General features: G+C 73.0%; 56 protein-coding genes and 2 pseudogenes (2 of these 58 running past the window's edge). 33 read left to right on the top strand and 25 right to left on the bottom strand.

Annotation, left to right across the window (positions count from 1 at the left end):
* Window positions 1–1,045 carry the 5' portion of an HAD-IIIA family hydrolase gene (locus ACIRG9_RS19565; protein WP_402857430.1) on the bottom strand. It extends 647 nt beyond the left edge of the window, so the window shows 1,045 of its 1,692 coding nt (coding positions 1–1,045); the start codon lies at window positions 1,043–1,045; its stop codon lies off the left edge, out of view.
* Between the two features lie 402 nt (window positions 1,046–1,447).
* On the opposite strand from ACIRG9_RS19565, the gene ACIRG9_RS19560 reads away from it, so the two are divergent.
* Complete coding sequence (locus tag ACIRG9_RS19560; RefSeq protein ID WP_402857428.1) at window positions 1,448–2,215, top strand: polyprenol monophosphomannose synthase; 768 nt, start codon at window positions 1,448–1,450, stop codon at window positions 2,213–2,215.
* Between the two features lie 10 nt (window positions 2,216–2,225).
* Here ACIRG9_RS19560 and ACIRG9_RS19555 read toward each other — a convergent pair whose 3' ends face one another.
* Window positions 2,226–3,821, bottom strand: coding sequence for a phytoene desaturase family protein (locus tag ACIRG9_RS19555; RefSeq protein ID WP_402857426.1), 1,596 nt, complete (start codon window positions 3,819–3,821; stop codon window positions 2,226–2,228).
* Window positions 3,822–3,896: 75 nt separating this feature from the next.
* Here ACIRG9_RS19555 and ACIRG9_RS19550 point away from each other — a divergent pair, with 75 nt between their 5' ends.
* Window positions 3,897–5,330 (top strand): aldehyde dehydrogenase family protein, encoded by a 1,434-nt coding sequence (locus tag ACIRG9_RS19550; RefSeq protein WP_402857424.1) that lies wholly within the window; start codon window positions 3,897–3,899, stop codon window positions 5,328–5,330.
* 52 nt (window positions 5,331–5,382) lie between these two features.
* On the opposite strand, the gene ACIRG9_RS19545 is transcribed toward ACIRG9_RS19550, so the two are convergent.
* Window positions 5,383–5,787: a ChaB family protein gene (locus ACIRG9_RS19545; protein WP_402857422.1), complete on the bottom strand. Its 405-nt coding sequence runs from the start codon at window positions 5,785–5,787 to the stop codon at window positions 5,383–5,385.
* Window positions 5,788–5,928: 141 nt separating this feature from the next.
* Between ACIRG9_RS19545 and ACIRG9_RS19540 the strand changes: the two genes are divergently transcribed.
* The 5 genes from ACIRG9_RS19540 to ACIRG9_RS19520 all read left to right on the top strand — a co-directional run bounded on the left by ACIRG9_RS19540 (window position 5,929) and on the right by ACIRG9_RS19520 (window position 8,614).
* The gene (locus tag ACIRG9_RS19540; RefSeq protein WP_402857420.1) at window positions 5,929–6,903 is read left to right on the top strand and encodes a YihY/virulence factor BrkB family protein; all 975 of its coding nucleotides are present in this window, start codon (window positions 5,929–5,931) and stop codon (window positions 6,901–6,903) included.
* Between the two features lie 85 nt (window positions 6,904–6,988).
* Window positions 6,989–7,405 (top strand): DUF2795 domain-containing protein, encoded by a 417-nt coding sequence (locus tag ACIRG9_RS19535; RefSeq protein ID WP_402857921.1) that lies wholly within the window; start codon window positions 6,989–6,991, stop codon window positions 7,403–7,405.
* A gap of 55 nt (window positions 7,406–7,460) precedes the next feature.
* Window positions 7,461–7,922, top strand: coding sequence for an SRPBCC family protein (locus tag ACIRG9_RS19530; RefSeq protein ID WP_402857418.1), 462 nt, complete (start codon window positions 7,461–7,463; stop codon window positions 7,920–7,922).
* A 47-nt stretch (window positions 7,923–7,969) separates the two neighbouring features.
* Window positions 7,970–8,230, top strand: a complete 261-nt coding sequence (locus ACIRG9_RS19525) for a hypothetical protein (RefSeq protein ID WP_402857416.1) — start codon at window positions 7,970–7,972, stop codon at window positions 8,228–8,230.
* A gap of 177 nt (window positions 8,231–8,407) precedes the next feature.
* Entirely contained in the window at window positions 8,408–8,614 is a 207-nt protein-coding gene (locus ACIRG9_RS19520) for a hypothetical protein (RefSeq protein ID WP_402857414.1), read from the top strand.
* Here ACIRG9_RS19520 and ACIRG9_RS19515 read toward each other — a convergent pair.
* Window positions 8,611–9,060 carry a hypothetical protein gene (locus ACIRG9_RS19515; RefSeq protein WP_402857412.1) on the bottom strand — a complete coding sequence of 150 codons (450 nt, stop codon included), beginning with the start codon at window positions 9,058–9,060 and terminating at the stop codon, window positions 8,611–8,613. The two genes, ACIRG9_RS19520 and ACIRG9_RS19515, sit on opposite strands and share 4 nt — an antisense overlap.
* A 164-nt stretch (window positions 9,061–9,224) precedes the next feature.
* Between ACIRG9_RS19515 and ACIRG9_RS19510 the strand changes: the two genes are divergently transcribed.
* The gene (locus ACIRG9_RS19510) at window positions 9,225–9,587 is read left to right on the top strand and encodes a DUF6401 family natural product biosynthesis protein (protein WP_402857410.1); all 363 of its coding nucleotides are present in this window, start codon (window positions 9,225–9,227) and stop codon (window positions 9,585–9,587) included.
* A gap of 60 nt (window positions 9,588–9,647) precedes the next feature.
* On the opposite strand, the gene ACIRG9_RS19505 is transcribed toward ACIRG9_RS19510, so the two are convergent.
* Entirely contained in the window at window positions 9,648–10,520 is an 873-nt protein-coding gene (locus tag ACIRG9_RS19505; protein ID WP_402857408.1) for a hypothetical protein, read from the bottom strand.
* 183 nt (window positions 10,521–10,703) lie between these two features.
* Here ACIRG9_RS19505 and ACIRG9_RS19500 point away from each other — a divergent pair, with 183 nt between their 5' ends.
* Complete coding sequence (locus tag ACIRG9_RS19500) at window positions 10,704–12,851, top strand: SpoIIE family protein phosphatase (RefSeq protein ID WP_402857406.1); 2,148 nt, start codon at window positions 10,704–10,706, stop codon at window positions 12,849–12,851.
* Window positions 12,852–12,977: 126 nt separating this feature from the next.
* On the opposite strand, the pseudogene ACIRG9_RS19495 reads toward ACIRG9_RS19500, so the two are convergent.
* A pseudogene (locus tag ACIRG9_RS19495) lies at window positions 12,978–13,085 on the bottom strand (SDR family oxidoreductase); the annotation flags it as partial.
* Window positions 13,086–13,105: 20 nt separating this feature from the next.
* Window positions 13,106–14,947 (bottom strand): glycoside hydrolase family 15 protein, encoded by a 1,842-nt coding sequence (locus tag ACIRG9_RS19490; RefSeq protein ID WP_402857404.1) that lies wholly within the window; start codon window positions 14,945–14,947, stop codon window positions 13,106–13,108.
* A 124-nt stretch (window positions 14,948–15,071) separates the two neighbouring features.
* Here ACIRG9_RS19490 and ACIRG9_RS19485 point away from each other — a divergent pair, with 124 nt between their 5' ends.
* Entirely contained in the window at window positions 15,072–15,656 is a 585-nt protein-coding gene (locus ACIRG9_RS19485; protein ID WP_402857402.1) for a general stress protein, read from the top strand.
* A gap of 56 nt (window positions 15,657–15,712) precedes the next feature.
* On the opposite strand, the gene ACIRG9_RS19480 is transcribed toward ACIRG9_RS19485, so the two are convergent.
* On the bottom strand, window positions 15,713–16,300 hold the full coding sequence (locus ACIRG9_RS19480) for a DUF1684 domain-containing protein (RefSeq protein ID WP_402857400.1): 588 nt from the start codon (window positions 16,298–16,300) through the stop codon (window positions 15,713–15,715).
* A gap of 149 nt (window positions 16,301–16,449) precedes the next feature.
* On the opposite strand from ACIRG9_RS19480, the gene ACIRG9_RS19475 reads away from it, so the two are divergent.
* Both ACIRG9_RS19475 and ACIRG9_RS19470 read left to right on the top strand, forming a co-directional pair.
* Window positions 16,450–16,932: a MarR family winged helix-turn-helix transcriptional regulator gene (locus tag ACIRG9_RS19475; RefSeq protein ID WP_402857398.1), complete on the top strand. Its 483-nt coding sequence runs from the start codon at window positions 16,450–16,452 to the stop codon at window positions 16,930–16,932.
* A gap of 10 nt (window positions 16,933–16,942) precedes the next feature.
* Window positions 16,943–17,929, top strand: coding sequence for a pirin family protein (locus ACIRG9_RS19470; protein ID WP_402857396.1), 987 nt, complete (start codon window positions 16,943–16,945; stop codon window positions 17,927–17,929).
* 54 nt (window positions 17,930–17,983) lie between these two features.
* Here the strand turns inward: ACIRG9_RS19470 and ACIRG9_RS19465 are convergent, their stop codons facing one another.
* A complete protein-coding gene (locus ACIRG9_RS19465; RefSeq protein WP_255509960.1) occupies window positions 17,984–18,112 on the bottom strand; it encodes a hypothetical protein in 129 nt (42 codons plus the stop codon).
* Between the two features lie 239 nt (window positions 18,113–18,351).
* Window positions 18,352–19,101, bottom strand: coding sequence for a hypothetical protein (locus tag ACIRG9_RS19460; RefSeq protein WP_402857393.1), 750 nt, complete (start codon window positions 19,099–19,101; stop codon window positions 18,352–18,354).
* A 1,089-nt stretch (window positions 19,102–20,190) separates the two neighbouring features.
* Between ACIRG9_RS19460 and ACIRG9_RS19455 the strand changes: the two genes are divergently transcribed.
* Window positions 20,191–21,015 carry a SigB/SigF/SigG family RNA polymerase sigma factor gene (locus ACIRG9_RS19455; RefSeq protein WP_402857391.1) on the top strand — a complete coding sequence of 275 codons (825 nt, stop codon included), beginning with the start codon at window positions 20,191–20,193 and terminating at the stop codon, window positions 21,013–21,015.
* A 42-nt stretch (window positions 21,016–21,057) separates the two neighbouring features.
* Window positions 21,058–23,682: an ATP-dependent RNA helicase gene (locus ACIRG9_RS19450; protein WP_402857389.1), complete on the top strand. Its 2,625-nt coding sequence runs from the start codon at window positions 21,058–21,060 to the stop codon at window positions 23,680–23,682.
* Between the two features lie 5 nt (window positions 23,683–23,687).
* Here the strand turns inward: ACIRG9_RS19450 and ACIRG9_RS19445 are convergent, their stop codons facing one another.
* Window positions 23,688–24,413 carry a PP2C family protein-serine/threonine phosphatase gene (locus ACIRG9_RS19445; RefSeq protein WP_402857387.1) on the bottom strand — a complete coding sequence of 242 codons (726 nt, stop codon included), beginning with the start codon at window positions 24,411–24,413 and terminating at the stop codon, window positions 23,688–23,690.
* 212 nt (window positions 24,414–24,625) lie between these two features.
* Here ACIRG9_RS19445 and ACIRG9_RS19440 point away from each other — a divergent pair, with 212 nt between their 5' ends.
* Window positions 24,626–27,232 carry a glycoside hydrolase family 9 protein gene (locus ACIRG9_RS19440; protein ID WP_402857385.1) on the top strand — a complete coding sequence of 869 codons (2,607 nt, stop codon included), beginning with the start codon at window positions 24,626–24,628 and terminating at the stop codon, window positions 27,230–27,232.
* 562 nt (window positions 27,233–27,794) lie between these two features.
* Here ACIRG9_RS19440 and ACIRG9_RS19435 read toward each other — a convergent pair.
* Complete coding sequence (locus ACIRG9_RS19435) at window positions 27,795–28,070, bottom strand: flavin reductase (RefSeq protein ID WP_402857383.1); 276 nt, start codon at window positions 28,068–28,070, stop codon at window positions 27,795–27,797.
* A 520-nt stretch (window positions 28,071–28,590) separates the two neighbouring features.
* On the opposite strand from ACIRG9_RS19435, the pseudogene ACIRG9_RS19430 reads away from it, so the two are divergent.
* Window positions 28,591–29,315: pseudogene (locus ACIRG9_RS19430) on the top strand (Scr1 family TA system antitoxin-like transcriptional regulator).
* Window positions 29,303–29,500: a DUF397 domain-containing protein gene (locus ACIRG9_RS19425; protein ID WP_402857381.1), complete on the top strand. Its 198-nt coding sequence runs from the start codon at window positions 29,303–29,305 to the stop codon at window positions 29,498–29,500. Before ACIRG9_RS19430 ends, ACIRG9_RS19425 begins: the two are co-directional and overlap by 13 nt.
* Here ACIRG9_RS19425 and ACIRG9_RS19420 read toward each other — a convergent pair.
* Both ACIRG9_RS19420 and ACIRG9_RS19415 read right to left on the bottom strand, forming a co-directional pair.
* Window positions 29,497–29,688, bottom strand: a complete 192-nt coding sequence (locus tag ACIRG9_RS19420) for a GNAT family N-acetyltransferase (protein WP_402857918.1) — start codon at window positions 29,686–29,688, stop codon at window positions 29,497–29,499. The two genes, ACIRG9_RS19425 and ACIRG9_RS19420, sit on opposite strands and share 4 nt — an antisense overlap.
* Window positions 29,685–29,858 (bottom strand): hypothetical protein, encoded by a 174-nt coding sequence (locus tag ACIRG9_RS19415; RefSeq protein ID WP_402857379.1) that lies wholly within the window; start codon window positions 29,856–29,858, stop codon window positions 29,685–29,687. The genes ACIRG9_RS19420 and ACIRG9_RS19415 overlap by 4 nt, the downstream gene beginning before the upstream one ends.
* Before the next feature lie 20 nt (window positions 29,859–29,878).
* Between ACIRG9_RS19415 and ACIRG9_RS19410 the strand changes: the two genes are divergently transcribed.
* Window positions 29,879–30,199: a DMT family transporter gene (locus ACIRG9_RS19410; RefSeq protein WP_402857377.1), complete on the top strand. Its 321-nt coding sequence runs from the start codon at window positions 29,879–29,881 to the stop codon at window positions 30,197–30,199.
* An 84-nt stretch (window positions 30,200–30,283) separates the two neighbouring features.
* On the opposite strand, the gene ACIRG9_RS19405 is transcribed toward ACIRG9_RS19410, so the two are convergent.
* Entirely contained in the window at window positions 30,284–30,706 is a 423-nt protein-coding gene (locus tag ACIRG9_RS19405; RefSeq protein WP_402857376.1) for a hypothetical protein, read from the bottom strand.
* Window positions 30,700–31,419, bottom strand: coding sequence for an SDR family oxidoreductase (locus ACIRG9_RS19400; RefSeq protein ID WP_402857374.1), 720 nt, complete (start codon window positions 31,417–31,419; stop codon window positions 30,700–30,702). The genes ACIRG9_RS19405 and ACIRG9_RS19400 overlap by 7 nt, the downstream gene beginning before the upstream one ends.
* A gap of 100 nt (window positions 31,420–31,519) precedes the next feature.
* Between ACIRG9_RS19400 and ACIRG9_RS19395 the strand changes: the two genes are divergently transcribed.
* From ACIRG9_RS19395 to ACIRG9_RS19385, 3 genes are all read left to right on the top strand, one after another.
* On the top strand, window positions 31,520–32,383 hold the full coding sequence (locus ACIRG9_RS19395) for a helix-turn-helix transcriptional regulator (RefSeq protein ID WP_402857372.1): 864 nt from the start codon (window positions 31,520–31,522) through the stop codon (window positions 32,381–32,383).
* A gap of 134 nt (window positions 32,384–32,517) precedes the next feature.
* On the top strand, window positions 32,518–33,441 hold the full coding sequence (locus ACIRG9_RS19390) for a hypothetical protein (RefSeq protein WP_402857370.1): 924 nt from the start codon (window positions 32,518–32,520) through the stop codon (window positions 33,439–33,441).
* Window positions 33,438–33,950, top strand: coding sequence for a hypothetical protein (locus tag ACIRG9_RS19385; RefSeq protein WP_402857368.1), 513 nt, complete (start codon window positions 33,438–33,440; stop codon window positions 33,948–33,950). The genes ACIRG9_RS19390 and ACIRG9_RS19385 overlap by 4 nt, the downstream gene beginning before the upstream one ends.
* Window positions 33,951–33,954: 4 nt before the next feature.
* Here the strand turns inward: ACIRG9_RS19385 and ACIRG9_RS19380 are convergent, their stop codons facing one another.
* On the bottom strand, window positions 33,955–34,518 hold the full coding sequence (locus ACIRG9_RS19380) for a GNAT family N-acetyltransferase (protein WP_402857366.1): 564 nt from the start codon (window positions 34,516–34,518) through the stop codon (window positions 33,955–33,957).
* 149 nt (window positions 34,519–34,667) lie between these two features.
* Here ACIRG9_RS19380 and ACIRG9_RS19375 point away from each other — a divergent pair, with 149 nt between their 5' ends.
* The gene (locus ACIRG9_RS19375; protein WP_402857364.1) at window positions 34,668–35,201 is read left to right on the top strand and encodes a GNAT family N-acetyltransferase; all 534 of its coding nucleotides are present in this window, start codon (window positions 34,668–34,670) and stop codon (window positions 35,199–35,201) included.
* 52 nt (window positions 35,202–35,253) lie between these two features.
* Here the strand turns inward: ACIRG9_RS19375 and ACIRG9_RS19370 are convergent, their stop codons facing one another.
* The 4 genes from ACIRG9_RS19370 to ACIRG9_RS19355 form a co-directional block, all read right to left on the bottom strand.
* A complete protein-coding gene (locus ACIRG9_RS19370) occupies window positions 35,254–35,511 on the bottom strand; it encodes a UBP-type zinc finger domain-containing protein (protein ID WP_402857362.1) in 258 nt (85 codons plus the stop codon).
* Window positions 35,511–37,088, bottom strand: coding sequence for a Na+/H+ antiporter (locus ACIRG9_RS19365; protein WP_402857360.1), 1,578 nt, complete (start codon window positions 37,086–37,088; stop codon window positions 35,511–35,513). Before ACIRG9_RS19365 ends, ACIRG9_RS19370 begins: the two co-directional genes overlap by 1 nt.
* Window positions 37,089–37,192: 104 nt before the next feature.
* A complete protein-coding gene (locus tag ACIRG9_RS19360; RefSeq protein WP_402857358.1) occupies window positions 37,193–38,605 on the bottom strand; it encodes an NADP-dependent succinic semialdehyde dehydrogenase in 1,413 nt (470 codons plus the stop codon).
* A gap of 11 nt (window positions 38,606–38,616) precedes the next feature.
* Window positions 38,617–38,880 carry a DUF6343 family protein gene (locus tag ACIRG9_RS19355; protein WP_402857356.1) on the bottom strand — a complete coding sequence of 88 codons (264 nt, stop codon included), beginning with the start codon at window positions 38,878–38,880 and terminating at the stop codon, window positions 38,617–38,619.
* Between the two features lie 275 nt (window positions 38,881–39,155).
* Between ACIRG9_RS19355 and ACIRG9_RS19350 the strand changes: the two genes are divergently transcribed.
* Window positions 39,156–39,758 carry an antibiotic biosynthesis monooxygenase gene (locus tag ACIRG9_RS19350; protein WP_402857354.1) on the top strand — a complete coding sequence of 201 codons (603 nt, stop codon included), beginning with the start codon at window positions 39,156–39,158 and terminating at the stop codon, window positions 39,756–39,758.
* Window positions 39,759–39,864: 106 nt separating this feature from the next.
* Window positions 39,865–40,728, top strand: a complete 864-nt coding sequence (locus ACIRG9_RS19345) for a GDSL-type esterase/lipase family protein (protein WP_402857352.1) — start codon at window positions 39,865–39,867, stop codon at window positions 40,726–40,728.
* Window positions 40,729–40,868: 140 nt separating this feature from the next.
* On the opposite strand, the gene ACIRG9_RS19340 is transcribed toward ACIRG9_RS19345, so the two are convergent.
* Entirely contained in the window at window positions 40,869–41,795 is a 927-nt protein-coding gene (locus tag ACIRG9_RS19340; protein WP_402857350.1) for a peptidase M23, read from the bottom strand.
* 425 nt (window positions 41,796–42,220) lie between these two features.
* On the opposite strand from ACIRG9_RS19340, the gene ACIRG9_RS19335 reads away from it, so the two are divergent.
* From ACIRG9_RS19335 to ACIRG9_RS19320, 4 genes are all read left to right on the top strand, one after another.
* Entirely contained in the window at window positions 42,221–43,141 is a 921-nt protein-coding gene (locus tag ACIRG9_RS19335) for a proteasome assembly chaperone family protein (RefSeq protein WP_402857348.1), read from the top strand.
* A gap of 97 nt (window positions 43,142–43,238) precedes the next feature.
* On the top strand, window positions 43,239–44,036 hold the full coding sequence (locus ACIRG9_RS19330) for an exodeoxyribonuclease III (RefSeq protein ID WP_402857347.1): 798 nt from the start codon (window positions 43,239–43,241) through the stop codon (window positions 44,034–44,036).
* Window positions 44,037–44,054: 18 nt separating this feature from the next.
* Window positions 44,055–44,375 carry an antibiotic biosynthesis monooxygenase family protein gene (locus ACIRG9_RS19325; RefSeq protein WP_402857345.1) on the top strand — a complete coding sequence of 107 codons (321 nt, stop codon included), beginning with the start codon at window positions 44,055–44,057 and terminating at the stop codon, window positions 44,373–44,375.
* Between the two features lie 113 nt (window positions 44,376–44,488).
* Window positions 44,489–44,911, top strand: coding sequence for a hypothetical protein (locus ACIRG9_RS19320; RefSeq protein ID WP_402857343.1), 423 nt, complete (start codon window positions 44,489–44,491; stop codon window positions 44,909–44,911).
* Window positions 44,912–44,925: 14 nt separating this feature from the next.
* Here ACIRG9_RS19320 and ACIRG9_RS19315 read toward each other — a convergent pair whose 3' ends face one another.
* Both ACIRG9_RS19315 and ACIRG9_RS19310 read right to left on the bottom strand, forming a co-directional pair.
* Window positions 44,926–45,597 carry a class F sortase gene (locus ACIRG9_RS19315; RefSeq protein WP_402857341.1) on the bottom strand — a complete coding sequence of 224 codons (672 nt, stop codon included), beginning with the start codon at window positions 45,595–45,597 and terminating at the stop codon, window positions 44,926–44,928.
* A gap of 7 nt (window positions 45,598–45,604) precedes the next feature.
* Window positions 45,605–46,222, bottom strand: coding sequence for a hypothetical protein (locus ACIRG9_RS19310; protein WP_402857339.1), 618 nt, complete (start codon window positions 46,220–46,222; stop codon window positions 45,605–45,607).
* 169 nt (window positions 46,223–46,391) lie between these two features.
* On the opposite strand from ACIRG9_RS19310, the gene trmB reads away from it, so the two are divergent.
* From trmB to ACIRG9_RS19285, 5 genes are all read left to right on the top strand, one after another.
* Window positions 46,392–47,096, top strand: a complete 705-nt coding sequence (trmB, locus tag ACIRG9_RS19305) for a tRNA (guanosine(46)-N7)-methyltransferase TrmB (RefSeq protein WP_402857337.1) — start codon at window positions 46,392–46,394, stop codon at window positions 47,094–47,096.
* Between the two features lie 121 nt (window positions 47,097–47,217).
* On the top strand, window positions 47,218–49,722 hold the full coding sequence (locus ACIRG9_RS19300; protein ID WP_402857335.1) for a DEAD/DEAH box helicase: 2,505 nt from the start codon (window positions 47,218–47,220) through the stop codon (window positions 49,720–49,722).
* Window positions 49,723–49,866: 144 nt separating this feature from the next.
* A complete protein-coding gene (locus ACIRG9_RS19295) occupies window positions 49,867–50,754 on the top strand; it encodes a CPBP family intramembrane glutamic endopeptidase (RefSeq protein WP_402857333.1) in 888 nt (295 codons plus the stop codon).
* 210 nt (window positions 50,755–50,964) lie between these two features.
* Window positions 50,965–51,612, top strand: a complete 648-nt coding sequence (locus ACIRG9_RS19290; protein ID WP_402857915.1) for a hypothetical protein — start codon at window positions 50,965–50,967, stop codon at window positions 51,610–51,612.
* Between the two features lie 643 nt (window positions 51,613–52,255).
* A complete protein-coding gene (locus ACIRG9_RS19285) occupies window positions 52,256–52,852 on the top strand; it encodes an endonuclease domain-containing protein (RefSeq protein ID WP_402857331.1) in 597 nt (198 codons plus the stop codon).
* Between the two features lie 101 nt (window positions 52,853–52,953).
* On the opposite strand, the gene ACIRG9_RS19280 is transcribed toward ACIRG9_RS19285, so the two are convergent.
* On the bottom strand, window positions 52,954–53,614 hold the 3' portion of the coding sequence (locus ACIRG9_RS19280; RefSeq protein ID WP_402857329.1) for an ABC transporter substrate-binding protein. The gene runs 284 nt beyond the window's last position; only the last 661 of its 945 coding nucleotides appear in the window; the start codon falls outside the window, past its right edge; its stop codon occupies window positions 52,954–52,956.

Genomic DNA, 53,614 nt, shown 5'->3' with positions numbered 1-53,614 from the left:
GCGCGCGCTCCGGTTCCGGCACGCCGACCGGCACCCGGTGCCGGACGTCGAGCAGCGAGCCCGGGTAGTCGTCGCTGATCGCGCTGATCCGGGGTATCCCCGCCATCCGCAGCAGCAGGGCGAGGGGCAACGCCGACTGGTGGAACGAGGTGAAGACGACCGCCTCCTCCGCGCCGAGCGCCGCGAGCCGGTCGGTGAGTCGACGCAGGTCCGCCGGGTCGACCGCGCCGGCCGGGGCGTCGATCCAGGGCAGCGGCCACTCGACGATCTCGTCCACGCCGGGCAGCAGTTCGGCGGCGGCCCGGCCACGCGGTCCGCAGAGCAGCACCACCCGCTCGGCGTTGGCCGCGACCGCCCGGATACCGGGTCCGGTGACCAGCACGTCCCCGGCGGCGTCGCTGCGTGCCACCAGGACCGTGCCGCGTCGGGGCACGGCGGTCGGGGCGGCCGACAGACGGATCCGGCGCAGGATCTCCGTGACCGCGCCCGGCAGGTCACGGGCGACCGTGGGCGCGGCGGTCACCTCCGCCGGCCGGGTGGCCGGGGTGGGTACCAGGATGCCGGCGGCGCCGGCCGCGGCGGCGGCGATCATGTCGGCGCCGATGTCGCCGACCAGAACGCACCGGGTCGGCGTGGTGTCCAGCGCGTGGGCAGCGGAGTGCACCAGGCCCGGGGCGGGCTTGCGGCAGGCACAGCCGTCCGGCTCCCCGTGCGGGCAGATCTGCCAGCTGTCGAACGGTCCGAGCAGTTCCTCCACCCGGGCGTTGACCCGGCGTAGCTGGTCCGCGGTGAAGTAGCCCCGGGCCAGGCCGGACTGGTTGCTGACCACCGCCAGGCGCAGGCCGGCGGCCCGCAGCCGGTCCAGTGCCTCCCGCGCTCCGGGCACGGGGCGGACCTTCTCCGGGTCGCCGTTGTAGGGCACGTCCTCGATCAGCGTGCCGTCCCGGTCCAGCAGCACCGCGTCGTACAGACCGGACGGGAATCGGTCAGCAGCCGGATCAACCCGGGCCGACCTGCACTGATCCCGCTCGTGGTCCCGTCGCACGAGCGGGAGGTTCCCGACCCCCCGAGGAGTAAACATCAACTTCGGCGGAGCCGCCTCCGCCGGTGCCGGCCGAGTCCGGTCCCGCCACGCCGGCCCGGTCCGGCGATACCCGCCGCCCCCGAGAAGCTAACCCGGCCGAGATATGAGCCCGACCTGCTGTTCCTTGCGCGACCCCGGCTCCGGATCCGCTACGGATGCCGCTGGCCGCTCCGGCCGGGGTGGGCCGGATGGCGCCGTCCGGCAAACAGGGCATCGGGCATGAAAGACCGCTAAGTACGGATACCCCGCTTACGGCCTCCAGAGGGGATCCGGGGGTCCACCGAGCGGGCGTCTGTACAACCAGACGGCGGCGAATGGCTACCCTCTCAGATGAAACCTGTCGGCCGACCGAGGATGTCCGTGATGATCGAACCCGTGCAGTTGCCCTCGCCGTGGCGCGACGCACGCCTGACCGTCGTCGTTCCGACCTACAACGAGGCGGGCAACCTTCCGGTGCTGGTCGAGCGCCTTCTCGCGCTGCCGCTGCCCGGCTTGAAGGTGCTCGTCGCGGACGACAACTCCCCCGACGGGACCGGCGAGGTCGCCGACAAGTTGGCCATCGAGAACCCCGACCGGGTGCAGGTGCTGCACCGCCCGGGCAAGGAGGGGCTCGGGAGGGCGTACGTGGACGGGATCGGGCGCGCGCTCGACGGCGGCGCGGAGTTCGTCGCGCAGATGGACGCCGACCTGTCCCACCCGGCGGAGGCGCTGCCCGGCATGCTCGGCGCGCTGCTCGCCACCCAGGCCAGCGTGGTCATCGGCTCACGGTACGTGCCCGGCGGCGAGCTGGACGAGAACTGGCCGCTGTACCGGCGCGCGCTGAGCGGCTGGGCCAACCTCTACGTGCACACGCTGCTGCGGGTGCGGATCCGGGACCTGACCGCCGGCTTCAAGATCTGGCGGGCGGACGCGCTGCGCGACATCGGGCTGGAGCGGGTGCAGTCCAACGGCTACAGCTTCCAGGTGGAGATGCACTACCTCGCCACCAAGCTGGGGCACACCATCCTGGAGGTGCCGATCCGCTTCGAGGAGCGCCGGGACGGCGACTCGAAGATGACCACCGCCACCAAGATCGAGAGCGCGCTGATGCCGTTCAAGCTGCGGAGCCGGCACCGCAACCTGGAGGGCTGAGCGGCGGCGCTCAGCGATAGAGCGTCCGGTGCGCGGCGCCGATCGCGCTCGCGTACAGGTTGCCGGTGAGCGTGCGGTCCCGGGCGAGGGCCGCCCGCGCGGCGTTCGCGCCGGGTGCCCCGTGCACCCCGCCGCCCGGGTGCGCCGACGAGCTGGCCAGGAAGAGCCGGTCCACCGGGGTGTCCGCGCGGCCCAGCCCGGGGATCGGCCGCAGGAAGAGCTGCTGGTGGGCGGCGGCGGTGCCGCCGCCGACCGCGCCGCCGACCAGGCTCGGGTCGCCGGCCTCCAGGTCGGCCGGGCCGGCCACGTGCCGCCCGACGATCAGCGAGCGGAAGCCCGGGGCGGCCTCCTCCAGCACCTCCTCCATCCGCTCCAGCTGGACGGCGACCTCCTCGGCCCGCCAGTGCCGGCGGAACGGCAGGTGGGTGTACGACCAGAGCGATTCGGTGCCGGCCGGCGAGCGGCTCGGGTCGGCCACCGACATCTGCCCCAGCAGGAGGAACGGGTCGCGGGGCACCTCCTGCCGGGCCAGCGCCGCCGCGTACGTGGTGAGCCCGTTCAGGTCCGCGCCCAGGTGGACGGTGCCGGCGCCGGCCACGGCCGGGTTCTTCCACGGCACCGGCGCGGAGAGCGCCCAGTCCACTTTCAACGTGGAGCCGTCCCAGCGGAAGTGGGCCAGGTCCTCGACCAGCCGGGGCGGCAGCGCGGCGGCGCCGACCAGGTCCAGATAGAGCGCCGGGGCGGGCACGTCGGCCAGCACGGCCCGGCGGGCCCGCCAGGTGGCGCCGCCGGCGGTACGCACTCCCATCGCCCGGCCCCGGGCGACGAGCACCCGGTCGACCCGGGCTCCGTAGTCGATCCGGCCGCCACGCTCGACCAGCCGGGCCACCAGCGCGTCGGTGATCCGCTGGGCACCACCGACCGGCACCGGCCAGCCGACCTGCTGGCCGAGCATGGTGAGCAGCCACCCGTACACGCCGGACCCGGCGTCCTCCGGGGACAGGTCGGTGTGCAGCGCGCAGCCGGCGAGCAGCGCCGGCCCGCCCTCGCCCTCGAACAGCTCGTCGCCGAGCGTGCGCGCGGGCACCACCAGCCGCCGGGTCAGCCGAAGCGCGCCGGACACCTGCAGCCGGCGCAGCAGGCTCAGCCCGCCACGGACCGGCGGGAAGGGGGTGGTGATGGTGTCCAGCATCGGCTCGGCCACCCGGCGCCACTCGGCGTACGTCTGCCGCCAGCGGTCCCCGTCGGCGGACGCGAACGCCGCCAGCGAGGCTGCGGTGGCGTCCGGGTCCCGGTTGACCACCGCCGCCCGCCCGTCGGGAAAGAGGTGGGCCAGCACATCCGGGGCGTGCGTCCAGACCAGCCCGTACCGGTCGAGGTCGAGCCCGCGCAGCACCGGCGAGGCGTACCCGAGCGGGTAGAAGGAGCTGTAGAGGTCGCTGAGGTAGCCGGGAACGGTGACCTCGGCGGAGCGGACCGCCCCGCCGGGCACCTGGGTGGCCTCCAGCACGAGGACGTCCCAGCCCGCGTCGGCCAGCAGGTTCGCGGCCACCAGCCCGTTGTGACCGGCGCCGACGACAACGGCGTCCGCCGTACCGGTGGGCATCACCCGATCCTCCTACCCGGCCGGTTACCGGGCGAAACGCGTTTGCCGCGCCCGCACCGGGGCATCCACCGCCGCATGTACACGGTTGCACAGCTCATAGGTGGAGTGTGGGGTGCCGGGGGCGCCGGAGGCGAACTGGTCGTGTCTGATCCCGCCGACGGCTCCCCGGTGACCACGGTGCCGGTGGCGACGGCGGACGAGGTCGCCAAGGCGGTCGCGGCCGCCCGGGAGGCGGCGGCCGAGTGGGCGGCGACCGATCCGGCGGAGCGCGCGGCGGCGCTGCACCGCGCGGCGGACGCGGTGGCGGTCGCCGCCGAGGAGCTGGCCCGAGCCACCACGGCGGAGATGGGCAAGCCGCTGGACGACGCGCGCGGCGGCGTGGCGGCCGGTGTCGGCACCCTGCGGCAGTACGCGGAGCTGGGCCCGGTGCGTGGCGGGCGGACGCTGCACGGCGCCCATGCCGCGCTCGACTTCATGGCCCCCGAGCCGCGCGGCGTGGTCGCCGCGATCACCCCCTGGAACGACCCGGTGGCGGTTTCCTGCGGGCTGCTCGGCGCGGCCCTGGTCACCGGCAACGTGGTGCTCTACAAGCCGAGCGAGCGCGTCCCCGCCACCGGCTGGCTGCTGGCGAGGGCCCTGGACTCCGTGCTGCCGGCCGGCGTGCTGACGCTGCTCACCGGCGGCCCCGAGGTGGGCGCGGCGCTGGCCGGGCAGGACGTGGACGTGGTCGCCCACGTCGGGTCCACCGCCACCGGCCGGGCGATCGCCGCCGCCGGCGCCCGCACCGGCGCGAAGGTGCTGCTGGAGAACGGCGGCAGCGACCCGCTGGTGGTCGACACCGGCATCGATCCGATCTGGGCGGCCGAGCAGGCCGCGCTGGGCTGTTTCGCCAACGCGGGGCAGATCTGCGTCGCGGTCGAACGGATCTACGTGCACCGGGACCTCGCCGAGGACTTCGTCGACGCGCTGGTCGAGCGCGCCGAGGCGCTCACCGTGGGCCCGGGCCGGGACCCGGACACACAGCTCGGGCCGCTGGTCGACCGGCGGCACCGGGACCACGTGCACGGGCAGGTCATCGCGGCGGCGGCCGAGGGGGCGCGGGTGCGCACCGGCGGGGATATACCGGACGGGCCGGGCTCCTTCTACCCGGCGACCGTGGTCGCCGACTGCCGGCACGAGATGGCCCTGGTCCGCGAGGAGACGTTCGGGCCGGTCGCCCCGGTGGTCGTGGTCGACTCGTTCAGCGAGGGGTTGCGCTGCGCGGCCGACTCCCCGTACGGGCTGGCCGCCACGGTGCTGACCGGGTCGATGAGCCACGCCCACCGGGCCTGGCGGGAGCTGCCGGTGGGCACCGTCAAGATCAACGCGGTCTTCGGTGGCGCGCCGGGCGGCGCCGCGCAGCCGCGCCACGGCAGCGGCCAGGGCTTCGGGTACGGCCCGGAGCTGCTCGACGAGTTCAGCGCGGTGAAGGCCGTGCACATCGAGGCCCCCGGCGGCGGCCACTGGTGAACACGGAAACGGGAGCCCGGGACGATCCCGGGCTCCCGTCGCGTCGGGTTGCTCAGCGGCCGCCACGCGCCTCGCGGGTCGCCTTGTCGTTCGCCTTCTGGATCGCCTTGACCAGTTCCGGCTTGGTCATCCGGGACCGGCCCGGCACGTCCAGTTTCTTGGCGACCTGCATCAGGTGCTCCTTGGGCGCGTTGGCGTCCACTCCGACGGCGGTCGGCGCCCGTCGGGCCGGGCCGCCACCGGCGGCCTGCTGGTCGCTGGGGCCCTTGCGTCCCTTCGGCTCCCAGTGATCACCGACCTTCTCGAACTCGTTCTTCAACGAGGCGAACGCGGTGCGGTGTGCCCGCTCCCCCTCGCCGTACGTCTCCACGGCCGAGTCGTGCGTCTTCTCCCAGGTCCGCTGCGCCTTGTCCGGGGAGCGCCGCAGCGTGCTGGGCAGTACCTCGCGCCCGGGCATCTCGTCCTCCTCCGTCTCCGATGGTTCCTGTGATCGTTCCCCCACGTCCCGGCGACAAACCGACACCCGGTTTGTCGATTTTCCCGACCGGGTACCGCCGAGCCACGCGCACGACGCGCCGGAGGTCGGAGGGAGCGGGTCATGGCGACGACGACGGAGCCGGTGGTCACCGGCCGGCGGGCCGGGCTCCCCCGGCGGTTACGCCAGCTGAGCTGGTCCACCTGGCGCGGGGTGCTGGCCCGCAGCGGGCGGAACTTCGTCCGGGGCAACTGCACGGACCGGGCGGCCGCGCTGACGTACTACGGCGTGCTGGCGCTCTTTCCCGCCACCGTCGTGGTGGTGGCCCTGGTCGGGCTGGTCTCCGACGGCGAGCGGACCGTCGACACGGTGGTGGGGCTGGCCAGGGAGATCGGCGCGGGCTCAGTGGTCGGCAACGACGGCTTCGTCAGCGCGGTCCGCGGCGTGGTGGAGCAGCAGGACTCGGCCGGGGTGCTGCTCGGCTTCGGCCTGCTCGGCGCGCTCTGGTCGGCCTCCGGGTTCATCGGCGCGTTCACGCGGGCGGCCAACGCGGTCTACGGGGTCGCGGAGGGACGACCCTTCTACCGGCTGCGCCCGCTGCAGATCGGCCTGGCCGCGGTGTCGTTGCTACTGCTCGCCGTCGCGGCCACCGGACTGGTCGTCAGCGGCCCGGTCACCGATGCGGTCGGCGACCGGCTGCACGCCGGCGGGCTGACCCGCACCCTGTGGACGGTGGCGAAGTGGCCGGTGCTCGCCGTGGTGGCGATGACGCTGCTGTCGCTGCTGTTCTGGATCGCCCCGAACGTCCGGCAGCCCCGGTTCCGCTGGCTCACCCCGGGCGGCGGTCTGGCCCTGCTGGCCTGGGTGCTCGCCTCCGCCGGCTTCGGCCTCTACGTCGCCAACTTCGGCTCGTACGACGTGACGTACGGCAGTCTCGGCGCCGTCATCGCCTTCCTGGTCTGGCTCTACCTGTCCAACTGCGCCCTCCTGCTCGGCGTGCAGGTCGACGCCGAACTCCAGCGCGGGCGGGTGATGCAGGCCGGTGCCGGGGACCCCGGCGAGCCGGTCCTGCCGCCGCGGGCCCCGGCCGGCGCATGACCGGCTTCGGCTGATTCGTCGCCGGTTGACCGGCCCGGCCGTCCGGCCCGGTTTACCGCCGGTCGCCTCGGGCATGTCTGTCGGCATGGAACGTGGCAGCAGCAAGCACTCGCCCAGGGTCGACGACAACATGCGCCAGGACGTCAGCGGCCTCGTCCAGGGGCCGGGGGCCGGCGGTTCGCGGGTCGACGAGTCCCGCCAGCCGGAGCCGGCGGGTGAGGACCAGCCGGAGCCGAAGACGCTGACGGCCGGCGCGAGCCGCGGCGGCAATCCGCAGGGGATGAGCATGGACGACGTGGAGGCGCGCAGCCGCCTCGGCCGGTTCATCACCATGACCGCCCTGCCCGGTGACCGCGAGGCGCTGGTGGCCAACGCCCGGGAGAACCAGGCGCCGACGGACATCGTCGAGGCCCTGGAGAGCCTGCCCGCCGGCACCCGTTACCAGACGATTTCCGAGGTGTGGGCCGCGCTCGGGCACCGGAACGAGACGACGCGCTGGTGAGCGGACCGGTTCACGAGCAAGGCGACGACACCGGCGGGGAGAGAGGAAGGCTGCGATGAGCGGCGTCATGGAACACGTGGACATTGCCGTCCCGATCCGTACCGCCTACGACCAGTGGACGCAGTTCGAGGCGTTTCCCCGTTTCATGGAGGGCGTCCACCAGGTCCGGCAGCTCACCGACACGATGACCCACTGGACGGTCGAGATCGCCGGTGTGAAGCGCGAGTTCGACGCGGAGATCACCGAGCAGCTACCGGACGAGCGGGTGGCCTGGCGGTCGACCGAGGGCACCCGGCAGGCCGGCGTGGTGACCTTCCACCGCCTCGACGAGGGGCACACCCGGGTCACCCTGCAACTGGAGTTCGAGCCGCAGGGCGTGCTGGAGCAGGCCGGCGACAAGCTCGGCCTGGTGGACCGCCGAGCCCGGGCCGACCTGGAGCGGTTCAAGGAGTTCATCGAGCGACGCGGCCAGGAGACCGGCGCCTGGCGGGGCACGGTCGACCGGCCGACCCCCTGACGTCGCCTCCCCGGCCTGAAGGCCGGAGTATCCACGGAAGGAATCTGATGACCGACAACGACCGCCACGTGTGGCGCGACGAGACCCGTGTTCCGCTCCACGAGCTGGACCGGGCGCTGGCCCGGTCGACCGTCGACGGGCAGGCCGACGACGTCACCGGGAACGACGCCGGTGAGGAGTCCGCGTTCGGCCACGGGCCCGAGGCGGTGGACCGCGGCGCCGGCCCGGAGGCCGAGCGGCGGGAGATGACCGACGCGGACCGGGCGTACCGGCCGTCGACCACCGGGCGGACCGGCCCGGACGCGTGAGCCGACGACTCCGGACACCAGCCGACGGTGCCCGGCGCCGCGGTGACCCCGGCGGATCGGCGCGACCCGGCCGAACCAGCGGGAAGTGGGATACACCAGGAGGATAAAGCGGACAGCCCATGCAGAATCGACCGAACGGGGGACGGCGCTCCCCGGACCCCGGGTAAGACTTTCGGGATGCAACAGGGCTCGGGTTTCCTCACCCCACGTCAGCGCCGACTGGCCTGGCTGGGCTTCCTGCTCGCCGCCGCCCAGGCGCCCGTCGCGGCCAAGCTGGCCGCCGACGGTTCCTGGCTGTTCAGCCTCGTGGTGGCCCTCATGGTGGCGACCGTGATCATCGCCGACGACGCCCGGCGGCGCCGGCCGGCGGACGACACGCCCTAACCACCCTCATCGGGGCGCGCCTCGTGCCCCGGCCGGCCGGGACTGCGCCGGCGTTCCTTCATCTCCGCCTCGTAGAGGTGGCGCCGGCCGCCCACCAGTTGGTCGCGGGCCCGGCGCTCCAGCTCCCGGAAGAGCGCGTAGTACCCGTCGTCGAAGTCCTCGACGATCTGGAAGGTCCAGCGCCCCGCGATCACATTGCGCCCGAGCAGGTCCCGGTCCACCCGATCGGCGATCTCGGCATGGCCGGCCGAGCGGAACAGCGCCACCGCGGCGTCGAGCATCAGGTCGGCGTGGCCGATCATCTGGTGCACCGAATAGAGGTGCCCGCGCGCCCGTTCAACCGTCTCCAGGGCCTCGCTGAGCTTGCCGAGCGCCGCGACCGTGGCGTCATTCACGCCCGCCGGCCGGCGGTGCGCCTCGTCCGGTCCGTCCGCCTGCTGTGCCATCGCGTGCCTCCACGGGCCGTCCGCACCGGTTCGTGCGGTTTCCCTTCTGTGCCCTGGCGACCGGGTCGATCCCCGTGGGCGAGCCTGAACGGCACCTGAGACGACCCCGGCCTCGACCAGTCGACCGAGGCCGGCCCCGGCCCGCCGAGTTAGCCTCGGTCACCATGCGCGTGCCGAACAACCGGGTGCGAACCCGCTCCGCGGCTGGCGCCGCGCGATCCGCCCTCACCACGCTCACCGGCTCCGTCGGCACCGCCGGTCTCGCCGCGGCCGCCACCGACCCGGGCCTGCTCGCCGAGGTCGACCAGCACGCCGCCGCCGTACGGGACAGCCTGGAGGCCGACCGTCGCCCGCTGACCGTGGCCGCGCTCGCCGGGTACGCCGAGGGACTCCGCGCCGCGGCCGGGGAGCACGGCTGGCAGCAGCCCGCCGAGCCGGTCGACTGGTCCCGGCCGGACTGGGCGCTCACCCGGCTGGTCGCGGTCTGTGCCCTGGCCCGCACGCTGGATCCCCGCCACCTCGCCTGACCGCCGGGCACGACGGGAGGGCGCCCGCGCGCACCCGCGGACACCCTCTCCCGTCCCGACTCACTCGTTCGGCCGGCCGAACTGCTGGGTCTGCTCGCCCGCGTTCCCGGACCGGTACGTGCCGGTCCGCTCGCCCGGGGCGCCGGACACCGACTCCGGCATCACCTGGGTGGGCTGCGCGCCCCGGTCGGCCCTCTGCCGTTCGTAGTCGCGGCGGCCGGCGTTCTCCGCCCGGCGCTGCTCCCGGATGGCCCGGGACTCCTCCGCCGCGCGGTTGAGCCAGCCTTCCCAACGGGCCTGCATCGGCTTCACCAGGCCACCGCCGACCCCGACGATCAGGATGCCGGCGAGGGTGGCGAGGAACGCGATCAGTACCGGCATGGTGACCGTGGTGGCGATGCCCACCTGGTTCAGCGCCGCGATCACGCCGAGCGCCAGGATGAAGACCGCCGTCAGGTCGGCCAGCACCCGGCCGTACGAGAGTCCGCCGAGCGCGCCGGTGACCAGGTCCCGGGCGGCGTTGGCGATGGCGGCGGCGACGACCACGATGATGATCGCCACGAAGGCGCGCGGCAGCCACGAGATGACGCCCCGGATCAGGTCGCTGATCGCGTTCGGTCCCCAGACCCCGAAGGCGAACTGCAGGGTGAACAGCAGGACCGCGTAGTAGGCCAGTTTGGCCAGGATGTCGCTCGCGTCGTATCTGGTGCGTTCGAGCGCGCGCTTGATGCCGCCACGCTCGACGGCCCGGTCGAAGCCCACCCGCTCCAGCGCCACGTCCACGATCTTCAGGACGGCGCGGGCGACGAGCCAGCCCACGACGAGAATCACGATGAACGCGACGGCTCTGGGCACGAAGAGCACCAGTGTTCGCCACAGATCGGTCAGGGCGGCCCCGATGTTGACCTGCCCGACCGCGAGGGTTTCTGGCATGTTGTCCCTCCCATCGCCAGAATTTGCGCAGCCCGGATACCCGGTCGTCCCGCCGGCACGCCAACCGACCGACGGGGACTTCCGGGCACACCCGACAAACCGGCACGATCCCGCCGATCGCGGCCCGACGCCCCGCGCCGCATGATCGGAACCTTTTCGCCACGCTCCGGATAGGCTGCGGTCATGCCAGGCACGGTCGGGCAGGTGCCCACCCCATCAGCCCCCACCTCGGGAGCGCCGACGGGCCCGCACGCCGCCGCGTCCGGTTCGCCCGACCTGTCATCCGTGCGATGGGCCGACACGCCGCTCGGCGCGCCCGAGCAGTGGGATCCGGCCGTCCGCGCCGTGGTCGAACTCGTCCTCGCCTCGCCCGTGCCGATGGCCCTGCTCTACGGCGACGACCTGGTCCTGGTCTACAACGAGGGGTACGGCGAGCTGATCGGCAAGCGGCACCCGGGGGCGCTCGGGCGGCCGGCGGCGGAGGTGTTCGCCGACATCTGGCACGAGCCGGGCGCCGGGGAGGTGATCGAACGGGCCTACCGACGGGGCGAGCCCTTCCTGGAACGGGAGGCGGTGCTGCCGGTCGACCGGCACCGGACCGGGCCCACCGAGGCAGGCATGTTCACCCGCGGCTTCTCGCCGGTGCGGGACAGCGACGGCCGGACGATCGGCGTGCTCAGCGTGGCCACGCAGACCACCCAGGTCACCCGGCAGTTGCAGAGCCTGAGCGACTTCGCGGCCGCACTCTCCGGCACGCTCACCCTCGACGACGTCGCCCGGGTCACCCTGCGCTACGGCCTCGACTCCTTCGGCGCCGAACGGGTCAGCTTCGGGGTCGACGAGGGGTCGGCCTGGCGGATGGTCCGCCGGGTCCGCGGCGAACTGCTGGACGAGGCCGACGAACGACTCCCGCCGTTGTGGCGGCGGATACCGGCGGACTCGCCCGTCCCGATGGTGGTGACCGCCCGCAGCGGCATACCTTTGTTCGCCGCCGACGGGCAGCCGCTACGGGACACCGCGGCGGACCGGCACGACGAGAAGATCCGTTCGCTCGCCGCCCTGCCGCTGCGCTCGTCGGTGGTCCGGGGAGCGGTGACCGTCGGCTACCAGACGCCGCACCCGTGGTCGCCGGCGGAACGCGCGCTGCTCGCCGCCGCCGCGGAGCTGGTCGGCCAGGCCGCCGAGCGGGCCCGCCGCTTCGAGACCCAGCACGGCACCGCCCAACTCCTGCAGCGCAGCATGCTTCCCGAACGGCTTCCCGACCTGCCCCGGCTGCGTATCGCCGCCCGGTACGACCCGGGCGTGGACGGCAACGCCGCCGGCGGCGACTTCTACGACGCGTTCGTGCTGCCCAGCGGCGCGCTCGGCGTGGTTCTGGGTGACGTCGCGGGGCACGACGTTCAGGCCGCGGCCCGGATGGGGCAGGTACGCGCGGCGCTGCGCGCGCTGGCGCTCGCCGATCCCCGCCCGGACGCCGTGCTCGCCGGTCTGGACCGGCTGGTCGCCAGCCTGGGCACCGAGGGCGGGACGCAGGAGCTCTTCGTCACGGTGGTGTTCGGCGTGATCGAGGCCGACCAGGAACTGATCACGCTGGCCAGCGCCGGGCATCCGGCCCCGCTGATCCGGCGCTGGCCGGCAGGCGGCGAGCCGACGGCCGAGTACGTCGAGGTGTCCCCCGGCCCGCCGTTGGGTCTCGGCTACCGCCCGCGTACCACGACGGTGCCGTTCCGCCCGGGCGACACCCTGCTGTTGTACAGCGACGGGGTGGTGGAGCGGCGCTGGCAGGACCTGTTCGCCGGACTGGCCGGGCTGCGCGCCGCGGTGCGGGCCGCCGGCAGCGGCGACCCTCGGGCGCTCTGCGCGGTGGCCACCGCCGCCGTGCCCGGCGCGACCGAGGACGACGTGGCGGTGCTGGCCGTGGAGCACGCGGTGCGGCCGAGCCGCTCGGCCAGCATGGCGGTGCCGGCGGAGCCGACCGCGCCGAGCCGGGTACGCCACTGGATGACCGCCCAGCTCACCGAGTGGCAGGTGCCCGAGACGGTGATCGGCGGCGCGGTGCTGTGCACCAGCGAGCTGACCACCAACGCTCTGCTGCACGCCGGCACCGCCGCCCGGGTGGAGATCGACCTGAGCGCGGAACGGCTGCTGGTCTCGGTCGCCGACTCCGGCACCCGGGGCCAGGTGACCCGAACGCAGGCCGACACCCTGAGCAGCCGCGGGCGCGGCCTGGGGCTGATCGAGGAGTTGAGCGACGCCTGGGGCACCGACCCCACGGTGCGCGGCTCGACCGTCTGGTTCGAGATCCTCATCCCGCCGTCGATCGGACCGTAGACGTCGAAGCGGGCGACGGACACACGCCGATCCGCCCGGGGCGGCGAATCGGCTTTCCCTGCCCTGCCCGGCAGGCGTTCCGTTTCGTCCCCGGCCTGCAGGCCGGGGTATCCACGGAAGGAATCTGATGAAGTACGTCGACCCGGTCACGTAGTCGGCGTCGTCGCTGGCCAGAAAGACGGCCAGCCTGGCGATCTCCGCCGGCATCACGGCCCGCTTCCACGGGATGCTCTGGCCCGCCAGTCGTCCGGTCGTCATCCGCGTGCTCCCTCCGTGGTCGCCATACCGGTCGGCACGGCCTCCCGCCCGGCGCGGTCGCCGGCCCGTTCCGCGGCCGTGGTGATCGCACCCGCGGCGTTGATCAGTCCGATGTGCGAGAAGGCCTGCGGGAAGTTGCCCAGGTGCTCACCGGTGGCCGGGTCGATCTGCTCGGCGTAGAGCCCCAGGTCGTTGGCCTGCGCGGCGAGCTGCTCGAACAGTCGCCGGGCGCGGTCCAGCTCGCCGGCCTCGGCGAGGCAGCCGACCAGCCAGAACGAGCAGATCACGAAGCCGGCCGGGTCGCCGTCCCAGCGCCGCAGCAGGCCGTTGCGGGACAGCCGGCGCTCCACCAGGTCGACGGTGGCGCGCATCCGTGGGTCGCCGGCGGGCAGAAAGCCGACCAGCGGCATGAGCAGCACCGAGGCGTCCAGCTCGTCGGAGTCGAAGGCCCCGGTGTACGCGCCGACCCGGTCGTTCCAGCCCCGGGTGAGCACCGCCTCGCGTACCTCGTCCCGGGCCGCCGCCCAGCGTGCCACGTCGGCGGTGTCGCCGATCCGCGTCCCGAACCGGACCGCCCGGTCCAGCGCGGTCCAGCACTCCACCTTGGACGACAGGTAGTGCCGCTCGGCGTCGCGCGCCTCCCACATCCCGGCGTCCGGCCGGCGCCAGTCCAGCGCCGCCTGCTCGGCGAGGGCGTGCAGCAGGTGCCGGACCTCGGGCGACATCGGGTCGAGGTAGTACCGCATCAGCCAGGCGGCGTCGAGGATCTCGCCGAGCACGTCGGTCTGCCGCTGCCGCCAGGCGTCGTTGCCGACGAGCACCGGCCGGCTGTCGGCATAGCCGGCGAGGTGGTCGAGGCGGTGCTCGGTGAGGTCGCGCTCGCCCTCGACGCCGTACATGATCGGCACGGGTTCGTCGCCGATCAGGCCCATGGCCCGGGACACCCAGGCGAACTGCCGGTTCGCCTCGTCGGGACAGGCGGCCAGCCAGAGCGCCTGGAGGGTGACGCTGAAGTCGCGTACCCAGACGAAGCGGTAGTCGTAGTTGCGGTCGCCGCCGAGCTTCTCGGGCAGCGAGGTGGTGGCCGCCGCGACGATCGCGCCGCTGGGCTGGTAGGTCATCCCCTGCACCACCATCGCGCTGCGCCGCACCTGGTCGCGGTAGTGCCCCCGGTAGTCGTGCAGCCCGGCCCAGGACCGCCACCCGGCCGCCGCCTCGACCAGCACCCGGTCGGCGTCGGGCAGCGCGGGCTCGCCGCCGTCGTAGGTCGGGGCGTACCCGAGGGTGAAGTGGTGGGCGGTGCCGGCGCGGGCGGTGAACCGCCCGAGCGCCGTCCCGCCTTCGCAGGTCATCGGCACGTTGGCGCGTAGGCTCAGCCGGGTGGCGCCGGCGACGGCGTCGACCGTCTGTTCGGTGCCGGTGAGGTAGGCGCGGACCCGGCCGTACTCGAAGTGGGGCTGGTACTCCACCCGCATCGGCACCTCACCGGAGAGCCCCTCGACGACCCGGGCGAGCACTCGCGGGGAGCGCAGGCCGATCTCGTGGCCGCGCGCGCCGGCCGCCAGCGCCAGGGCGTCGGTGAGGGCCACCGTCCCGGTCCGGGTGGAGAAGACGGTACGCAGCACCAGCGTGTCGTCCAGGTAGGACCGTTCGGTGGTGAAGTCGTCCTCGGGCCGGATGCTCCAGTGCCCGGCGGCGTCGTCGAGCAGCCGGGCGAAGACCGACGGGCCGTCGAAGCGGGCCGGGCACCACCAGTTCACCGCGCCGGACCGGTCCACCAGCGCGGCGGTACGCCCGTCTGCAAGGAACCCGTGCTCGCTGATCGGTCCGGCGTCCACACCGGTGGCTACCCGCCCGGCGCCGGGGCATGCGCGAGGCGGCCCGACCCTCGTCCGGTGTCCCGCGCGGGCGTTACCCCTTCCTCCCGGTGGGAACGCCCCGGCTTGACGAAGGAGGATGCACATGACCACACCCTCGACGCCGAGCGCGGCCTGGCGACCCGGGATGCCCGGCAGCGACAACCTCCCGTCCGGGCCGGGCGGTCGTCCGGCCGCTCCGAGCACGGACGGACACGGGCCCCAGACCGGCCCGCCAACCGTGACGATCGGGTCGTTCCCGGACTATCCGTCCGCCCAGAGCGTGGTGGACTATCTGGCCGACAACCGGTTCCCGGTGGAGCGGACGTCGATCATCGGCACCGACCTCACCCTGGTCGAGACGATCATGGGCCGGATGACCACCGGTCGGGCCGCCCTGGTGGGCGCGGGCACGGGTGCCTGGTTCGGGCTCTTCATCGGGCTGCTCTTCGGCATCTTCACCGCGGGGAACTGGGTCGCGGTGATCGTGATCGGGTTGGTGGTCGGCGCGATCTGGGGTGCCGTGTTCGGTGCGGTGGTCCACGCGATGACCGGCGGCCGGCGGGACTTCACCTCGTCCAGTTCGCTGCGCGCCAGCCATTACGCGGTGACCGTGGAGGCCGACCTGGCCGACCAGGCCCGGCAGTTGCTGGGCCGGATGCACTTCCCGAGCGGCGCGACCGCCCGCTGACTGGCGCACACCGGGAAGAGGGCCCGCGCCGGGCCCTCTTCCCAGCCTGTCCGCCGTCAGTCGTGGTACGTCAGCTCCCCGGCCCGGATCGGCACGTCGACGCGGTTCTCCGGCGGGGCGAGCGGGCAGGCCCAGCGGTCGTCGTACGCGCAGCTCGGGTTGTAGAGGTAGTTGGCGTCGAGGCGGACCCGGCCGCCGGGCAGCACGGTCAGGCCCCGCCCGAAGGTGCCCTTGACCGTGTCGGTCAGGTAGCGCCCGCCCCCGTACGTCTCGGCGCCGCAGGTGGCGTCGCGCAGCGGCATGAACAGCCCGCCCCCGTACGCCTCGATCCACCACACGGTGAGCGGGCCCCACGGCGTCTCGGCCACCGCGACCCGACGGTACCGGACGACTCCGTCGGGCCCGCCGGTGTCGATGCTCTCGCTGCCGGAGGCGGGGCGCAGCGGCGCCTCGATCACGGCCGCCGGGTCGCTCGGGTACCAGCGCAGCCCGGCGAACCCGGGTCGCTCGGCGGCCGGCAGCGGGCTGCACGGGTGCGAACGGAACAATTCGTCCCGGGCGGTCCGGAACCCGGCCAGGTCGAGGTCGGAGAGGTACAGCCGGGCCATCCGCTCCCGCCAGTCGAGCAGGTCGAGATCATCCATCCTCCGACCGTAGCCGCCAGTACCCCATTTCTCCCCGCCGGCGCACTCACTTCAAATTCCAAGCACATCTCCTCTGCCCGGCTGTCGCGCCGCTCACACGCGCCCCGAAGGCACTTGTTTAAATTTAAAGTAGTGCTAATCTCATAGCCGTGACCGAGAGCCTGAACCCCGAGCGGATGGCCGCCTGGCGCGCGTACATCGAGGCGAGCCAGCGGCTCTTCACCCAGCTCGAGGACGACCTGCGCGCGGCCGGCGAGCTGAGCTTCGCCGACTATCACGTGCTGGTCCTGCTCTCCGAGGCGCCGGGGCAGCGGCTGCGGATGGGCGAGCTGGCCGGCCGGCTGGTGTTCTCGGCGAGCCGGCTGACCTACCAGATCTCCTCCATGCAGCGGCGGGGCCTGGTCGCCCGGCAGCCCTGCCCGGAGGACCGGCGCGGCAGCGAGGCCGTGCTGACCGCGGCCGGGCTGCTGGCGCTGCGCGAGGCCGCGCCGCACCACCTCCACTCCGTGCGTACCCACCTGATGGACGACCTCGACGACGCCGAGGTCGCCTGCCTCACCCGGGTCTTCGAGCGGCTCGGCCGGCGCCTGCGCGCCGACCGCGACGCGTCGTCCACCCCGGCCGACAAGTAAGGAGCCCGCGATGCCCGCCATCACCGTCGACGACGTCCTCGTCCTGCCCCGCCTGCCGGAGCTCGGCGAGTCCACCACCTTCCGCCCGGTCCGCCGGGTGACCACCGCGCCGAGCGGCTACGAGGGCGAGGGCTTCCCGGTCCGCCGGGCCTTCGCCGGCGTCCCGCTGACCGAGCTGGACCCGTTCATCCACCTCGACCAGATGGGCGAGGTCGACTACGCCCCGGGCGAGCCGAAGGGGACGGCCTGGCACCCGCACCGCGGCTTCGAGACGGTGACCTACATGATCGACGGGATCATGGACCACCAGGACTCGCAGGGCGGCGGCGGCACCATCACCGACGGCGACACCCAGTGGATGACCGCCGGCAGTGGCCTGCTGCACATCGAGGCCCCGCCGGAGCACCTGGTGACGAGTGGCGGCCTCTTCCACGGCCTCCAGCTCTGGGTCAACCTGCCCCGGGTGGCGAAGATGAACCCGCCGCGCTACCAGGACATCCGCGGCCGGCAGTCGGCGCTGCTGACCACGCCCGACGGCGGTGCGTTGATCCGGGTGATCGCCGGGGAGATCGCCGGACACCAGGGACCGGGCTCGACCCACACGCCGATCACCATCGCCCACGTGACGCTGCAGCCCGGCGCGGAGCTGAGCCTGCCCTGGCGGCCGGACTTCAACGCGCTGGTCTACGTGCTGGCCGGTCGGGGCACGGTGGGCACCGACCGCCGCCCGATCCACCTCGGCCAACTCGCCGTGCACGGCCCGGGCGACGCGCTGCGGATCACCGCGGACGCGAAGCAGGACGGCAACACCCCGGCCCTGGAGCTCTACCTCATGGGCGGGCAGCCGATCCGGGAGCCGGTGGCGCACTACGGCCCGTTCGTGATGAACACCCGGGACGAACTGATCCAGGCGTTCGAGGACTTCCAGGCGGGCCGGCTCGGCGTGGTCCCGGCCGGACGGCTGCCGCACACCGGCGGTGAGGACAGCCGCCCCTGACCGGTCGGCAGGGCGGCGGGCGTCCCGGAAACCTCCCGGGGCGCCCGCCGGCGGTCAGGAGACGGCGAAGATGCCGGCCACGCCGAGGATCACCATCAACAGGACCGCCACCAGCGCACCCCGCTCCCCCTCCACCGCCTGCTCGCGGTACTCGGTCACGGTGTTCGTCGTCTCGGCGGGCATGCGATGGCCTCCTCGTGCTGGACGGCTGGGGGTCCGGCCGAGCCCGCGGGAAGGCCCGCCGACCAGGGTCGATCGGCGGCAGAAGCCGTCCGGGGGTCCTGCCGTGTGGACGTCGTGTACCCGTTCGGACGGCGGGAAACCCCGTCGGGCCGACGCATCGCGGCCCGGCGTACGGCTGACCGGGGTCGTAGCGGCCGTCGGGTGCGGCCGGGCCACGGCCGGTCAGCGGAGGAGGCGGGCTACGCCCCGGACGGCAGGACGGCCGGACGTGCCGGCACCCGGCGGGCCGGCGCGGGGTCGGCGGCAGCCGACGGGTCGACGAGCGGGTTCGGCCCCGGCGGGTACGCGAACGACGCCCGTGGCGAGTAGAGGCCGCCGCGGATGACCAGCGGATTGGCGGGGCGCAGCGCGTAGACCGGGTGCTGCGGGGCGAGGAACTCGACCGACTCGACCTCGAACGGGGTCACCGGCTCCGCCACGAACGGGTAGTCGGCGCTGAGCACCTGCCCGTCCCGGGCGGTCAGGTACCGGTGGTGCCCGCTGCACACCCGGCTGCCGGTGTGCCCGACGCGGGCCACGGTGCGGATGATCGCCGCGCCGTCCACGTGCAACTCCGCGATGAGCTGCTCGCCCCGCAGGTCGAGCCGGGTCTCCCCGGACGCCGCCGGGGCACCCCGGGCGACGGCGAAGGCACGCACCTGGGGGCTGGAGGCCAGGTAGTGAGTCCACCAGCCGCCGGGCGTGCACCCCACCGGCGGCGGTTCGATGCCGTCGAGGGCGAGGCCGAGATAGGTCAGGGAGTACGCGCCGAAGCCGGAGGTCTGCGAGTCGTCGTCCACCACGTACTGGCAGAAGAACACCTCACTGTCGGGGCGGGGCCGCAGCCCGGCCGGCACGAGCGCCGCAGCCGCGTCGGGGTCCGCCGGGAGCCAGCTGAACTGGAGCACGCGGGCGTTGACGACGAGTTGCGGGGCGGCGAGATCGAGCACGATGCCTCCGAAGACGGATGTAACCGCGACGCTACGGGCGGTCCCGTCGGCGGGACAACGACGGAAAGCCGACAATGCGAGCCGATTGTCGGATCCCACCTTGACCAATTGGCCACCCCGAGCCCCCGCCCAGCCATCCACCCCAACCTAGGTACATGGCGCCGACACAACCGGAAAAGGACATATCGCCTAACTGGCCCCGGACCGGCTGGTCGACCCTCCGGCATGGCGCGCAACGGACCGACCTGGGCCCGTAGGCACCCGGCTTGATCCACTCCATGTGCGGAATCTGGTGGTCTCCGACTTCCAGGAGTCCGCAACATGCCGCATCCTGAGCCGCCCCTCGGGGCGGCGCGCGTCGCCTGCGCCAAATATCCGGATCACGTGGTCGGCATGCGGTAGCCCCAAGTCCGGTCCGGCCACCCCCTGCCCACACCCCCACGAGGCCGCGGGGGGGCGGGTCGGCGCCAGTTGCCACACGTGGTGGCATCCAGCCTGCGGAAGACCACAACGTGCCGCATCTTGAGCCACCGCAACAGCACTCCTCGTTTACCGCGGTGAACGCGCCCGCCGTCCCGCCACTGTTCTTCGCCTGCCAGGCGGGGCGAGGTCGGGGGCGCCGATCATCAGTCCGATGGCATGCGGGTGACCGGAAGACAGCAACGCATGCCATCCCGAACGCGCCCCAGACGGGTCGCGCCTCACCCAAGCGCACTCCGGGGCCAGCACGCGCCGGCCCGCCAGCATGCCCTTGATCCACTCCATGTGCGGCATGTGGTGGTCTCCGACCTCCAGGGGACCGCAACGTGCCGCATCTTGCGCTCCCCTCCAGGGCCGCGCACCGCCTGCGTCGAATGTCCGAATTAAGTGGGTGGGCAGGCTGCCCCCGTCCACACCCCCGGGCCGGGCCGCGGCGCAGCGCGTCGGTCTCAATATGCCGTTTGGCGCCCTTTATGGCTTAAATCCATCGTACTTTCGGCTAGATTCCATCCGGCCGATCAGGTTAGGGTGGGCTTCCGAACGGACCAACCGAAGTCACACCGACGCGTCACGTCTTTCCCCTGGACGAGGTGCAAGGGAGGACCGCCCATGACCGCGCAGACGCTCAGCGGGCAGCGGACGACGCCGCCGCCCGCCACCGAAAAGCTCGACACCCGCACGCTCTCCGACAGCGCCGCCGATCTGCTCGACGCGATGACCGCGCTGCCCGCCGACCACCCGTCGCGCCCCGCGCTGCGGGACCGGGCGATCGAGGCCTGGCTGCCGCTCGCCAACCACCTCGCCAACCGCTACGGCGGTCGAGGCGAGCCCACGGACGACCTGGCGCAGACCGCCGCGGTGGGCCTGATCAAGGCGATCGACAAGTTCGACCCGTCCCGCGGTGTCGACTTCGCCGGCTACGCCATCCCGACCATCATCGGCGAACTCAAGCGGCACTTCCGCGACCGCACCTGGGACATTCGGGTGCCCCGCCGGCTACAGGAACTACGGCTGGCCATCTCCGACGCCAACAGCTCACTGCTGCAGACGCTCGGCCGCTCGCCGACGGTCGCCGACATCGCCGCCCACCTCGAGCTCTCCGAGGAGGAGGTCCTGGAGGGCCTGGAGGGCGCCCGCGCGTACAACGCGGTGTCGCTCTCCACCCCGGCCGGTGACGGCGACCGCTCCACCGAACTGGGCGACCTGCTCGGCGGCGAGGACGGTGAGTTCGAGCTGGCCGAGCTGCGGGTCGCCCTGGGCCCGGCGCTGGCCACCCTGGACGAACGCGAGCAGCGGATCCTCACGCTGCGCTTCTACGGCAACCTCACCCAGTCGCAGATCGCCGAGCAGGTCGGCGTGTCCCAGATGCACGTTTCCCGGCTGCTGGCCCGGTCACTCACCAAGCTGCGCGGGGAGCTCGACGGCACGTACTAGGGCCCGGGCGACGGTCCCGGGTCGAGGTGCGAGAGTGGTTCGGTGCTCTCCGACGTATCCCTCGACCTGCCGGTCCGTCCGGTGCTCCCGGCGCTGGTCGCAGCGCTGGGCACGGCCGGCGCCGCGGTCCTGGTGGCGCCGCCGGGCACCGGCAAGACCACCCTCGCCCCGCTCGCCGTGGCCGACCAGGTCCCGGGGCGGGTGCTGATCGCGCAACCGCGGCGGGTGGCCGCACGCGCGGCGGCCCACCGGATGGCCGCGCTGCTCGGCGAGCGCGTCGGCGGCCGGATCGGCTTCGCCGTGCGTGGCGAGCGGCGGGTCGGACCGGACACCCGGGTCGAGGTGGTCACCACCGGGTTGTTGGTCCGGCGGCTGCACCATGACCCCGAACTGCCCGGGGTGGGCGCGGTGCTGCTGGACGAGTGCCACGAGCGGCAGCTCGACGCCGACCTGGCCCTGGCGTTCAGCGTGGAGGCCCGCAGCGCGCTGCGGCCGGACCTGTGGCTGCTGGCCATGTCGGCCACCCCGCAGGCGGACCGGTTCGCCGCACTGCTCGGCGGGGCGGGCCGGCCCGCCCCGGTGGTCCGCGCGGAGGCGGCCCTGCACCCGGTGACCAGGATCTGGGCGCCGCCGCCCCGACCGGTCGCCGCGCCCGGTCCGGGCCGGGTCGCCCCGGCGCTGCTCGACCACGTGGCCGCCACCGTACGGCGGGCGCTGCGCGAACGGGACGGCGACGTGCTGGTCTTCCTGCCCGGGGCCGGCGAGATCAACGGCGTCGCCGGCCGGCTGGCCGACCTGCGCGACGCCATCGCCGTGCTGCCGCTGCACGGCCGGCTGTCCGGCGCGGCCCAGGACGCGGCACTGCGGCCCACCGGCGAACGGCGGGTCGTGCTGGCCACCTCGGTGGCGGAGAGCAGCCTGACCGTGCCCGGGGTACGGGTGGTGGTCGACGCCGGACTGAGCCGGGTGGCCCGCACCGACCTGGCCCGGGGGTTGGGGGCGCTGGTGACCGTGCCGGTGTCCCGGGCGGCGGCCACCCAACGGGCCGGACGGGCCGGACGGGAGGCCCCCGGCGTGGTCTACCGGTGCTGGTCCGAGGCGGCCCACACCCGCCTCGCCCCGCAGCCCGAGCCCGAGATCGCCACCGCCGACCTCGCCGGGTTCGCGCTGCAGCTGGCCGCCTGGGGCACCCCGGACGGCACCGGGCTGGCGCTGCCCGACCCGCCGCCGCCGGCCGCCCTCACGGTCGCCCGGGAGACTCTGACCACGCTCGGTGCGGTGGACCCGGACGGCCGGATCACCGGCCGGGGGCGGGCCATCGCGGCGGCCGGCGCGCATCCCCGGCTGGCCCGGGCGCTGCTCGACGGCGCGGAGCGGGTCGGTGCGGACCGGGCCGCCGAGGTGGTCGCCCTGCTCGCCGAGGAGACCCTCACCGGCACCGGGGACGACCTCACCGCGCTGTGGCGGCGGATGCGCGGCAACACCGACCCGGCCGCCACCGCCCGCTGGCGTGCCGAGGTGCGCCGCCTCCGCGCCGCCCTGCCCGCCGGGCGGTCCGGCGGGCGCCCGGACCACCCCGGGGACGGCACCGGCCGACACGGCGCCGACCGGACACAGCCGGCCCGGGCCGGCGGCCCACCGGGCGGGACCGCCCCGACCGGACGAGCCCCCGCCCCGGGCCACCTCCCCGACGACCTCGCGGCCGGGCTGCTGGTCGGGCTCGCGTACCCGGAACGCCTCGCCCGGGTGCGTCGGACCGGCGGCTCCGCGTACCTGATGACGGGTGGGACCGCGGCGGAGCTGGCGGCCGGGTCGCCGCTGGTCGGATCGGCGTGGCTGGCGGTCGCGGTGGCCGACCGCTCCCCCGGCGCGCCGACCGCCCGGGTCCGGCTCGCCACCCCGGTGGACGAGGCGACCGCGCGGGAGGCCGGCGGCGCGCTGCTGCGTACCGACCGGGAGGTCGGCTGGACCGGCGGGGGCGTGGTGGCCCGGGAGGTGATCCGGCTCGGCGCGATCGAACTGGTCGACCGGCCGCTCGCGGCACCGGACCCGGCGATGCTAGCCGAGGCCGCGCTCACCGGGCTGCGCCAGACCGGCCTGGGCCTGCTGACCTGGACCCCGGAGGCGGCGGCGCTACGCCGACGGCTGGCCTTCTGCCGGCAGGCGCTCGGCGACGACTGGCCCGACGTGTCCGACCCGGCGCTGCTCGCCGACGCGCCCGCCTGGCTCGGCCCGGAGCTGGCCCGGGCCCGACGCCGGGCCGACCTGGCCCGAATCGACGTCGCGGCGGCGCTGCGCCGGCTGCTCGACTGGCGACAGGCCGCCCGGCTGGACGAGGTGGCGCCGGAACGGCTCGCCGTGCCCAGCGGCTCCCGGATCCGGGTCGACTACGCCGACCCGGCCGCCCCGGTGCTCGCGGTCAAGCTCCAGGAGACCTTCGGCTGGCGGGACGCGCCGCACATCGCCGACGGCCGGGTGCCGGTGCTGCTGCACCTGCTCTCCCCCGCCGGCCGGCCGGTGGCGGTCACCGCCGACCTGGCCTCGTTCTGGCGGGTGGGCTACCCGCAGGTGCGGGCGGAGCTGCGCGGGCGCTATCCGCGGCACCCGTGGCCGGAGGACCCGACCACCGCCGAGCCCACCCGGCACGCCACGCCGCGCCGGCGCTGAGCGGACTATTCCTCCACCACGTCGGCGATCAGAACGGTCACGTTGTCCGGGCCGCCGGCCCGCAGCGCCAGGTCGATCAGCTTGGCCACCAGCGCCTGCCGGTCGGCGTACTCGCCGAGGACCTCGGCCAGGGTGTCCGCACGGACCACGTTGGAGAGGCCGTCGCTGCACAGCAGCCAGCGGTCGCCGGCCCGGGGCACCATCGTCGCGTACGCCGGGCTGACCTCGTCGCCCTGCAACGCCTGGGTCACCACGGCCCGCCGGGGGTGGCTGCTCGCCTGCTCGGCGGTGATCACGCCCTGGTCGACCAGCATCTGCACGAAGGTGTCGTCCCGGGTGACCTGCTTCAGCACGCCCTCGCGGAACAGGTACGCCCGGGAGTCGCCGACGTGGGCCAGGGCCAGGCAGCTACCGGTGCGGGCGAAGAGCAGCGCGGTCAGGGTGGTGCCCATGCCCTGGCGTTCGGGGTCCTCGACGACGGCCTGCCGGATCCGCGCGGTGGCCAGCTCGATGCCGCCCTGCAGGGCGGCGACCAACGCGTCCTCGGGGGTCTCCACGTCCAGCGGGGCGATCGCGTCCATGGCGATCCGGCTGGCCAGGTCGCCGGCCGCCATGCCGCCCATGCCGTCGGCGACGGCGACCAGCCAGTTCCCGGCGTGCTGGGCGTCCTGGTTCCCACTGCGGATCAGCCCACGGTCGCTCGCCCCCACGGAACGAAGCTTCAGGGTCATGGGAGGCAGCCTGCCAGGCGAAGGGCGCAGTTGTCTCTAGGAGATCAGGAGGATGCCGCGTGGCGCGGCGAATCTCACTGCCGGGCGCGCCCCGATCTCATCGCCCCGGGTCAATTGACATCGGGGGAACACGCTGGAAACATCACCCCGAATGGGAGCGCTCCCAGCTCTCGCCCGTCCCCCACCACCCCCGACGCACGGAAGGAATCTCCGTGACCCGATCCCGACGTCGCCTCACAGCGCTCGCCGCGGCCACCACCCTCGTCCTCACCGGTGCCGCCAGCCCGGCCCTCGCCGAGGTGCCGGCCGACGCCCCGGAACAGATTCACAACGGCGACTTCAGCGCCGGCACCAGCCCCTGGTTCTCGTACGGCACCGGCGAGCTCAAGGTCGTCGACGGCCAGCTGTGCACCACCGTCCCCGCCGGCCTGGCGAACCCCTGGGACGCCGGCATCGGCCAGGACGCGGTGCCGCTGATCGCGGGCGCCGAGTACGAACTCTCCTTCGACATCTCCGCCACCCCTGGGACGGCCGTCACGGCGGTGCTCCAGCTGGGCAGCGCCCCCTACACCACGTACGCCAGTGTCAACGCCACCGCGACCAGCACCGTGCAGCACGTCGCCAGGACGTTCACCGTCCCCGACGACAACCCCGGCGCGCAGGTCATCTTCCAGGTCGGCGGCAGCGCGCAGGCGCAGACCGTCTGCCTGGACAACGTCTCGCTGCGCGGCGGCGAGCCGGCCCAGCCGTACGAGCCGGACACCGGGCCGCGGGTGCGGGTCAACCAGGTCGGCTACCTGCCCGGCGGGCCGAAGAACGCCACCGTGGTCACCGACGCCACCGACCCGCTGCCCTGGCAGCTGAAGTCCGCGTCCGGCACGGTGGTGGCCAGCGGCCAGGCCACCCCGCGCGGCGTCGACCCGGCGTCCGGCCAGAACGCGCAGACCGTCGACTTCTCGTCGTTCCGCACCCCGGGCACCGGCTACACCCTGGTCGCGGACGGGGAGACCAGCCACCCGTTCGACATCTCCGGCACCCTCTACGACCGGCTGCGCGCCGACTCCCTCCAGTTCTTCTACGCCCAGCGCAGCGGCACCGCGATCGACGGCAACCTGATCGGCGCCGAGTACGCCCGCCCGGCCGGGCACCTCGGCGTCGCACCCAACCAGGGCGACACCACCGTGCCCTGCCAGCAGGGCGTCTGCGACTACTCCCTCGACGTGCGCGGCGGCTGGTACGACGCCGGCGACCACGGCAAGTACGTGGTCAACGGCGGCATCGCCACCTACCAGCTGCTGAGCGCCTTCGAGCGGACCAAGACCGCGGAGACGGCCGCCGGCGGCGCGGCGCTGGCCGACTCGACGCTGCGCGTGCCCGAGCGGGGCAACAACGTCCCGGACGTCCTCGACGAGGCCCGCTGGGAGCTGGAGTTCCTGCTGCGGATGCAGGTGCCGGCCGGCAAGCCGCTCGCCGGCATGGCCCACCACAAGATCCACGACCGGAACTGGACCGGTCTGCCGCTCGCCCCGCAGGACGACCCGCAGCCGCGCGAGCTGCACCCGCCGTCCACCGCGGCCACCCTCAACCTGGCCGCCGTCGCCGCCCAGTGCGCCCGGCTGTTCGCCCCGTACGACGCCGCCTTCGCGACCCGCTGCGGCACCGCCGCGAAGACCGCCTACGCGGCGGCCAAGGCACACCCGAAGGTGTACGCCTCGGCGGCCGACGGCAACGGCGGTGGCGCGTACGACGACACCAACGTCACCGACGAGTTCTACTGGGCGGCCGTCGAGCTGTGGCTGACCACCGGTGAGCAGGCGTACCTGACCGACCTCACCGCCTCGCCGCTGCACACCGCCGACGTGTTCGACGCCGGGGGTGCCTTCGGCTGGCAGAGCGTCGGCGCGCTGGGCCGGCTCGACCTGGCCACCGTGCCGAACGCGCTGCCGGCCGCCGAGCGGGCCCGGATCCGCGCCTCGGTGACCGCCGCCGCCGACCGCTACCTGGCCACCCTGCGCGGCCAGGCGTACGGGCTGCCGCTCTCCGGCGACGCCAACTCGTACGTCTGGGGCGGCAACAGCAACATCATCAACAACGCGGTCGTGCTCGCCACCGCGTTCGACCTGACCCGGGACGCGAAGTACCGGGACGGGGCGGTGCAGAGCGCCGACTACCTGCTCGGCCGCAACGCGCTGAACATCTCGTACGTGACCGGCTGGGGCGAGCACGCGGCGCAAAACCAGCACAGCCGGATCTTCGGCCACCAGCTCGACGCGAACCTGCCGCACCCGCCGGCCGGCTCCCTGGCCGGTGGCGCGAACTCCGCCCTCCAGGACCCGTTCGTGGCCAACCTGCTGGCCGGCTGCGAGCCGATGTTCTGCTACGTCGACGACATCAACTCGTACTCGACCAACGAGGTGGCGATCAACTGGAACTCGTCGCTGGCGTGGCTGGCGTCGTTCCTCGCCGACCAGCGTGACGCGGCGGCGGTGCCCGCCCCGACCTGCGCCGTCACGTACACCACCCACGGAAGCTGGCCGGACGGCTTCAACACCCAGGTCACCGTGCGCAACACCGGCACGTCCGCGGTGAACGGGTGGAACGTGCGGTGGGCGTTCACCGGCGACCAGCAGGTGAGCAGCTACTGGTCGGCGAAGCTGACCCAGTCGGGTGCCACGGTCGCCGCGACGAACGAGTCGTGGAACGCGAAGATCGCCCCCGGCGGGGAGATCACCTTCGGCCTGCTCGGCTCGACGGGCAAGGGCCCCAACCCCAACCCCAACCTGGTCACCCTCAACGGGAAGGCCTGCTCACTCTCCTGACCGCCCCGGGGCACGCGCTCCACTTGCCTGATCGTGCTCGATCCACGAAGTAGTGGCCTCCAGCTCACCGGAGGCCACTACTTCCGTGTCGACGCCGTTGCGTCAGGGCTGTGATCGGCGGGTCAACCCCTGGGTGGATCGAGGGAGCGGGACTCCTCGCAGGTCACCGTCACCCTCGCCGACGGCACCGTGCGCTGCGAGCAGTGCCGGCTGATCACCAGCCTGACCCACCACACCCGATACCCCGCCTGGGACGTCGTTCCGAAGGTGGGGCACCAGCCCCAAGCCGTGACAGGCGGTCACGCCGCCGAAAGCAACGCCCTCTTCTTGGATATGTCCCTGAGACGTATTTATGTCTCAGCGACATATCGGTGAGACCTGACTGGCTGGGTGGCCGCGACACGCGGACCTACCGGGCGCGCGACACGCCGTCTCGGGGACCACAGCTCGCGCGTACTGGCCAGGCCCGCTGCCCGCACAGCCCGAACACCCGGACAACACCCGAAACCCACGCGCTCACCACGCTGAACGCAACGGCGTTGACTTCCGTGTTCGAGCACGATCACTCCGACGGATCTCCCGGGTCCTGGCCGCGGGCGCGGGCCCAGGTCAGGAAGCGGTCGGTCAGGCCGGGCGGGCGAGTGTGCCCGTTGAGCTGGGCGAGTTGGTCGCCTGCCTCGTGCATGAGCATGCCGAGGTACACCAGCAACGCCGTCCGGTCGTCGCGGTACTCGACCAACAGCGCCAGCCGCGCGGGTTGGCACGGCCAGTCCGCGCCGCACGCCCGGCACCGCCAGAGCGGCCGCATGAATACGTGCGGTCGCGCCGGCCGGCTCACCGCGCCGCCTCGCCTGAGGGGCGGGCATTGCCGTGAGTTGCCGCAGAGCCCGCCGAAACCCCAGGACCGACCCGGCCGCGCGTGGCCGTCGGGCCGGCGTTGGGGCGCGTGACCACCGCAGGATTCGTCGCTCGGCCCAACCGCCAGCCGCCGGCCCGCCAGCGTTGGGCGGGGGTCAGGTTGCCGGCGCGGCCGGGGGTAACGGTGGGAAAGATCTGCGTGCGTGCGTTCTCCCAGGACTCCCGTGGTGGCGGGACGCGGGGTGGGGCCGGGGCAGGGTCACGACGCCGGGACCGGAACAGCACGGGCGGAACCTCCTTCATGGTCGTTGGAGGGGCCGCCCGGACGCCGTTGGCCGGGCGGCCCACGGTCCCGCCGACGGTTCGGGTCACGGCGACGGTTCCACTGACCGGGAGCCTGCCGCGCGTCGCGAGACGGGCACACCGCGTAGCGGTAGGGTCGGCGGACGTCTGGAACGTCCTTCGTGGAGGCCGGTGTGAACGACGCGCTGCGAGTGGCCATGGCCGAGGCGGGCGAGACGGCGGAGTCCCTCGCCGAACGCGTCGGGGTGGACCCGAAGACCGCCGCCCGCTGGGTGACACCGGGGCGGGTCCCGCACCCCCGGCACCGGGCGGCGGTGTCCAGGGCGCTCGGCCGGGAGATCGGCGAGCTGTGGCCCGACGTGGTCCGCCGCCGCGAGCCGGACTGGTTCCGGCCGTGGGCCCAGGTGGAGGAGGAGGCCGGCGCGCTCCGCTCGTTCCAGCCGTCCGTGCTGCCTGGCCTGCTCCAGACCGAGGAGTACGCGCACGCGGTGCTGAGCAGCGGCCCCCTCGCCGACGACGAGGTGGAGGGCTACGTGGCCGCCCGGCTCGCCCGCCAGGCGGCCGTCTTCGACCGGCCCCGGCCGCCACTGGCCATCTTCGTCGTCGACGAGGCCGCCCTGCGCCGGGGCGAGCCGGAGATCATGCAGCCGCAGCTCGCCACCTGGTCGCCATGGCGCAGCGGCCCCGGATCCTGTTGCACGTGCTGCCGCTACGCGCCGGCTTCCACCCCGGGCAGGCCGGCCCGTTCGTCATCGCCACCGTCGACGACGGCGACGACGTGGCCTACCTGGACGACCAGGCGGCGGGGCGGACCATAAAGGACGTTGCTCCCCTGTGGCAGGTCTGGGACACTCTTAGGTCGATCGCGCTGCCGCGCGACCAGACGATTCAACTCCTGAAGGCGCGACCATGGCTGACCTGACCGGCGCCCACTGGCGCACCAGCACCCGCAGCAGTTCCAACGGCGGCGACTGCGTCGAGGTCGCCGACAACCTCCCCGGCGTGGTCCTGGTCCGCGACTCCAAAGACCGCACCGGCGGCATGCTGCGCTTCAACCCGGCCGCCTGGCAGGCGTTCGTCGGCGAGTTCGGCGGATCCCGCCGCTAGACCGGGACAGCCGGCGGGCGCACCAGTTCGAACCGGAGGCTCGGTCGGCCGGAGGCGTCCCGCCCGGCGTCGGGCCGGACCGCGCCGATCTTCTGCAGGGCACGCTGCGAGCGGCGGTTCTCCGGGTCGACGAGGGAGACGACCCGCTCGACGAAGCGGAAGGCGTGGCTCACCATCAGCGCCTTCAGCGCACCGTTGGCCGCCCCACCCCGGCACGACCGGGCGAGGAAGGTCCAGCCTCGCCGCGCGTCGCGTCGAAGCCGTGGAAACGGGATGAGCCGATCACATCACCCCCGATGGACGTGACCGTGAGCGCTCCACCGGAGGTCAGCGACTCGGCGAAGAACTTGGCGAACATGTCCCGCGCGAAGGAGAGCCATGGCGTACGTGTTCCTGCTGGCCGCGATCACCGCGGAGGTGATCGGCACCAGCCTGCTCAAGGCGACCGACGGCTTCACCCGGCTCTGGCCGACGCTCGGCCTGGCGGTGGCGTATGTGTCTTCGTTCGGGCTGCTCGCCCTGGCCGTCAAGGAGATCCCGGTCGGCGTCGCGTACGCGATCTGGTCCGGGCTCGGCACCGCCGCGATCATGGCGATCGGCGCCGCCTTCCTGGGCGAGCCGCTCAGCGTCACGAAGGTGTCGGGCGCCGCCCTGATCATCGCCGGGGTGGTGGTCCTCAACCTCGGCGGCGCCCACTGACGGTTGACGGCCGTAGAGAAGGCCGGCAGGAGCATCCCGCTCCTGCCGGCCCCGCACAAGCCGTACCTCCTGCGACCCCGGTTGTCAGCCGTTACCGGGTGCCGGTTGCACCCATCGTCGCAGCGCGTCGATCGTGGTCTCTGGTGTGGTGTTGAAGCAGAACTTGATAGCCGGTTGTATCTCGTTGAGCGTGTTCAAGAGACGTTCGAACAGCAGGGTGTGCTCTGGTGCCATCCGCACACCGGCGCCGATCATCGCGACCCGAAACGACCCCGCGGTGGCGCAAGCACGGACTTGCGCCTCCGCCTCGTCCGGCGCCGCAGGCACCTGACACGAGACGATGTCGAACCCGGCCGCGCGCAGCGAAGCCTCACCTGCCTCGATTCGTGCCTTCAAGGTCGCCTCGTCCAGGCCGGGGTACCGGCTGTAGTCGACGGCGCTTGGATGCAACCCGATCGACAAGACAGCGCTCGTGCTACTCGAATCATGATTTCCCACGGTCACCATGGAACGGTTCCCTTGCGGTCGAAGAATTCGCCGGTTGGACCATCAGGTCCGATACAGGCTAGACGTACGATCGCATCGGTTCCCTCGGCCACCGTCTGGAAGCCAGCGTGGTTGGTCATATCGGTGGCGGTGTAGCCGGGATCGACCGCATTGATCCGCATGTTGCCCAGTGCACGCGCGTATTGAGTGGTCACCATGTTCAGCGCGGCTTTCGACGCGGGGTAGCCGAGTTCCGGGGGTACCAGTCCGCTCAAGTTCGGGTCTGCGATCGTGGCGATTGAGCCCATTCCACTGGATACCATCACGACCCGGGGATGTTCGGCGGCGCGAAGTAGCGGCAGGAAGGCGTGCGTGACCCGCACGGGGCCGAACACGTTCACCTCGAACACCGTCCGCAGGTCGGAGGCCCGGGTGTCGGCTGGTTGGCTGCCCGGTCCACCGACACCGGCGTTGTTGACCAGCACGTCGAGTCGCCCAGCTCGGGCCTTCACGGTTTCGGTAGCCGCCGCGACGGACTCGTCGCAGGTCACATCGAGCGGCACGAACTCCACGTCCAGCCCCTCCGCGATCAGCTCCGCCCCAGCCGCCCCGCCGCGCGTCGTGTCCCGTGCAGCGAGGAACACCTGCCAGCCCAGTCCCGCGAGCCGCCGTACGGTTTCGCGTCCCAGCCCTTTGTTCGCCCCCGTAACGAGGGCGATCGTCGTTGATGCCATGCCTGTAGCGTCACGTCCGCGTCCGTCGTCCGCTAGGGATGTTCAACCGTGGGACCGGCGGTACCACCCCGGCATCCCGGTCGTGGGTCACCATGGAGGCGTGGACAGAGCCGAATTGGCCGCGGTGCTCCGCACCGCACGGGCGCGGGTGAAACCGGTCGACGTCGGACTCCCCTCCGGAGCACGCAGACAGGTCCCGGGGCTGCGCCGCGAAGAGGTCGCCCACCTGGCGGGCCTCAGTATCGACTACGTGGTCCGCCTCGAACAGGGACGCGGCCCCAGACCGTCCAGCCAGGTGCTGGGCGCACTCGCCAGGGCACTGCGGCTCAGCGACAGCGACCGGGACCTGGTTTTCCGACTCGCCGGATCCGAACCACCACAAGCGGGACGCATACCGATGCTGGTGCGGTCAAGTGTGCTGCGGCTTTTAGACCGGGTGTCCGACCTGCCCGCACTGGTGTTGTCGGCAAAATCCGATGTCCTCGCCTGGAATCCCCTTGCCGCCGCTCTCTTCGGCGATTTCTCCGAATGGCCACCCGCGCGCCGCAACATCATCCGGCAGCGATTCCTTGGCACCGGGTCGAACCGAATGACGCTGACACCGGAGGAGGACGCTGCGACGGCCCCACACTGTGTCGGGTGCCTACGATCCGCCCAGGCCCGCTACCCCGACGACCCCGAGCTCAGCCGCCTGATCGCCGATCTGCGCAACGGCAGCGAACGGTTCGACGCACTGTGGAAAGCCGGGCGATCAGGGCAGTTGCGTGCCGCCACCACAACCATCCAACATCCCGATATCGGTCCGCTCAAACTTGACTGCGACGTGCTCCTGGTGCCGGAAGCCGATCAAACACTCATCGTTTACTCGACCGCACCCGGCACACCCGAAAGCTCAGCCCTCGACCTGCTCCGCGTCACCGGCACTGAAAGATTTACCCCAGTGGGCCGCACCGGGTCGCCGTAACCCACACTCAAACCCCCGTCGCCTCACCAGCGGTCGGCGGTCTGCCTTCCCAGGATCTGCGCGGCTCAGCGTGCGCCGGGCGGGTAACGAAACCGGGTGGACGAGGTCTGGCGGCGTACCCCATGGTGGCGGGCATGGACTCCGGCGAGTTGTCCGGCGCGGAGCGCCGGGTGTGGGCGGCGCTGCCGGCCGGCACCCGGGCCGCGCTGGCCGGGCTGCCCGCGGCGGACCTGCGGACGCTGCTGCTGGCGGTCGCCCGCGACCGCGCGGCGGCGGTACGACCGGCGGAGGTGCTGCGGCGCTGGCGGGAGGACCGTTTCGTCCGGCCGTCCGAGGTGGAGCCGCGTGCGCTCGCCAGGCTGGAGGCGCGGCTGTGGGAGTTGCTGCCGGCCGACACAGCCGGCGTCGAATTGTCGCCGGTCGTCCCGCTCGGCACCTGCTCCGCCGTCGCGCCGATCAGCCAGAACCGGATCGTCACCACCCTGCGCGGCACCGAGGTGGTCAGCGACCCGACCAATGCCCTCGCCGTCGAGGCGGTGACGCGCCGGCAGCGGCAGGGGCGGACCGGTGAGGTACACCTCGCTGCCGTGCACCGGGTGCTCCGGGCACAGGATTTCGGCCCTGGCGCGTCCGCGCACTTTCGGCTCTTCACGCTGGTGTCCAGCGCCCGGGACGCGGGGTCGGGGCGTACCGAGGCGCGACTGTTGATCCGGCACCTGGTCTGGTGGCGGGCGGTGCTCGCCGAGCTGGCTCCCTCGGCCGGGCCCCGCCTGCACGCCACGATCCTCGACCCGGTCGTCGGCGAGCGGATGGCCGACACCGTCCGTCCGGCGCTCGCCGCCGATGGGATCCTGCTGCTGGACGAGCCCGACCGGCAGCGCGGACGCGGCTACTACGTGGGCTGCGCGCTGCGACTCACCCTGCACGACGGCACGTGGGAGGTCGGCGACGGCGGCCTCACCGACTGGACGGCCCGGCTGGCCGGCGACGCCAAGGAACGCTGCCTTGTCTCCTGCCTGGCCACCGAACGCCTGCTCGCCACAAGGGTGGACGGATGAACAGCCTGGTCGTCCAACGGATCCGGATCCACTGGACAAGCCGCGACGCCGCCGGGGCCACCGTCCGCGGCCGGCTCCCCCTGGTGTACGCGCTGCCGTCGCTGCGGACCGACGGCATCACGGTGCACGAGGTGCTGCTCGACGAGGCCACCGGTTATCGGCCCGCGGAGCAGCTTCGGGAGGGCCCTGCGGCGGCCCGCGACGCCGGGCTGTGGGTCGAGTGGCGTGACGGCGCAGCGGTGGTCGACCGGTTGCCGGGCAACGCCTCGTTCCCCGTCCGGCGGGTCGGCACCCGGCTGTTCTCGCTCGCCCCGGGACAGCTGTGCCGCTGGCGGGCGAACTTCCGGTTCACCGGCTGCCAGTGCGCCGCCCGCTGGTGGTACGAGCAGTGGACCGTGCACGTCGCCCACGCGCCGGCCCGCCCCGGCCTCTTCCACGACGCCGAGTGGGCCCGCGACCGGGACGACCGGGTGCACCTGTACGGGGGGCCACGCCCCGGCCGCCGCTGACTCCTCAGCTGACGGGACGACGCATGGCGATCCGGTCGGCCGGGTCCAGACCGAGCGCCGCCTCGGCGGCCAGCAGCTCGGCCAGCCCCGCCGTGACCTCCGCGCCGGTCAGCTCCCGGAATCCGCAGCGCGCGTAGTACGGCCCGTTCCACGGCACGCTGCGGAACGTGGTCAGCGTCAACGCCGGCAGCCCTTGCCCGGCCGCCCATTCGGCCACGTCGTCGAGCAGCCCCCGCCCGATCCCCCGCCGGGCGTACGCCGGGTCCACGCTGAGCTGAAGGACGTGCGCGCAGCCGTCCACCAGGTCGACCGCCGCGAAGCCGACCAGCCGGTCGTCAGCGTCCACCGCCACCCACACCTGCCCGGCCCGCTGGCGGTCGGCCAGCACGTCCAGCGGCAGCGGCGGCATGTCCGCGACCTCGGTCATGCCGATCTCCCGGAACGGCGCCCCGGAGGCCACCTCGATCCGCTGCACCTCGGTCAACTCGTCGGCCCGGGCAAACCTGCTGCGCTCCACGCTGCCCGACCCAACCAGACCGGCACGCGTCCGGGCCAGCACATTTTCCACCCAGCCCATGATCGTTGGCAGCTCAGCTGTGTTCGCCCCGGCGTGTCGAATTGCTCCGCTGCCAACGTTCCCCGGAGAACCTCTCGCGGCCGGGGCGATCGGCGGCGGCCGGTGACCGACCGGCTGCTGCCGTGTAGCAGCATGTCGACATGACGGACCAGCGGACCATCACCATTCGACCGGGCGGGCCGGACGACGCGGCCACCGTGCTGCGGCTGCTCGACGGGGCTACCGCCTGGCTGGCCAAGCGCGGCCGGACCGGCCAGTGGGGCACCGAGCCCGCGTCGGCCGACCCGCGCCGGATCGCCCAGGCCGACGGGTGGGCCACCGGCGGCGGCCTGTACCTGGCCATGCTCGGCGACACCGCCGTGGGCGCCCTGGTGGTGGGCGCGGCCACCGAGTACGTGCCGCCGGCCACCGAGCCGGAGCTGTACGTCAACCTGCTGGTCAGCGACCGCGCGTACGCCGGCAACGGGATCGGGGCGCGGCTGCTGGCGTACGCGGAGGAGCTGGCCCGCGACCGGGGACTGGGTCTGCTGCGGGTGGACTGCTACCGCGGCGACGATCGCGCCCTGGTCCGCTTCTACGAGGGCTGCGGCTTCACCGCCACCGACCCGTTCACGGTGCCGCGGGCCGGCCGCGACCCGTGGCCCGGCCAGGTCCTGGCCCGCCGCCTGGACTGAGCCGGCCGCGCCGGGCTGGCCGCCGCGCCGCGGCCTCTTCCCGGCTGCCCGGTCAGCCGATCTCCTCGTCGACGAAGCACCAGCGCCACGACTCCCCCGGCTGGACCGATCGCATCACCGGGTGCCCGGTCTCCTCGAAGTGCCGGGTGGCGTGCTGGTTCGGCGAGGAGTCGCAGCAGCCGACCTGACCGCAGCTCAGGCAGGACCGCAGGTGCACCCAGTCGGTGCTGCCGGCGGCCACGCAGCCCGGGCACTCGGTGGTGGCCAGAGGCTCGGCGTCGCCGGCCTCGGCCAGGTGCGGACAGCTCATCAGTCGGTCTCCTGTCGCAGCAACGACTCCTCCAGGTCCAGGTCACGGTAGGCGCGGACCAGGACCTCCTGCGGGATCTTCCCGGAGTCGCGGGCGGCCCGGAACACCTCCCGCTCGGCGTCGATCATCTCCTGCCGTAGCCGACCGTACGCCTGGGACGGGGTTTCCCGCTCGGTGCCGCCCAGCCGCTCCCAGGCCAGGTTGGTGCGGCTGCGTACCAGCCCGCGCAGCCGGTCGATCACCGCTGCCGGCGCCCCCTCGGCCAGGTCTTCCAGGCGTTCCTGGGCCGCGCGGCCGGCCTGGTGTTGCACGGCTGCGGCGGAGAGAGCGTCCTGCACAACATCGTCGGGTGGCAGCTTGACCTTGCGGGCCACGGCCGGCAGGGTCGCGCCCTGCCCGACCAGGGTCGCCACGATCACCGCGAACGCCAGCCAGATGAACAGTTGCCGTGGGTACGCCCGGCCGTCGGCCAGGGTGAGCGGCAGGGCGAGGGCGGCGGCGAGGGTGACCACGCCGCGCATCCCGGCCCAGCCGATGACGATGGAGAAGCCGGCCTTCGGCGTGCTGTCCCGCCGACCGCTCCGGGGCGCCAGCAGGGCCAGGTAGGTGGCCGGGAAGAGCCAGACGAAACGGGCCAGGAAGACGACGAGCAGCACTGCCGCGGTGATCCAGGCCAGGAAGCCGATCGGCTGGTTGAGGTCGCGGACCACCTCCCGTAGTTGCAGGCCGACCAGCAGGAAGACCAGCCCTTCCAGCAGGAACTGGATCAGCCGCCAGAACGCGCCGACCTGGAGTCGGGAGGCGGCCGACATGAGCAGCGGCATCCGGTGGCCGATGCCGAGGCCGGTCACCACCACCGCCATCACCCCGGAGGCATGGATCTCCTCGGAGACGAAGACGACCGCGAACGGCACGATCAGCGACAGTGCGTTGTCCAACACCGGGTCGGTGATCCGCTTGTGCAGGAAGCCGAAGACCAGCACGCCGAGCAGGCCGACGAGGATGCCGCCGCCGGCGGCGACCAGCACCTCCCGACCCACGTCGAGGGCCCCGACGTGCCCGGAGGCCATGGTGGCCGAGACGGTCGCGACGCGCAGCAGCACCAGCGCGGTGGCGTCGTTGACCAGGCTCTCGCCTTCGAGGATGGTCACGACTCGCCGGGGCAGCCCGACCTTCCGGGCCACCGCGGTGGCGGCGACCGCGTCGGGCGGCGCCACCACCGCGCCGAGGGCCAGGCAGATCGCGTACGGCAGGTCGGGCAGGAGCAGATGGACGACGGTGCCCACCACGAAGGCGGTGAAGATCACCAGCCCGACGGCGAGCAGCAGGATCGGCCGCAGGTTGAGCCGGAACGCCGGCACCGACGTTTCCAGGGCCGCCACGTAGAGCAGCGGTGGCAGGATGCCCACCAGCACCAGGTTGGGGTCGAGCCGGATGTGCGGGAAGCCGGGCAGGAAGGACAGGGCGAGGCCGAGCACCACCAGCAGGATCGGCGCGAGTACGCCGATTCGGCGGGCCAGTGCCGCGCCGAACGTCGCGACCGCGAGGACGAGCACGACCTCGAACAGTGCTTCCATGGGGTACGAGGGTAGGCGTGTTCCGCTGACCCTCGCCGGCCCGGACGGCGGGCGGTGATCGGCCGGCAGCCGGGCCGGATCGACGCAGAGGTCCCCGACCTCGGTTACTCCGAGTGTGCGCCCGCTCCCGCGGTGGCTTCGCCCTCGCCGACCCAGACGGTCTTCGTGTTGCAGAACTCCCGCATGCCGACGGCGGACAGCTCGCGGCCGTAGCCGGAGTTCTTCACGCCGCCGAACGGCAGTTCCGGATAGGAGGTGGTCATGCCGTTGATGAAGACGCTGCCGGCGTCCAGGTCGGTGGCGAAGCGCTCCTGCTCGGCCGGGTCGGTGGTCCAGGCGTTCGAGCCGAGGCCGAAGCTGGTGCTGTTGGCGATCTCGATCGCCTCCTCGTACGAGGACGCCCGGTAGAGGCCGGCGACCGGGCCGAAGACCTCCTCGGCCCACATTCGCATCCCCGGCCGCAGGTCGGTGACCACGGTCGGCGGATAGAACCACCCGCCGCCGGCGGGCAGTTCTCCGCCGCAGAGGATGGTGGCGCCGCTGTCCGCCGCGTCCTGGACCTGCGCGTGCACCTCGGCGCGGCCCCGGTCGGTGGCCAACGGGCCGACGTCGGTGGCGTCGTCCATCGGGTCGCCGACCGTGAGTGCGGCCATCCGGGCGGCGAACCGCTCGGCGAAGGCGTCGAAGACGTCGGTGTGGATGATGAACCGCTTGGCGGCGATGCACGACTGCCCGTTGTTCTGGCAGCGAGCCGTGGTGGCCACCTCGGCGGCCCCGTCGAGGTCGGCCGAGGGCATCACCACGAACGGGTCGCTGCCGCCCAGTTCCAGCACGGTCTTCTTCAGTTCCCGGCCGGCGATCTGGGCGATCGAGCGGCCGGCGACCTCACTGCCGGTGAGGGTGGCCGCGCGGACCCGCGGATCGCTGAGGATCCGGTCGACGGCGTCCGAGCCGACCAGCAGGGTGGTGAACGCCCCCTCGGGGAAGCCCGCCCGGCGGAACAGTTCCTCCAGATAGAGGGCGGTCTGCGGCACGTTGGAGGCATGCTTGAGCAGGCCGGTGTTGCCGGCCATCAGCGCCGGCGCGGCGAAGCGCATGACCTGCCAGAGCGGGAAGTTCCACGGCATCACCGCGAGCACCGGCCCGATCGGCTGGTACCGGATGAACGCCCGCTTCGCCTTGACCGCCCCGGCGTCGGCCGGCTCGTCCGCGAGCATCCGCACCGCGTTGTCGGCGTAGAAGCGGCAGGCTGCTGCGCACTTGGTCACCTCGGCCTTGGCCGCCGCGTACGTCTTGCCCATCTCGGTGGTCATCATCCGGGCGGTCTCGTCCCGTTCGGCCTCCAGCAGTTCGGCCGCCGCGATGAGCCATCGACCGCGCTCGGCCAGGGTGGTGCCGTGCAGCTGCCGGAAGGCCAGGTAGGCCCGTTCGATGGCGGCGTCGACCTGCTCGTCCGACATCGGGTCGTACGTCTTGAGCACCTGTCCGGTGGCGGGGTTGGTGGTGGCGATGGGCATGGCTGCTCCTGTCACTCGAACAGCGAGTGCCGCGCGCCCGGCTCCTCGCGGTGGCGGGCGGCGCGGCGGCGCTGGATGATGACCAGGTCGACCACGGCCACTGCGGCGAGGATCGCGGAGACCACACCCAGCCAGGCCAGGTGCGCCGCGAAGGCGAACACCGCGAAGACGGTCATGATGACCAGGCCGAAGAGGGCGAGGGCGAGCCGCAGGTTCAGCGCGCTGTACGCGTGGCCGACCGTGCCACGGGCACGGCGGGGCTGTGATCGCGTCATTCCTCCGGGCTACCCCCGCATGGGCGGGGCTAACCGTCTCCTCCGCCGCCCCCGGCCGCTGGCCCCGGCCGCTGGCCCCGGCCGCTGGCCCCGGCCGCTGACCGGACTGGGACGGGCCAGTTCGCGGTGCCGCCCACGGGATGGCCGCCCGCTCGGGCAGCGGCGGTGATCCCGGCCACCAAGGGGCGGCTGGGGGATGCGACGGCCTGGTGGGGTGCGTTACAAGGCTGCGCCACGCCGGTTCCTGGATCGGCGGCAGCAGGAAGGATGACGGCATGACGATGACGCACGCGGCACCGGTGACCGTCGCCGTCGCCCGACGCGCCGATCCTGCGCGCAGCGACGAGATGGTGGCGTGGATGCGGGCCGGCACGGCGCTGGCCGAGAGCTTCCCCGGCTTCCTGGGTGCCGGGTTCGTACGCAGCGCGCCGGGGTCGCCCGAGTGGCATGTGATGTACCGGTTCGCCGACGAGGAGACGCTGCGCCGCTGGGAGGAGTCGTCCCAGCGGCACTGGTGGCTGACCTCGGCACAGGGCATGGTCGAGCACACCCGGGTCGAGCGCCGCACCGGCATCGAGGGCTGGTTCGATCCGTCGGTGGATCACGTGGTGGAGACCCTGACGGCCGCCGACGTCGCGCCGGCCCCGCCGCGGTGGAAGCAGGCGGTGACGATCTGGCTGGCGTTCTTCCCGCTGAGCCTCACCGCGACCCTGCTCACCGCGAGGTTCCTCGCCGACGTGCCCCTGGCGGTACGGACGCTGCTGATGACGCTCTGTCTGACCCCGTTGATGACCTACCTGGTGCTGCCCCGGATCACCCGGGCACTGCATTGGTGGCTGCACGGCCGGCCGGGGCCGTGGCGGCGCCTACCACGCTAATGTGAACGACGGTTGTCGATGCCAGATAGCTGACAGGGATTCTCACCGTTCCGGTCGTGCGCGTAGGGTCGGCGCACCGCATCGTGCCGCCGGACGGGGGGACGGAATGCCTCGACGTGGGGTCGCCGTGCTGGCCTGCCTGGCGGCGCTGGTCGCGCTGGCCTGTGACGGCGCCGCGACCCCTCGACCGTCGGGCTCAGCGGCCCCCCGGCCGTCGGGCTCGGCGCGGCCGGGCAGCCCGGCGGTGATGACCGCGCTGGGCGACTCGATCACCACCGGTTTCGGCTCCTGCCTGGTGCTGGTGAGCTGCGAGCGCAACTCCTGGTCGACCGGGGACGGCACCCGGGTCCGCAGCCACTACCGCCGGCTGCGCGAGCACGCTCCCGAGCTGCGGGCGTACGACCGGGCGACGCCGGGGGCCCGCGCGGCCGGGCTCGCCGAGCAGGCCGGCGCGGCGGTACGCGACGAGGCGGACTACGTCACGGTGCTGATCGGCGCGAACGACGCCTGCCGAGGTGACGTCGACGCGATGACCCCGGTGGCGACGTTCCGGAAGCAGGTCGACGCCGGCCTGCGGGTGCTGCGGGAGGGGCGGCCGAAGGCCCGGGTGCTGGTGGTGAGCATTCCCGACCTGTACCGGCTCTGGGAACTCGGGCACACCGAGCCCCGGGCGGTACGGGCCTGGTCACACGGCGTCTGTCCGGCGCTGCTGGCCGACGCGACGTCAACGGCGCCGGCCGCCGTGTCCCGGCGGGCCGGGTTCCGGGAGCGGATCGACGACTACGACGACCAGCTCCGCGCCGCCTGCCGGGCGTACGGGTCCCGCTGCCGGTGGGACGGCGGGGCGGCGCACCGGGCCCGGTTCAGCCTGGACGACGTCAACTCCCTCGACTGGTTCCACCCCGATGCCTCCGGCCAGAACCGGCTCGCAGAGGCGACCTGGGCCGCCGCCGGCTGGGCCACCGACTGACCCGGTCGGTTCAGGCCCGACAACGGATCCGGGCCGGTGCAGTCCCGCCCCGCGGCCACCCCGAGGGCGGAACCGGGCATTTCTCCCCGCTACCGGCAGCCCGGCCCGGCGACGGGACGCCACCGGGCCGGGCCGCGCCGTCAGCCGAGGATCGCGCCGACGACCTCGCCGGCCCGCCACTCGTGCTGCGCGTACGCCCACGGGAACGCGGACACCTGCACGGCCTGGGCGGCATCGGTGAGTGCCATGCCCTGCCAGCCGGGGATCTGCAGCAGGGCGGAGAGGAACTGCTTCGTGGCGTACGCGGGCCGCATCAGATCGCTCACCGCGCCCCAGCCGCTGCTCGGGCGCTGCTGGAACAGCCCGACCGAGTCGTGGTCCCAGCCGATGGCCTGGTGCGGGTAGTTCTGCGACTCGGGCAGCACGCCGCTGGCGTAGTTGTAGAGGTTGCTCTCCTGCATGGCGGTCGCCACCGCGATGATCAGGCCGCGCCGCGGCACGCCCATCTCCTGGCCGGCCCGGACGATGCTCACGGCGTTGGCCATCTGGTCCGCGTCCAGCCCGGCCACCGGCACGATCCGTCGCGGGGTGGGCTTCGGCTTGGGCTTTGGCTTGGGCTTGGTGGTCGCCTTGGGCTTGGCGGTCGGTTTGGGCTTCGCCGTCGGCGTCGAGGTGACGTCCGGGTCGGCGCTGGGGGTGGCGCTCGGGGTCGCGGCGAGGGCCTCGCGGGCCAGGCCACGGGAGGCGGCGTCGGCGGACGCGCGCTGGGCGACCTCCTGCGCCGACACGGAGGCCGAATCGTTGATCGAGCCGGCGCCGATCTGGCTGACGCCGATCAGGCCGAGGCAGCAGACCGCGCCGGCGGCGACCGCCAGCTTGGTGCGACCGGACCGGGCGGTGCGGGGGTTTGCGGGGTCGCTGGAACGGGTACGGAGGAAGTCGAGGGAAAGGCGTCGGGGGTGAGCCTCCAAAGAACCGGCTGACTGAACGGTGGAGTTGTTATCGTCCGAACGGTCAGCCGATCCGCCGAGGCCGTACTGGTCGTCGAGGGTGCCGTCGTCACGCATCCGACGAGGCTAAGGGGCGAATACACCGGTAACCGACGGTGAACGCGTGGCCCTCACCACACTTACCACCTGCGAAAACGGGTGCGGAGCCGCAGCGCGGTGCGCCTCGGACGACTCCTCGCGAAACGGTCGAACCTCCGGTCCACACCGGGCCGCGCACCTCGGGGCAGGAACGTCGCAGCCGTCCGAACCCCAGCCGGTGATCGACAAACTCATACTTTCGGCCGACCGTCAGCACGTCCTATCAGTGGACCCGACGGGCGGACCGGCGGTTCGGGCCGACCGAGGCACCCGGCGTGGCCGAATCGTGATCATCATTTCACCCGTAACGGAATGGACCACGGTGGCCGGTACGTTTGCCGGGACGGGAAGGCCGTCCCGGCACGGCCCTCCCGTACGCGCGTACCCCAGGGAGGTCTCCACCGGTGCTCGACCCACACGAGCTCTACGAACTCACCGACGATCTGCCCGACCTCGGCCAACCGGTGCTGATCCAGGCACTGACCGGCTTCGTCGACGCCGGCAGCGCCACCCGGCTGGCCCGGGAGCAGTTGCTCACCTCCCTCGAAGCGCAGCCGATCGCCCGCTTCGACGTCGACCAGGTCTTCGACTACCGCTCCCGCCGACCGGTGATGACCTTCGTCGAGGACCGCTGGGCCGACTACGACGCCCCGGCGCTGGAGCTGCACCTGCTGCACGACGACGACGAGACCCCGTTCCTGCTGCTCACCGGCCCCGAGCCGGACCTGCAGTGGGAGCGCTTCGTGGCCGCGGTCGCCGGCCTGACCGCCCGGCTCGGCGTACGGCTCACCGTCGGCCTCAACTCGATCCCGATGGCCGTGCCGCACACCCGGCCCAGCGGGGTCACCGCGCACGCGACCCGCCGCGAGCTGATCGCCGGGCACGACCCGTGGCTCCAGCGGGTCCAGGTGCCCGGCAGCGTCGGCCAACTGCTGGAGTTCCGCCTCGGCGAGCAGGGCCGCGACGCCCTCGGCTTCGCCGCGCACGTGCCGCACTACGTCGCCCAGGCCGAGTACCCGGCCGCCGCCGAGGCGCTGCTCGCCGCGGTGTCCCGCAGCACCGGCCTGTTGCTGCCCGTCGAGGAACTGCGCTCCGCGGCCGAGGTGGTCCGGGTGGAGATCGACCGCCAGGTCGCCCAGACCGAGGAGGCGGCCACCCTGGTCCAGGCCCTGGAAGAGCAGTACGACGCGTTCGCCCGGGGGCGGGGCGGAAAGAACCTGCTCGCCAACGAGACCGGCCCGCTGCCCACCGCCGACGAGCTGGGCGCCGAGCTGGAACGCTTCCTCGCCGAGCAGACCCGGCCGGGCGACACCCCGGAACGCTGACCGCGACCCGCCGCCGGTGGTGTCTCGCGGCGTCGGCCGCGCGACACCCCGGCGGCGCGGTACGGCGGGACGGCCGGCGATGCGGCAGGCTGGAGACATGCGCCTGGCGACCTGGAACGTCAACTCGGTGAAGGCCCGCCTGCCCCGGCTGCTGGACTGGCTGGCCACCACGGAGCCGGACGTCGCCTGCCTGCAGGAGACCAAGTGCCCCGACGGGGCGTTCCCGGTCGCCGAGGTGGGCGCGCTGGGCTACGAGGTGGCCAGCCACAGCGACGGCCGGTGGAACGGGGTCGCCCTGCTCTCCCGGGTCGGGCTGGCCGACGTGGCGGTCGGCTTCCCCGCCGAGCCGGGCTTCCCCCTGCCGGAGGCGCGGGCCATCTCGGCCACCTGCGGCGGGCTGCGGGTCTGGTCGGTGTACGTGCCGAACGGCCGCGCCCCCGACGACCCGCACTACGCGTACAAGCTGGCCTGGTTGGCCGCGCTGCGGGACGCGCTGGAGCCGGAGCTGATCAGCGGATCGCCGCTGGCGGTGTGCGGGGACTTCAACGTCGCCCCGACCGACGCCGACGTCTGGGACCCGGCGCTCTTCGTCACCTCCACCCACGTCACCCCGGCCGAACGGGCCGCCCTGGCCGCGCTGCGCGACCTCGGGCTCAGCGACGTCGTGCCCACCCCGATGAAGGGCCCGCACCCGTTCACGTACTGGGACTACCGGGCCGGCATGTTCCACCAGAACAAGGGCATGCGGATCGACCTGGTGTACGCCTCCGCGCCGTTCGCCCGCGCGGTCCGCTCCGCGTACGTGGACCGGGAGGCACGCAAGGGCAAGGGCCCCTCGGACCACGCGCCGATCGTGGTGGACGCCGACCTGGTGCCGGCCGTCGAGGCGTTCTGAACCCCGTAGGGTGGACGCATGGCAGTCGTGAAGATCAACGCGATCGACATCCCGCCGGGCGCCGGCGCGGAGCTGGAGAAGCGCTTCGCCGCCCGGGCCGGCGCGGTGGAGAACTCCCCCGGCTTCCTCGGTTTCGAACTGCTCCGCCCGGTTGCCGGCGAGAGCCGCTATTTCGTCTACACGAAGTGGGAGTCGGAGGAGGCGTACCAGGCGTGGGCGCAGGGGCCGTCCCGCGCCGCGCACGCCGGCGGCGAGGGTGCCGAGCCGCGCAAGCCGGTCGCCACCGGAGCCAATCTGCTCGAGTTCGAGGTCGTCCAGCAGGTTCCCGGCAAGGGCTGACGGATTCATCGGCCGACGCGGGGCCGGCCCGCCGGCCCAGGGTGACGATGGTGTCGCTCCCTCGCAGCGGCCGGTGGTCGGCGCCAATTGACCGGTCCCGGCATGATGCCCACATGACGCGTCCGCCGGTACGTGGTCGCCTCCTGCTCTGGCTGGTCGGCTCGGCCGCAGGTGGCCTACTGCTCGCGCTGCCGGACTCCGGGCCCCGGTTGTTCTCGTTCAGCCGGACGCACGGGCCCTCCCTGGTGGACCTCCTCGGGATGGTCATCGCGGTGGTCTCGTGGCTGCCCGTCGTATGGCTGATCTCGCGGCACCGGTCGGCGCTGCGTGGCGGTGCCGGCCGCGGCTCGGCCGGCCTGGCGGTGGCCGGTGTCGTCCTCCTGGTCGTCACCATCCGCGGCGACCTCGGTCTGTGGTGGCTGGCCCCGGTCACGCTGCTGGTGGCGGCGCAGCTGATCGCGCTGGTCTCGATCGCCCGCGAGTCCTTCGCCGAGCACGGCCCGCGCCACCGGCCCCCGGATGTCCCGGCCGGTTGACCGGCGCGCGCCGGTCAGGGCTCCTGGTTGTCGACCAGCGAGGCGAAGGTGATCACGTTGTCCGCGTAGCCGGTCCGCCCGCCGACAAACTGTCCGCCGCAGGTGATCAGGCGCAGGCCGGGCGGGCCGTCGTCGCCGTACACCCGGTCGGCGGGGAGGTCGGCCTTGCCGAAGTACTCGACGGTGTCGACCTTGAAGGTCACGACGCTCCGGTCCGCCCGGGTCACCTCGATCCGGTCCCCCGGCTTGAGATCGCGCAGGCGGTAGAAGACCGCCGGGCCGCTCTTGGTGTCCACGTGCCCGACGATGATCGCCCGGCCCGGTTCACCGGGCACCGGGCCGCGGTCGTACCAGCCGGTCTGGTCGTGCTGGCTCAGCGGCGGCACGTCCACCGAGCCGTCCTTCGCCTGGCCGACCGGGGTCACCGGCGCGCTCACGTCGATCGCCGGCACGGAGAGGCTCACCGGCCGACTCGCCGGCTGCCGGGACCGGGCCGGCTGGGCCCCGCCCGCCGTCGTCCCGGTCGCGTCGACCCAGTCGAACGGCCCGGCGGTCCGGCCGAGCCCGGCCCCGGTGGCGAAGACCCCGATCAGCACCAGCACCACGGCGAGCGGCGCCGACCAGGGACGACGGCCCTGGGCGCGGGCCACCCCGGCCGGCGCTCGGGAAACGGAGCGGGCGGCCATGCCGGGCTCAGCGGCGGGCGGTACGGGGCCGACGTGCCGCCACCATGCCGACCACCGCGCCGGCCACGGTCAGTGCCAGCCCGACCGGCACCAGGAACTTGCCGAAGCCGCTTTGGGCGGTTCCGCCGAAGCCGGTGGCCGGCCCGCGGCTGGGCGCCACGGCCTTGACCACCTGGAGCATCGTCGAGGCGGTCTGCCCGCTCGGGCACTCCAGCTTGACCCGGTAGTTGCCGGGTCGGGTGCGTTCGTTGACCATTGGCGAGGCGGTGAGCAGCCCGCGCTGCGGCTGCACCTGGACCCGGCCGAAGGCGTCGGAGACCACGATCGCCGGCACGGAGTTGTCCCGGCAGCTGGCCCGCAGGCCGACCAGGTAACCGGCTTCCACAGTGCTCGGGGTGACCTCGACGAAGATCAGGTCGGCGGGCGACTGCTGCTGGTCCGACGGACCGGGAGCCGGCTCGGCGGCGGGCAGCACCGCAAAGCGTGGGGCGGGCAGTGCGGGTGCCATCGCGAGCAGCGGGACGGCGACTGGCGGGGCGGCCAGTGCGGGCGCCGCCGCGAGCAGCGGGGCGGTGCCTGCGGCGGCCGCGATCAGCAGCGCCACGCGTCGCGTGACTGACACCATGCCCCCTCCCGGCTTGTCGACCACTCCAGCTAGCGCGTCTCGCGACCGGGCGTCGCGTCGGCGGGGTCGGGCCGCGGGCGGCCCGTCCTGCCGTACGGGATGAATCCTCTCACTCCCGGTCGCACCTCACATCCGTTCCGCGGCAACGGTCGCGTACGCTCGGGTCGCTGTGACCGCCACCGACCAGAACGCCGCGCCGCCCGCCCACGCCGCCGGCATCCGCACCTTCCATCCGCGCCGTGGCCGGATGACCGACCGGCAGCGCGCGGCGCTGGCCCGGCTCTGGCCCGCGTACGGCCTGGAGATCGCCGACCTCGACGGGCCGTACGATCCGACGGCGCTCTTCGGGCGGCGGGCCCCGCTGGTGTTGGAGATCGGGTCGGGGATGGGCGACGCCACCGCGGCGATGGCGGCGGCGGATCCGGACCGGCACTATCTGGCGGTCGAGGTGCACACGCCCGGAATCGGCAGCCTGCTGGAGCTGGCCGACCGGCAGGCGCTCAGCAACGTCCGGGTGGCCAAGGGCGACGCGTTGGACCTGGTCCGGGCGTTGCCGGAGGGGTCGCTGGACGCGGTGCACGTGTTCTTCCCCGACCCCTGGCCGAAGGCCCGCCACCACAAGCGCCGGATCATCCAGCCGACCCACGTGGCGCTGCTCCGGTCCCGGCTGGCCCCCGGCGGGACGCTGCACTGCGCCACCGACTGGGCCGAGTACGCCGAGTCGATGCGCGAGACGCTGACCGCCGACCCGGAGCTGGTCGACGTGCACGGCGGCTACGCGCCCCGCCCCGCGCACCGCCCGGTGACCAAGTTCGAACGCCGCGCCCTCACCGCCGGCCGCGACATCTTCGACCTCATCCACCGCCGAGGGTGAAAGGAAGGGCACCTTCTTAACGCCTGGCGTCGTACAGGGGCCCTTCCCAACACCGGCCCGACAGCGACGGCGGAACCCGGTTGGCGCGGAGGGCCATGATCCAGGCACGATGGGAGTCGCCATGACTCTCACCTCCGCGCTGCCGAAGAGCGCCGACCCCGACACCCTCTACGACACGTTCGCCGGCTGGGCGTCCGAGCGCGGTCTCGACCTCTACCCCCACCAGGAGGAGGCGGTCATCGAGATCGTCTCCGGGGCGAACGTGATCATGAATACGCCGACCGGCTCCGGCAAGAGCCTGGTCGCCATCGCGGCGCACTTCGCCGCCCTGGCCGACGACCGCACCAGCTTCTACACCGCGCCGATCAAGGCCCTGGTGTCGGAGAAGTTCTTCGCGCTCTGCGAGGTCTTCGGCGCGGAGAACGTCGGCATGCTGACCGGCGACGCCAGCGTCAACGCCGACGCCCCGATCATCTGCTGCACCGCGGAGATCCTGGCCAACCTCGCGCTGCGCGAGGGCGCCCAGGCCGACGTCGGCCAGGTGGTCATGGACGAGTTCCACTTCTACGCCGAGCCGGACCGGGGCTGGGCCTGGCAGGTGCCGATCATCGAGCTGCCGCAGGCGCAGTTCATCCTGATGTCCGCCACGCTCGGCGACACCACCCGCTTCGTCGACGACCTGACCCGGCGCACCGGCCGGCCGACCGCCGTCGTGCGCTCGGCCGAGCGGCCGGTCCCGCTCCTCTTCTCGTACGCGATGACCCCGCTGCACGAGACCCTCGAGGAACTGCTGGAGACGAAGCAGGCCCCGGTGTACGTCGTACACTTCACCCAGGCCGCCGCACTGGAACGCGCCCAGGCGCTGATGAGCGTCAACGTCTGCACCCGGGCCGAGAAGGACCAGATCGCCGTCGCGATCGGCAACTTCCGATTCACCTCCGGCTTCGGCAAGACGCTGTCCCGGCTGGTCCGGCACGGCATCGGCGTACACCACGCCGGCATGCTGCCGAAGTACCGCCGCCTGGTGGAGACCCTCGCGCAGGCCGGGCTCCTCAAGGTCATCTGCGGCACCGACACCCTCGGCGTCGGCATCAACGTGCCGATCCGCACCGTGCTCTTCACCGGACTGTCGAAGTACGACGGGACCCGGACCCGGCTGCTCAAGGCCCGCGAGTTCCACCAGATCGCCGGCCGGGCCGGCCGGGCCGGCTTCGACACCCTCGGCCGGGTGGTGGTGCAGGCGCCCGAGCACGTGATCGAGAACGAAAAGGCCCTCGCCAAGGCCGGCGACGACCCGAAGAAGCGCCGCAAGGTCGTGCGGAAGAAGCCCCCGGAGGGCTCGATCGGCTGGGGCCGGCCCACCTTCGACCGGCTCGTCGAGGCCGAGCCGGAGCCGCTCACCTCCAGCTTCCAGGTCAGCCACTCGATGCTGCTCAACGTCATCGGCCGACCCGGCGACGCGTTCGCCTCGATGCGCCACCTGCTCACCGACAACCACGAGGACCGGGCCGCCCAGCGGCGGCACATCCGCCGGGCCATCGCCATCTACCGGGCACTGCGGGCCGGCGGGGTGGTCGAGGAGCTGCCCGAGCCGGACGAGCAGGGCCGCCGGGTCCGGCTCACCGTCGACCTCCAGCTCAACTTCGCGCTCAACCAGCCGCTGTCGCCGCTGGCCCTGGCCGCCATCGAACTGCTGGACCGCGAGTCCCCGTCGTACGCCCTCGACGCGCTGTCGGTGATCGAGTCGATCCTCGACGACCCGCGCCAGGTGCTCTCCGCCCAGCAGTTCAAGGCCCGCGGCGAGGCGGTCGCCGCAATGAAGGCCGAGGGCATCGAGTACGAGGCCCGCCTCGAACTGCTCGACGAGGTGACCTGGCCCAAGCCGCTCGCGGAGCTGCTGGAGAACGCGTACGAGATGTACCGGCAGGGGCACCCCTGGGTGGCCGACCACCAGCTCTCCCCCAAGTCGGTCGTCCGGGACATGTACGAGCGGGCGATGACCTTCCCCGAGTACGTGCAGTTCTACGGCCTGTCCCGCTCGGAGGGCCTCGTCCTGCGCTACCTCGCCGACGCGTACAAGACGCTGCGGCAGACCGTCCCCGAGGACGCCAAGACCGAGGAGCTGGTCGATCTCATCGAGTGGCTGGGCGAACTGGTCCGCCAGGTCGACTCCAGCCTCATCGACGAGTGGGAGCGGCTGCGCAACCCGTCCGACGTCGAGGAACTCGCCGCGTCGCTGAACGACCGGCCGCCCGCGGTCACCCGCAACGCCAGGGCGTTCCGGGTGCTGGTCCGCAACGCGCTGTTCCGCCGGGTCGAGCTGGCCGCGCTGCGCCGCTGGGACCTTCTCGGGGAACTGGACGCGCAGAACGGTTGGGACGCGGACGCGTGGGCCGACGCGCTGGAGCCGTACTTCGAGTCGTACGACGGGATCGGGGTCGGGCCGGACGCGCGCGGGCCGGCACTGCTCATGATCGAGCAGGGCCGCGAGCGGTGGACCGTACGCCAGATCCTCGACGACCCGGACGGCGACCACGACTGGGGCATCAGCGCCGAGATCGACCTCGCCGCCTCCGACGAGGCCGGCGCGGCGGTCGTGCGGATCACCGACGTCGGGCAGCTCTAGGGATGGCGGCGGGACCCTTGGCCCTCCCACCGAGGGTGGTTGCGGCCTAGGGTCGAGGACGACCCGCGCGATGACGGTACGCAGTGGTGCCGCGACCACCTGTCGCCGGGCGACGCCCCAGCCCGACGGTGAGGAGCAACCGCCATGGCCGACGGCCGCCCGGCCGACCGATCGCCCCTGCGCTTCTTCCTGCTCGTCTTCGCCCTGGCGATTCCGTTCTGGCTCCTCCAACCGCTGACCGAGGGCGTGTCGGACGTGCTCCCGATGCGGCTGCCGAGCAGCGCGGCGATGTTCGTCTGCCCGTTCATCGCCGCGCTGATCCTCACCCGGACCGACCGCCGGCCGGGCAGCACCCGGCGCCTGCTCCGGCACAGCGTCAGCCGGCAGGGCATCGACCGCAGGCGGTGGTACCTGCCGGCATTGCTGATCATGCCGGTGCTCATGCTCCTGTCGTACGTGGTGGCGCGCGCCATGGACGACCCGGTGCCCGCTCCCCGCTTCGACCTCACATACATCCTGGTCGCCTGCACGCTGTTCGCCGTCGCCGGCCTCATGGAGGAGGTCGGCTGGATGGGCTACCTCGGCGGGGTCCTGCAACAACGGCGCAACGCCCTGTGGGCCGCGACCCTCCTCGGGACGGTCTGGGCCGTCTGGCACATCGTGCCGTACGCGCAGGCCGGCCACTCCGTGAAGTGGATCACCTGGCAGTGCGTGCTGACGGTAGCGCTGCGGGTCATCATCTTCTGGCTCTACAACAACAACGCGGGCAGCGTGCTGCTGGCGAGCCTCTTCCACGCCAGCATCAACGTCAGCGACGCGCTCTACCCGGTCGACGGGTCCGCCTACAACCCGGTCATCTCCGGTGCGGTGATCGTGCTGGCCGCCATCGTCATCGCCTTCCTCTGGGGCCCGACCACGCTGACCCGGTTCCGCTGGTCCTCATCACACTCCGGCGCGCCCGAGGCCGACCCGGTTGGTCGCGAGACGGCCCAGTTGCCCGGCTCGGGCATTTCGGGTCAGCAGTCGGCGTAACGGCCAGCAGCGGGCCGGCTAGCAGCGGCCGGGTTCCGTCCGGCCGGGTGCCGTCCGGCTGGCAGCGGTCCGGGCGGCGGGGGCTGGGCGGCGGGCCGGGCGGCGCGGCCGCGCACGCGTCCCAACCATGCCGGAAGCACGGCTGGGAAATGTCAGACCGGTCGATTAGAATGTATGTACTAATCGAGCCGCTGACCTGGGAGGATGCTCGTGAACGCGCCCACCTCCGCCGCCCCTGTCACCCCCTACGCCACCCTCCTCGGGTTCACCCGGTACGTGGACCGCACCGGGCCCACCAAGGCCTCCTTCGTCGGAGGCCTGCGCAAGCAGCGGGCGAGCCGGCACGGCTTCAACCCGCACGGCCAGTTCGTCAAGGCGCTCAAGGCCGACATCGCCTTCCACACCGGCGGCATCCACCTGTCCCAGGTCGCCGACCTGGTCAAGCCCCGCTGGCGCCCGCTCTACGAGGCGCTCGTGCCCGGCGCGACCACCTGGCTGCACTCCCTCGGCGAGCCGGCGGCCGTCGACCTGGCACAGACCCGGGACGCCCTGGCCATGCTGGGGGACCTGCCCGTCAAGATCAACCCCCAGTTCGGCGTCCGGTACGCCGACGGCCGCGCCGAGGCGATCCGCCTGCACTTCGACGAGGCACCGCCGAGCGAGGAGGCCACCCTGGCCACGCTGCATCTGATGGCCCGGCACATGGACGCGGTCCTGCCGCACGCCGAGCCGGTCCTGGTCGACGTCCGCCGCGGCGAGTCCCACCGCATGCCCACCTCGGCCAGGCCCGACCACCTCGAACAGTGGCTGGCCGGCGAGGCCGCCGCCTTCCGCGCCATCTGGTCCACCCCCGCCTGACACCTGACCCTGACCCTGCCACGCCGCCCGCTGGCGGGCAAGATCACGCTCGATCCAGGAAGTAGTGGCCTCCACCGCTCGAGAGGCCACTACTTCCGCTTTTGAGCACGATCTTGGCGAGCGGCGGTCCGGTTATCCACAGGGGCGGTGCTGAGGGCAGGCGATCGGGCAGCGTGGGCGTATGCCTAAATCTCCTCGGCGACCGCCCCAACTGCGCGGTCGGATCTTCCGTGGTTCCGTGGCGGTGCACCGTGGTCTGCTGACCCGCAACGATCTCCGTAGCTCGGCTTGGCGTCCGCTTTTCCGCGACGTCTACGCCGATGCGCAGCTGAGAGTGAGCCATGCCGACCGGTGCACCGCCGTAATCCGCTGGCTGGTCCCGCACGGCAGCGCCATCGCGGGCCGTTCGGCCGCGGCCCTCTACGGCGCTGGGCATGTCGCCCCCGACCAGCCCGTCGACGTGCTCACCCCCACACCGCCGCGCCCTTCAGCACCCGTCTCCACTCCGGCAGACGCCCCGTCGGCACCCAGCCCCACACCGCCACACACTTCAGCACCCGTTACCACGCCGGCCGCCCGTCCGGCAGGGGTCTCCGCCACCAATCCGGCGGCGCCGGGCTGCGTTCCCGCTCGGCGCGGGCCGATGACAGGTCTGCGGGTGCACCGTGCCGAGGTGGACCCGGGCGACGTCGTGGTCCGGGCCGGAATCCTGATCACCTCGCCGGCGCGTACCTGCTGGGACCTGGCGCGGTGGCTCGATGTGATCGAGGCAGTGGTGCTCATCGACGGCCTGCTGGCCCATGGGCTCACCGACGTCACCGCCCTGCGGGAATACGCCCTGGCCAGGGCGGGCAGGCGCGGCTGGCGGTCGTTGCTGCGCGCCGTCGATCTCGCCGATGCCGGCGCAGAGTCGCCGCAGGAGTCCCGCACCCGCGTCCGGCTGGTGCTGGCCGGCCTGCCCCGACCGCGCACCCAGTGGGTGGTGTCGGAACGGGGTCGCTTCGTCGCCCGGCTGGATCTGGCGTGGCCGGAGTGCAAGGTCGCGGTCGAGTACGACGGACTGTGGCACGACGGTCCCGAGCAGTTCCACCGGGACCGCCGACGGCTCAACCGGCTGCTCGGGGCGGAGTGGATCGTCCTGCACGTCACGGCGAAACGCCTCCGCGACGACTTCGACGGAATCCTCGCCGAGGTCCGCGCGGCCCTCCGCTCCCGTGCCTGGCCCACGGCCCCGACGTAAAGATCACGCTCGAACATGGATGTAGTGGCCTCACCATCGCGCGGAGGCCACTACATCCTGGATCGAGCGCGATCTTGCGGCGCAGGAACGCGCCGAACGGCTCAGGCGGAGAGGTGCTGCTGCAGGTCGTCGAGGATGTTGTTGGCGGCGGTTACGCCGATGCCGGTCATCCAGGTCTCGTCGGAGACGACGTGGGCCTTGCCGGCCTTGACCGCCGTGAGGCCCTGCCAGAGGGTGCCGGCGGTGACCTTGGCCTGCTCGGCGGCGGCCTTCTCGCCGTACGCGGTGACGAAGATGACGTCACCGTCCACCTCGTTGACCCGCTCCGGGCTGACCTGTTCGAAGCGCCGCTCCTGCTTGCCTTCGAGGCGCTGCCGCTCGGGGCGGCCCAGCCCGGTGTCGCCGACGACGATGCCGGAGAACGACTCCGGGCCGTACACCCGGATGTTGCCGGGCATGAAGCGCACGATGGAGATCTGCCGGGACGCGGCGTCGCCGAGCGATGCGCCGAACTCCTTCGCCCGCTTCTCGTACGCCGCGAGAAGATCGCCAGCCTGCTGCTCCTTGCCCAGCGCCTTGCCGTCGAGGAGGAAGTTCTCCTTCCAGGTGACGCCCACCTTTTCGGTGAAGACGGTCGGCGCGATGGCGGACAGCTCGTCGTAGAACTTCTCCTGGCGGAACTTGCTGCCGAGGATCAGGTCGGGCTTGAGCGCGTTGATCGCCTCGAGGTCGGGCTCGGTGAGCACCCCGACCTCCTTGATC

The sequence above is a fragment of the Micromonospora sp. NPDC093277 genome, from assembly GCF_044765245.1.
GTDB lineage: Bacteria > Actinomycetota > Actinomycetes > Mycobacteriales > Micromonosporaceae > Micromonospora.
The sequence above is the reverse complement of the archived record's forward strand: the minus strand, read 5'-3'. Positions and strand labels throughout refer to the sequence as shown.

Excerpts from the sequence above, each read along its gene's own strand:
- ACIRG9_RS19355 (WP_402857356.1), bottom strand. The coding sequence starts at position 38,880 with ATGACGCGATCACAGCCCCGCCGTGCCCGTGGCACGGTCGGCCACGCG.
- ACIRG9_RS19535 (WP_402857921.1), top strand. The coding sequence starts at position 6,989 with ATGGAACGTGGCAGCAGCAAGCACTCGCCCAGGGTCGACGACAACATG.
- ACIRG9_RS19465 (WP_255509960.1), bottom strand. The coding sequence starts at position 18,112 with ATGCCCGCCGAGACGACGAACACCGTGACCGAGTACCGCGAGCAGGCG.
- ACIRG9_RS19505 (WP_402857408.1), bottom strand. The coding sequence starts at position 10,520 with ATGCCAGAAACCCTCGCGGTCGGGCAGGTCAACATCGGGGCCGCCCTG.
- ACIRG9_RS19445 (WP_402857387.1), bottom strand. The coding sequence starts at position 24,413 with ATGACCCTGAAGCTTCGTTCCGTGGGGGCGAGCGACCGTGGGCTGATC.
- ACIRG9_RS19520 (WP_402857414.1), top strand. The coding sequence starts at position 8,408 with ATGCAACAGGGCTCGGGTTTCCTCACCCCACGTCAGCGCCGACTGGCC.
- ACIRG9_RS19500 (WP_402857406.1), top strand. The coding sequence starts at position 10,704 with ATGCCAGGCACGGTCGGGCAGGTGCCCACCCCATCAGCCCCCACCTCG.
- ACIRG9_RS19310 (WP_402857339.1), bottom strand. The coding sequence starts at position 46,222 with ATGGTGTCAGTCACGCGACGCGTGGCGCTGCTGATCGCGGCCGCCGCA.
- ACIRG9_RS19525 (WP_402857416.1), top strand. The coding sequence starts at position 7,970 with ATGACCGACAACGACCGCCACGTGTGGCGCGACGAGACCCGTGTTCCG.
- ACIRG9_RS19540 (WP_402857420.1), top strand. The coding sequence starts at position 5,929 with ATGGCGACGACGACGGAGCCGGTGGTCACCGGCCGGCGGGCCGGGCTC.
- ACIRG9_RS19365 (WP_402857360.1), bottom strand. The coding sequence starts at position 37,088 with ATGGAAGCACTGTTCGAGGTCGTGCTCGTCCTCGCGGTCGCGACGTTC.
- ACIRG9_RS19470 (WP_402857396.1), top strand. The coding sequence starts at position 16,943 with ATGCCCGCCATCACCGTCGACGACGTCCTCGTCCTGCCCCGCCTGCCG.
- ACIRG9_RS19375 (WP_402857364.1), top strand. The coding sequence starts at position 34,668 with ATGACGGACCAGCGGACCATCACCATTCGACCGGGCGGGCCGGACGAC.
- ACIRG9_RS19415 (WP_402857379.1), bottom strand. The coding sequence starts at position 29,858 with ATGTTCGCCAAGTTCTTCGCCGAGTCGCTGACCTCCGGTGGAGCGCTC.
- ACIRG9_RS19385 (WP_402857368.1), top strand. The coding sequence starts at position 33,438 with ATGAACAGCCTGGTCGTCCAACGGATCCGGATCCACTGGACAAGCCGC.
- ACIRG9_RS19515 (WP_402857412.1), bottom strand. The coding sequence starts at position 9,060 with ATGGCACAGCAGGCGGACGGACCGGACGAGGCGCACCGCCGGCCGGCG.
- ACIRG9_RS19350 (WP_402857354.1), top strand. The coding sequence starts at position 39,156 with ATGACGATGACGCACGCGGCACCGGTGACCGTCGCCGTCGCCCGACGC.
- ACIRG9_RS19560 (WP_402857428.1), top strand. The coding sequence starts at position 1,448 with ATGATCGAACCCGTGCAGTTGCCCTCGCCGTGGCGCGACGCACGCCTG.
- ACIRG9_RS19485 (WP_402857402.1), top strand. The coding sequence starts at position 15,072 with ATGACCACACCCTCGACGCCGAGCGCGGCCTGGCGACCCGGGATGCCC.
- ACIRG9_RS19400 (WP_402857374.1), bottom strand. The coding sequence starts at position 31,419 with ATGGCATCAACGACGATCGCCCTCGTTACGGGGGCGAACAAAGGGCTG.
- ACIRG9_RS19455 (WP_402857391.1), top strand. The coding sequence starts at position 20,191 with ATGACCGCGCAGACGCTCAGCGGGCAGCGGACGACGCCGCCGCCCGCC.
- ACIRG9_RS19550 (WP_402857424.1), top strand. The coding sequence starts at position 3,897 with ATGTACACGGTTGCACAGCTCATAGGTGGAGTGTGGGGTGCCGGGGGC.
- ACIRG9_RS19345 (WP_402857352.1), top strand. The coding sequence starts at position 39,865 with ATGCCTCGACGTGGGGTCGCCGTGCTGGCCTGCCTGGCGGCGCTGGTC.
- ACIRG9_RS19315 (WP_402857341.1), bottom strand. The coding sequence starts at position 45,597 with ATGGCCGCCCGCTCCGTTTCCCGAGCGCCGGCCGGGGTGGCCCGCGCC.
- ACIRG9_RS19340 (WP_402857350.1), bottom strand. The coding sequence starts at position 41,795 with ATGCGTGACGACGGCACCCTCGACGACCAGTACGGCCTCGGCGGATCG.
- ACIRG9_RS19295 (WP_402857333.1), top strand. The coding sequence starts at position 49,867 with ATGGCCGACGGCCGCCCGGCCGACCGATCGCCCCTGCGCTTCTTCCTG.
- ACIRG9_RS19510 (WP_402857410.1), top strand. The coding sequence starts at position 9,225 with ATGCGCGTGCCGAACAACCGGGTGCGAACCCGCTCCGCGGCTGGCGCC.
- ACIRG9_RS19285 (WP_402857331.1), top strand. The coding sequence starts at position 52,256 with ATGACAGGTCTGCGGGTGCACCGTGCCGAGGTGGACCCGGGCGACGTC.
- ACIRG9_RS19425 (WP_402857381.1), top strand. The coding sequence starts at position 29,303 with ATGGCTGACCTGACCGGCGCCCACTGGCGCACCAGCACCCGCAGCAGT.
- ACIRG9_RS19410 (WP_402857377.1), top strand. The coding sequence starts at position 29,879 with ATGGCGTACGTGTTCCTGCTGGCCGCGATCACCGCGGAGGTGATCGGC.
- ACIRG9_RS19405 (WP_402857376.1), bottom strand. The coding sequence starts at position 30,706 with ATGGTGACCGTGGGAAATCATGATTCGAGTAGCACGAGCGCTGTCTTG.
- ACIRG9_RS19480 (WP_402857400.1), bottom strand. The coding sequence starts at position 16,300 with ATGGATGATCTCGACCTGCTCGACTGGCGGGAGCGGATGGCCCGGCTG.
- ACIRG9_RS19545 (WP_402857422.1), bottom strand. The coding sequence starts at position 5,787 with ATGCCCGGGCGCGAGGTACTGCCCAGCACGCTGCGGCGCTCCCCGGAC.
- ACIRG9_RS19320 (WP_402857343.1), top strand. The coding sequence starts at position 44,489 with ATGACGCGTCCGCCGGTACGTGGTCGCCTCCTGCTCTGGCTGGTCGGC.
- ACIRG9_RS19390 (WP_402857370.1), top strand. The coding sequence starts at position 32,518 with ATGGACTCCGGCGAGTTGTCCGGCGCGGAGCGCCGGGTGTGGGCGGCG.
- ACIRG9_RS19370 (WP_402857362.1), bottom strand. The coding sequence starts at position 35,511 with ATGAGCTGTCCGCACCTGGCCGAGGCCGGCGACGCCGAGCCTCTGGCC.
- ACIRG9_RS19555 (WP_402857426.1), bottom strand. The coding sequence starts at position 3,821 with ATGCCCACCGGTACGGCGGACGCCGTTGTCGTCGGCGCCGGTCACAAC.
- ACIRG9_RS19300 (WP_402857335.1), top strand. The coding sequence starts at position 47,218 with ATGACTCTCACCTCCGCGCTGCCGAAGAGCGCCGACCCCGACACCCTC.
- ACIRG9_RS19330 (WP_402857347.1), top strand. The coding sequence starts at position 43,239 with ATGCGCCTGGCGACCTGGAACGTCAACTCGGTGAAGGCCCGCCTGCCC.
- ACIRG9_RS19360 (WP_402857358.1), bottom strand. The coding sequence starts at position 38,605 with ATGCCCATCGCCACCACCAACCCCGCCACCGGACAGGTGCTCAAGACG.
- ACIRG9_RS19530 (WP_402857418.1), top strand. The coding sequence starts at position 7,461 with ATGAGCGGCGTCATGGAACACGTGGACATTGCCGTCCCGATCCGTACC.
- ACIRG9_RS19325 (WP_402857345.1), top strand. The coding sequence starts at position 44,055 with ATGGCAGTCGTGAAGATCAACGCGATCGACATCCCGCCGGGCGCCGGC.